This is a genomic window from Luteimicrobium sp. NPDC057192 (genome assembly GCF_042670205.1).
Taxonomy (GTDB): Bacteria; Actinomycetota; Actinomycetes; order Actinomycetales; family Cellulomonadaceae; genus Luteimicrobium.
Window position 1 is genome coordinate 185,587 of the sequence record NZ_JBHUWD010000001.1, and the last position, 54,965, is coordinate 240,551.

Consider the following 54,965-nt stretch of genomic DNA (forward strand, 5'->3'; position numbering starts at 1 on the left):
CGACGCGATCGACAGTCCGGACCCCGTGCCGGCGCGCGTGTCGCCCGTCGTCCCGGCGTCGACCATCCGGGAGCGGTCGGCCGCGGGGATACCGGGCCCGGCGTCGGTCACGACGACGCCGTCGCCGCGCACCTCGACGGCGACCGGCGGCCGTCCGTGCCGCAGCGCGTTCTCCACGAGGTTCCGGACCCCGAGCGCGAGGACGTCCGCGTTCGCGCTCACGACCACCGCCACCGGTGGGTCGGGCCGCACGAGGACGGCGCCGGCGTCGTCGCCCGGTCCGGGGCCGTCCGAAGGAGTCCCCGGCGCTGTCCCGACGACCTCCGCGACCACCCGTTCGACGAGCTGGTCGAGCCGCAGCGGCTCGCGGGACAGGTCGGCCGTCCCGACGGCGGCACGCGCCCGCAGCAGCAGCGCGTCCGTGAGCGCGGACAACCGCTGCGCCTGGCGCCGCGCCCCGTCGACGGCCGCACGCTGCGCGTCCGGGTCGTCAGGGTGCTGCGCGGCCCGGTCGACCTCGAGCTGCAGGACGCTGAGGGGCGTGCGGAGCTCGTGCGCGGCGTCGACGAGGAACCGCTCCTGCGACGCGAGCCCCCGGACGGCGGGCCGCATCGCGCGCCCCGACACCACGTGCCCCAGGAGGCTCGCCGCGAGGACCAGCAGGATGCTCGTGAGGACCAGCCGGTCGCGCAGCGTGGCGTGCTCCGCGGCGCCCGGGACCGTCCCGCCGACGAGCAGCACCGCGCCGACCGGCGTCGACGACGTGATCTTCGCCGTGTCGAAGACCGGCGCGACCGCCCAGTGCAGCGTGCGTCCGCGCTGCTGCGGCGCCACGAAGCTCGTCACTCCCGCGTCCCTCTGCTGCGCAGCGATGACGCGACGCAGGTCTGCGTCGGCGGGCAGGGCGTCCTGGTCGGGCTCCGCGTACTCGATCGACGACGGCGTCACGACCCCCAGCACCGACGTCGTCCGGCCGACCTGGGTCGCGTTGAGGCGGCCGAGGTCCAGGGTCCCGGCGTCGTCGACGCTCACGAGCTCGGACAGCGAGCCCGCCTGCTGGCGCAGTCCTTCGTCGAACGCGCTCGTCTGGGCGGAGGTGTCCACGCGCAGCGCGATCACCACGAGCACGCCGAGGCACACGGCGGTCGTCGCGGCGAAGACGATCGTCGTCGTCCAGCGGATCCGGCTGATCCGCCGGCGCGCGGGGCCGAGCGCGGGGTCGGTCATCGCGCCGCCGCGGCCGGTGTCGAGGGAGCGTCCGTGAGCCGGTACCCGACGCCGCGGACGGTCTCGATGAGGTCGGGCTCGCCCAGGCGCCGGCGCAGTTGCCCGACGAGCACGTCCACCACGTTCGAGGACGGCTCCGTGAGCTCGTCCCAGCACCGCTCGACGAGCTCGGTCCGGGTCACGACCTCGCCCGCGTGCTCCAGCAGCACCTCCAGCACCGCGAACTCCTTGGGCGTCGGGCTGAGGAGGATGCCGTCGAGCGTCAGGCGGTGCCGGACGACGTCCAGCTCGAGGCGCCCGCTCGTCAGGACCCGCGCGCGCTCGGTGCCCTGGCGCCGCGCCAACGACCGGAGCCGCGCCACGAGCTCGGGCAGCGCGAACGGCTTCACGACGTAGTCGTCCGCACCGTGCTCGAAGCCCGCGACCCGGTCCGCGACCTGCCCCCGCGCCGTGAGCAGCAGCACCGGCGTGGTGACCCCGTCGCGGCGGAGCCGGTCGACGAGGTCGAGCGCATCCCCGTCGGGGACGGTCCGGTCGAGCACCAGCACGTCATGGTGCGACGACGCGACGAGCACGTCCGCGTCGGCGATCGTCGTCACGTGGTCGACGACGAAGCCCTGGTCGCGCAGCGCTCCCACCAGGGCGGGTGCGAGCTCGGCGTCGTCCTCGAGGAGCAGCAGCTTCACGCGCACCGACTCTACGGCGAGCGCGCACGACGACGGGCGACGCCGATCATCGACCCGTCGTCAGGGGCGTCTGCTGATACAGCGCGAGGCGCCATCGGCCGTCGCCGCGCACGTACACGCTCGACATGAGCGCGTCGAACACGGTGTCCTCCCGCGACGCGTGGGCCGCGTAGACGAGAGCCACCACGTCCGGCCCCATCCCGACGACGCGCTCGTCGCTGATCCGGTACTCGCGCCAGGGCGGTGCCTCGTCGAGCGACGCGACGACCGCGTCACGGTCGAGCACGAAGCCGTGCGCGAGCACCATGACCGCGCCCGCCGTCATGAGATCGCCGTAGAAGCGCGCGCCGGTGCCCTCGCACAGCGAGGCCCAACCTGCGTGCTCCAGGGACCACAGCTCGTCAGCGTCCATCACCCGACCGTAGCCACGTGCCGGCCGCGGCGCGGTCCGTGCTCCCCGGCGTGCGCCGGCTCGCTTGGCAGGATGGGCCCATGGCTCCCCGCGACCCGTACCGCGTCATGACCGTCTGCACCGGAAACATCTGCAGGTCCCCGATGGCCGAGGTGGTGCTCCGCGACCGGTTCGACGCGGCCGGGCTGCGCGACCAGGTGCTCGTCGACTCGACCGGCGTCAGCGACGAGGAGCAGGGCAGGCCCATGGACCGGCGTGCGGTCGCCGTCCTCGAGGCTCACGGGTACGACCTCGCGGCGCTCGCGGGCCCGGCCGGCCCGCACCGTGCGCGCCAGGTCCGGGCGTCCGACCTCGCCGCCCGCGACCTGGTGCTGCCGATGACCGTCCTGCATGCGCACGCGGTGCGCCGGCTCGAGCACGGCACGACCGGCGGGGACGGGCTCGTCGTCCGGCTCTACCGGACGTTCGACCCCTCCGCGCCGGACGTCGACGTGGACAGCCCCGACGGGTACCGCCTCGACATCGACGACCCCTGGTACGGCGACCGCGAGGACTTCGAGGCGTGCCTCGCCCAGCTCGAGGCGGGTGCCGACGGTGTCGTGGCGTACGTCGAGGGTGAGCTGCGTCGTCGGGTGGGGTGACGCCTGACGCGCGGGGCAGGCGGCTCCGGGCAACACTGCTGGTGACGGGGTGACGTGCCCCGGACGGTCGCCCGGCCGCCTCGCGAGCAGGACCGACGGAGGCCGTCGTGAAGTTCACCGTCAAGAAGAGCGAGAAGACCGGGCAGTGCTGGTTCACGATCGTCGACGAGACCTGAGCCCCCGAGGACGACGAACGGGCCGCGTGACCGGATCACTCCGGCCACGCGGCCCGTTCGGTGTGGTGGCTGCGCTTCAGGTGGCAGCGTCAGGCCTCCACGGGACGGCCGACCGCCTCGGCCATCTCCTCCTCGAAGAGCGCCGCGGCGTCCTCGGGAGCCTGGATCCGCGGGCCGTCCGCGTCCACGACCTGGCCGGCCGTGGCGGGAGCGGCCTGCGGCGCGCGGGCGGAGCGCACCGCGACGCCGAGCAGGAGCACGGTCGCGGCGAGCAGGATCGCGGACGTCAGGAACGCGCGGTCCGCGCCCACGACGAACGCGTGCTGCGCGATCGCGGCAGCGTCGGAACCCTCGGGTGCGGCGTGCTGCGTCGCGGTCGTGGCGACCGTGACGAGCACGGCGAGGCCGAGCGACCCGCCGACCTGCTGCATGACGTTGACCAGGCCGGACGCCGCACCGGCGTCCTTCGGGTCGACGCCCTGCAGGGCGATCGCCGTGAGCGGCACGAACGCCAGCCCGTTGCCCATGCCGAACAGCAGGAGCGGGACGAGGATCGCGACGTACGACGAGTCCGCGTCGAGGCGCGACAGCACGAGCAGCGCCACCGTCGACAGGCTCAGGCCGATCAGCATGAGGGGCTTGGGCCCGACCCGGACGACGAGCGCGGCGCTGACCCGCGAGAACGCGAACAGCATCACCGTGAGCGGGAGGAACGCGAGCCCGGTGACGATCGGCGTGTAGCCGAGGATGTCCTGCAGGAACAGCGTCAGGTAGAAGAACATCCCGAACATGCCGCCGACGAGGAGGATCCGGCCGACGTACGAGGCGGCGCGGGTCCGGTCGGCGAAGAGCCGCAGCGGCGTGATGGGTGCGGGTGCCCGCAGCTCGACGAGGACGAACGACAGCAGCAGGACGCCACCGAGGACGAACGCGAGGACCGTCTCGGGGTCGCTCCACCCGTCGCTCGCCGCCCGGATGAACGCGTACACGAGGGCGCTCATGCCGAGCGTGGACGTCGCGGCGCCCATCAGGTCGAACTTCCCGCGCTGACGCGGAGTCTCGGGGAGCACGGCCCGGGCCAGGAAGATCAGGCCGATGCCGATGGGCACGTTGACGAACAGCACCCAGCGCCACGAGACCCACTCGGTGAGCAGGCCGCCGGCGATGAGGCCGACCGCGGAGCCGCCGATCGAGACCGCGGCGTAGTAGCCGAGCGCGCGGGCGCGCTCGCGGCCCTCGGGGAAGCGCGCCATGAGGAGCGCGAGGCCGGACGGGGCTGCGAAGGCCGCGCCGACCCCTTGAACGGCGCGGGCGGTCAGCAGCTCGCCGGGACCCTGGGCGAACCCGCCCGCGAGCGACGCGAGCGTGAACAGGCCGATGCCGAACAGGAGCGTCCGGCGGCGGCCGAGGATGTCGCCCGCCCGGGCGCCGAGGAGCAGGAGCCCCCCGAACGCGAGGGTATAGGCGTTGAGGACCCACGACAGGCTGGTCGCCGAGAAGCCGAGGGCCTTCTGGATGTCGGGGAGCGCGACGTTCACGATCGTCGCGTCCAGCACGATCATCAGCTGGGTGGTGAGGATCGCGGCCAGCACCAGGGGTGAGGAGTGGCCGCGCCCCGCGGCTGCGGGAGCCTGCGGGGAGAGGGTGGTCGAGGGTGAGGACACGTCTGGCCTCCACGAAGTAGGATGGAAAAGTGGAAGGAGCCTCCGGTAGACGCTTAGGACTATACGGAGGGTTCCTCCGGTTGTGCAAGAGATAATTCGAGATGAGTGCGGATCGGCCTGTTTCCCCACCCACGGGAGCGGGCGAGTATCGTCACGGCGTACGAGGCCGCAACGGTGCGGTTCGCGCGAAGGAGGTCACCGTGGGAACGCAAGCGACGGGCGAGCGGACGGCTAGCCCGGACCAGCCGTGCCGCCCCCTGCGAGCCGACGCTGCCCGCAACCGCGAGAAGCTGCTCGAGGCCGCGACCGAGGTCTTCGGTGAGCACGGCACGTCGGGCTCCCTCGAGGAGATCGCCCGGCGCGCCGGGGTCGGGGTCGGCACCCTGTACCGCCACTTCCCCACGCGTGCCTGTCTCGTCGAGCAGGTCTACCGGCACAGCGTCGACGAGGTCTGCGCCGCCGCGCCGCGCCTGCTCGAGCAGCTCGACCCGTTCGACGCCCTGTCCACCTGGGTCGACGGCTTCGTCGGGTACGTGAGCCGCAAGAAGGGCATGGCGTCGGCGCTCCGCGAGGCCATGGGCCCCGAGTCCGAGGCCGTCTTCGCCGACGTCCACGAGCGCCTCGAGGGTGCCGCCTCGCTGCTGCTCGGCGCCGCGCAGAAGGCCGGGATGGCGCGTTCCGACGCCGAGCCGCTCGACATCCTGCGCAGCGTCTCGGGCATGTGCATGGCGGCCGCCGCGTCGCAGGACCCCGAGCGGACCAAGCGTGTCCTGTCGCTCGTCCTCGACGGGCTCCGGTACGGCGCCCCCGTGACCGTCGAGGCGTCCCGCACCGAGAACCTCGCGTCGGTCTGACCGCCAGGTGAAGGTCTCCGCGCGCTCGCACGTCCCCGCGTTCGCCGTCATGGAGGTGCTGGCAGCCGCGAACGCCCGACGCGCGGCGGGCGAGTCCGTGCTCAACCTGTGCGCCGGCGAGCCGTCGTCGGGCGCGGCGGAACCCGTTCGGGAGCGGGCGATCGAGATCCTGCGGTCGGGCGACCTCGGGTACACCGAGGCGCTCGGCGCCCCCGCGCTGCGCGAGGCGATCGCCGGTCACTACCGCCGCTGGTACGACGTCGACGTCTCGCCCGGCCGGGTCGCCGTCACCACAGGGAGCTCGGGCGGGTTCCTGCTCGCGTTCGTCGCGGCGTTCGACGTGGGCGACCGCGTCGTGCTCGCCCGGCCCGGGTACCCCGCCTACCGCAACATCCTCACGGCGCTCGGCTGCGACGTCGTCGAGCTCGACTGCGGCCCCGCCACGCGCTACCAGCCGACCGTCGAGCAGCTCGACGCGCTCCACGCCGAGGCGCCGGTCGCGGGGCTGGTCGTCGCGAGCCCGGCGAACCCGACCGGCACGATGATCGAGGCCGCCGAGCTCGAAGCGTTGTCACGCTGGTGCGCCGCGCACGGCGTGCGGCTCGTGTCCGACGAGATCTACCACGGCATCACCTACGGCGGCCCCGAGGTGGCGACCGCTGCCACGCACCTCGACGACGGCGCGATCGTCGTCAACTCGTTCTCCAAGTACTGGGCCATGACGGGCTGGCGGCTCGGCTGGCTCGTGCTGCCGGACGACCTCGTCGGCCCGGTCGACGCACTGGCCAGCAACGTCGCCCTCTGCCCGCCCGCGCTCGCGCAGCACGCGGCGATCGCCGCGTTCACCGAGGCGGCGTACGACGCGGCGGCCGCGAACGTCGCGACCTACGCGACGTCCCGCGCGCTCCTGCTCGAGCGCGTCGGCGAGCTGGGCTGGGACCCGCTCGCCCCCGCTGACGGCGCGTTCTACCTGTACGGCGACGTGTCCCGGTACCTGGCGGCCGCGCCGGACGACGGCCTGCCCGCCGACTCCGTGGCGTACTGCGAGCGGCTCCTCGCTGAGACGGGCGTCGCGCTGACGCCCGGCACCGACTTCGACGGTGTGCACGGCCGCCGCTGGGTGCGGCTCAGCTTCGCGGCGGCGCCGTCGACCGTCGCCACGGCCGTCGACCGGGTCGTGGCGTGGCAGCGGGAGCTGGTCTCCGGAGCCTGAGCCCGACCGCCGCTTCAGTGCTCGCGGTGTCGGCGGTGGTCCCGGTGCTCGCGGTGCTCGTGCGGCTCCTGCCCCGGCTCGGGTCCAGGCCCGGGGGTGTGGCCGTGGTCGGCGGCGTGCCTCGCGATGTGCTCCTTGCGGACCTTCGCGACCTCCTCCTCGGGCTCCCCGAGGTCGGCGCCGTCCGGGCCGGGCCCGGGTGTGCGACCGGAGTGGTTGCGCAGGTTCTCCGCGCGCTTCGCGGTCTCCTCGTCCGTCTCGCGCAGGTCTTCGCCGCGCGGACCGGGGCCGGGGGTGGCGCCGTCGTCCTCGCCGGTGAAGCCGTCGCGGCCCGAGACCAGGCCCGAGGTGTCGTAGTCGTCGCTGGGCGTCGTGGTCATGTCGTCCTCCTCCGGGTGCAGGGGATCGAGAGGGACCCTCGTCTCGATTCTCGCGCGAACTTCGTTCGGTGGCGAGGCGCCCGGGTCAGGCCCCGTGCTCGACGATCGCCGTGAGCGCACCACGAAGCTGTACGAGCCCCGCGGCGCCGAGCGCGTCGTCGAGCCAGTTCTCGTAGTCCCCGACGACGTCCGCGCAGGTCGCGAGGAGCCGCGTGCCCGCAGGGGTGGTGCGGTAGAGCTTGGCGCGGCCGTCGGAGGGGTCGGGCTCGAGCGTGAGGTACCCGCGGCGGACGAGGTGTCCCGCGAGCTCCGACGTCGCCTGCTTGGTGCGCCCGACGCGGTCGACGAGCGTGGCGAGCCGGGTGCCGTCGGGGTCGACCGCGTTGAGGACCGAGACGTTCGCGGCGCTCACGTCGTCATATCCGGCATGGGCGAGAGCACGGTCGAGCACACGCACGAGCGTCTGCTGGGCCGTGCGCATGAGGTCGCCGAGCGGGAGGTCGCCGGGCGCGGTGTGGCCCGGGGGTACGGCCCGGTCGACCGGTTTCGTCAGGCCCTTGACGGTCTCGCCCTCACTCGACACGATAGTCATGCTCCTGACTATATCGAACGCGTCCACCCGCACGGAGGTCGTCATGCCCGAGGTCACGCAGCCCACCACCGACACCGCGTCGTCGCCGGTGCCGCCCCTCCCCGCCGGCCTCGCCGGCCGGCCCCCGCTCCCCGAGGTGCCCGGGTTCCGGCACCGCTGGGTCGATGTCCGCGGGGCGTCGGTGCACGTCGCCGAGGCCGGGACCGACGACGCGCCGCCGGTCCTCCTCCTGCACGGGTTCCCCCAGCACTGGTACGCCTGGCGCGGAGTGGCGGGCGACCTCGCACGCGACCGCCACGTCGTCGTGCCGGACCTGCCCGGCTTCGGGTGGAGCGAGCCCGCTTCCCACGGCTGGTCCACGGCCCAGCGCGCGGCGGACACGCTCGCGCTCCTCGACGCGCTCGGCCTCCACGGGCCGGTGGACGTCGCCGGGCACGACTGGGGCGCGTGGCTCGCGTTCCGCGTCGCGCTCGACGCGCCCGGGCGCGTGCGCCGGCTCGTCGCCGTCTCCGAGCTCCACCCGTGGCCCCTGCAGCGCCGGCTCGTCCCGCGCCTGTGGCGCATGTGGGTCACCGCGTTGTTCGAGGTCCCGGGCCTCGGCTCGGCCGTCCAACGCCGGCGCGGAGCGGTGCGGTGGTTCCTGAGCCGCGACGCGCGTGACGGCGCCGTCTGGACGGACGACCTCGTCGACGCCTACGCCGCCGTGACCGCGCGGCCGGACGTCGCGCACGCGGGACGCCGGCTGCACAGCGCGTTCGTGCTGCACGACATCGCCCGCATGATTCTGCGGCGCGACGGCCGGCGCGCGTACGACGTCCCCACGCAGATGGTCGCGGGCGACCACGACGCGTACATCCCGCCCGCCCTCGTGGCGCCGCCCCGGTCGCGCGCCGACGTCGTGCAGGTGTGGACCGTGCCCGGCGGCCACTTCGTCCTGGACGAGAACCCGCGGGCCGTCGCCGACGCCGTCCGCGGGCATCTCGACGCCCCGGACGAGGCCTTCCCCCGGGTACGATGAGCCCACAACTTCAGCTTCACGCCACTCGAACCGTGTCGGGAGAGTCTGCGCGTCGTCCGCCTCGGCGGAGGGCGCCGGACGCCGAAGGAGCAAGTCCTCCCCGGAATCTCTCAGGCCCCCGTACCGGCACGGCGAGGCAACTCTGGAAAGCGGTGCGCGCGTGCGCGCACCCACCGACGGTGCAAGTCGGCGCGCCCCGGGCGGGACCCTCCCGCGAACGGCGGACCGGCAAAACTCTCAGGTGGACGCTGCGCGTCCGGTGACAGAGCGGGGAGGGCCCAGCCCACCGGTCCGGCCGTCGTCGGACCACGCCCGCCCGGAGCACCCCGTGAACGAGCAGCACATCCCCGCGGCCTTCGACCGCGACCACTTCGCGACCCGGCACATCGGTCCCCGCGGCGTCCGCACGGGCGTCGAGGCAGCCGCCGACGGCACGGCCGGCGACGTCGTCCGCATGCTCGCCGTCCTCGGGCAGCCCTCGCTCGACGCCCTCGTCGACGCCGCGATCCCGGCGTCGATCCGCGAGCACGCGCCGCTCGACCTGCCCGCGGCGCGCACCGAGACCGAGGTCACGGCCGACCTGCGCCGGATCGCCGCGAAGAACGTCGTGAAGACCCAGATGATCGGGCTCGGCTACTACGGCACGACGACGCCGCCCGTCATCCGCCGGAACGTCCTCGAGTCGCCCGGCTGGTACACGTCGTACACGCCGTACCAGGCGGAGATCTCGCAGGGCCGGCTCGAGGCGCTGCTCAACTTCCAGACCGTCGTCGAGGACCTCACGGGCCTCGCGATCGCGAACGCGAGCCTGCTCGACGAGGCCACGGCCGTCGCCGAGGCCGTCGCGCTCATGTTCCGCGCGCACAAGACCGGGTCGAAGGGCGCGCGCGGCGCCGCAGGCGGCACGGTCGTGCTCGACGCCGAGCTGTTCCCCCAGACGCTCGCGGTCACCTGCGGCCGGTCCGACGCCGCAGGGCTGCACGTCGTCGTCGCGGACCTCGCGGACGGGCTGCCCGAGGTCGAGGGCGACCTCGTCGGCGTCGTCCTGCAGCAGAGCGGCACGTCGGGCGTCGTCCGCGACCTGCGCCCGCTCGTCGCGGCGGCCAAGGAGCGCGGCGCCCTCGTGACGGTGGCCGCCGACCTGCTCGCCCTCACGATGCTCGTCTCGCCGGGCGAGCTCGGCGCGGACGTGTCCGTCGGCTCGGCGCAACGCTTCGGCGTCCCGCTGTTCTACGGCGGCCCGCACGCCGCGTTCATGGCGGTCCGCTCGGGCCTCGAGCGGTCGCTGCCCGGCCGGCTCGTCGGGGTGTCGGTCGACGCCGACGGCGCCCCCGCCTACCGCCTCGCGCTCCAGACGCGCGAGCAGCACATCCGCCGCGAGCGGGCGACGTCGAACATCTGCACCGCGCAGGCGCTGCTCGCGATCGTCGCGTCGATGTACGCGGTCTGCCACGGCCCCCGCGGTCTCCGGGCGATCGCCGAGCGCGTGCACGACCGCGCCGCCGCACTGGCGGCCGGGGCGCGCGCCGCCGGCCTGACGGTCGTGCACGACACCTTCTTCGACACGGTCCGCCTGCACGTCCCGGGCAGGGCGGCCGCCCTCGTCGACACCGCGTGCGAGGCGGGGATCAACCTGTACGCCCCGGACGCCGACCACGTCCAGGCGTCCTGCGACGAGACGACGACGCCGGAGACGATCGCGACCCTCCTGATCGCGCTGACCGGCTCGGAGCCGGCGGGCGTCGCCGCGGACGCCACGCTCCCGGCCTGGGCGCTCCGCACCACCGAGTACCTGACGCACCCGGTGTTCAGCGCCCACCGCTCGGAGACGTCGATGCTCCGGTACCTGCGGGCGCTGTCCGACAAGGACCTCGCGCTCGACCGGACGATGATCCCGCTCGGCTCGTGCACCATGAAGCTCAACGCGACCGTCGAGATGGAGCCGATCTCCTGGCCCGGGTTCGCCGACGTGCACCCGTTCGTCCCCGCCGACCAGGCGACGGGCTACCGCGAGCTCGTCGAGACGCTCGAGGGCTGGCTCGCCGAGATCACGGGGTACGCGGCGGTCTCGGTGCAGCCGAACGCCGGGTCGCAGGGCGAGTTCGCGGGGCTGCTCGCGATCCGCGGGTACCACCGGTCGCGGGGCGACGAGGGGCGCGACGTCGTCCTCATCCCGGCGTCGGCGCACGGCACCAACGCGGCGTCGGCGGCGCTGGCCGGCCTGCGCGTCGTCGTGGTGGCGACGGCGGAGGACGGGTCGGTCGAGCTCGACGACCTGCGGGCGAAGCTCGACCAGCACGGTCCCCAGGTCGCCGGGATCATGATCACGTACCCGTCGACGCACGGGGTCTACGAGGCCCACGTCCGCGACGTCTGCGCCCTCGTACACGACGCCGGTGGTCAGGTGTACATCGACGGGGCCAACCTCAACGCGCTCGTCGGGCTGGCACGGCCCGGGCGGTTCGGCGGTGACGTCTCGCACCTCAACCTGCACAAGACGTTCTGCATCCCGCACGGCGGCGGCGGCCCGGGCGTGGGCCCGGTCGCGGTGGCCGAGCACCTGGTCCCGTTCCTCCCGGGCAACCCGCTCGACGCCGACGACGCGGCCGGTGTCCCGGTGTCCGCGGCGCCATACGGGTCCGCGGGGATCCTGCCGATCTCGTACGCGTACGTCGCGCTCATGGGGCCAGACGGGCTGACCGCGGCCACCGAGGGCGCTGTGCTCGGCGCGAACTACCTGGCCGCGCGGCTCCGCGAGCACTTCCCGGTGCTCTACGCGGGCCCGGACGGGCTCGTCGCCCACGAGTGCATCCTCGACCTGCGCGACATCACGAAGCGCACCGGCGTGACGGCCGAGGACGTCGCCAAGCGGCTCATGGACTACGGCTTCCACGCCCCGACGCTCGCGTTCCCGGTGCCCGGGACGCTCATGGTCGAGCCGACCGAGTCGGAGGACCTCGCGGAGCTCGACCGGTTCGTCGACGCGATGGTCGCGATCCGTGCCGAGGTGGACGCGGTCGAGCAGGGCCGGTGGCCCGTCGAGGAGTCGCCGCTGCGGGGCGCCCCCCACACGGCCGGCGCGCTGCTCGCGAGCGACTGGGACAAGGCGTACACGCGCGAGGAGGCCGCGGCCGTCGTCGGGCAGGACGGCCGCGCGGCCGCCCGAGCCGCGACCAAGTACTGGCCGCCCGTGCGCCGGATCGACGGCGCCTACGGGGACCGGAACCTCGTCTGCGCGTGCCCGCCGGTCGAGTCCTTCGCCGACTGACCGCGAAGTACCCCGGCATCCGGGGTACTTCGCGAAGTACCCCGGATACCGGGGTACCTCGCGGACAGCCACCGACTAGCCTCGACATGACGAGAGAGGGAGACCGATGACGACCTCCGTAGAGACCCCCGACGACGCCACCACGGCCACGCCCCGGCACACGCCGCTGCACGACGAGCACGTCGCGCTCGGCGCCACGCTGACCGAGTTCGGCGGCTGGCTGATGCCTCTCCGGTACGCGAGCGACCTCGCCGAGCACCGGGCGGTGCGCGCCGCGGCGGGCCTGTTCGACCTGTCCCACATGGGGGAGATCCGCCTGCGCGGTCCCGAGGCGGGGAACGCGCTCGACGTCGCACTGGTGGGCTGGCTGTCCCAGGTGCAGCCGGGCCGGGCGCGCTACTCGATGATCACGAACGAGTTCGGCGAGGTGATCGACGACCTCGTCGTCTACCGGCTCGCGGACGACGACTTCCTGGTCGTGGCGAACGCGTCCAACGCACCGGTCGTGGCGCGCGAGCTCGTCAGCCGCGCGGCGCCGTTCGACGTGGAGGTCACGGACGAGTCCGAGGCGACCGCGCTGGTCGCGGTCCAGGGCCCGCTCGCCGAGCAGATCGTCACCGGCCTCGCCGCCGGCGACGCGGACAAGGTCCGCGCGCTGAGGTACTACGCGAGCGTCCCGGCGACAGTCGCGGGTGTCGAGGCGCTCGTCGCCCGCACCGGGTACACGGGCGAGGACGGCTTCGAGCTGTTCGTCCCGGCCGACCACGCGGTCGCGCTGTGGCGGTCGCTGCTCGGTACCGGCGCGGAGGACGGCCTCGTCCCCGCCGGGCTCTCGGCCCGTGACTCGCTGCGCCTCGAGGCCGGCATGCCGCTCTACGGCCACGAGCTCGACCTCACGACCACGCCCTACGACGCCGGGCTCGGCCGCGTGGTGCGTCTCGACAAGACCACCGACGACGGCGCCGTGCTCGAGTTCGTGGGCCGCGCGGCGCTGGCGTCGCGGCGCGGCTGCGAGCCGGCCCGCGTGCTCGTCGGGCTGAGCGCCGCCGGACGCCGGGCCGCACGCGAGGGCGACCACGTCGTCGTGCGCGGGCACGTGCCCCAGATCGTCGTGGGAAAGGTGACGAGCGGCGCGCCGTCGCCCACGCTGGGCCACGCGATCGCCATGGCGTACGTGACGCCGGAGGTCTCGGCGGTGGGGACCGAGCTCGCCGTCGACGTCCGCGGGCGCGAGGAGCCGGTAGAGGTCGTCGAGCTGCCGTTCTACCGTCGTCCTGACAAGGCCTGACGGCGCTGCGCCACCCACCCCAGGAACCCCTCGACCTCAGACCCGCTGAGCCGACCACCGGAAGGACCCCCATGGCCGACGCGACTTTTCCCGCCCAGCTCCAGTACACCGTCGAGCACGAGTGGCTCGACGGCTCCGACCCGGCCGTCGTCGGGATCACGTCCACCGCGGCCGAAGCGCTGGGCGACATCGTCTACCTCGAGCTTCCCGCGGTCGGCGACGACATCGCGGCCGGCACGGTGATCGGCGAGATCGAGTCGACCAAGTCGGTCTCCGAGCTGTACTCGCCCGTCACCGGCACGGTCGTGGCCGTGAACGACGCCGCGGTCGAGGACCCGTCGCTCGTGAACTCCGACCCGTTCGGTGAGGGCTGGCTGCTCAAGGTCGACGTGACCGAGGTCGGCCCGGTGCTGACGGCCGAGGAGTACCAGGCGCAGGTCGGGGCCTGACCGTGCGTACGGCCGGCCGGCGGGCGCTCGTGCTCGCCGGCCGCGGCCGGTACGAGGACCCGTGGCACGACACGGCCGCCACGTCCCACGAGGTCGCGACCGCGCTCGCCGAGGTCGGGGTGGACGCGGAGGTGCGGGGCACGTTCGCGGGTGCGTTCGGCGACCTGGACGGGTTCGACCTCGTGGTCGTGAACGCGTGCGCGGCGCGCCCCTCGCTCGACCCGGCGACCGACGGCGACGACGCCGCCTGGGAAGACGCGTTCGCGGCGCTGGGTGCGTGGGCGTCGTCGGGCGGGCGGCTGCTCGCGCTGCACCAGGCGGCGAACGCCTTCCAGGACCGCCCGGCGTGGGCGGAGGTCTGGCACGGGATGCTCGGCGGGAGCTGGGTGCCCGGGCGCTCGATGCACCCGGAGCGCGGGCGCGCGCTGTTCGACGTCCGCGACCCGGCGCACCCGGTGACGCGCGGCCTCGCCGGCCCCGACGCGACCTTCACCGCCGACGACGAGCGCTACTCCTACCTCGACGTCGCGCCCGAGGTGCACGTCCTGGTGACGCAGCGCCACGACGGCGTCGACCACCCCGTGGTCTGGACGTACGACGCGCACGGCGGGCTCACGGTCTACGACGCGCTCGGTCACGACGCGCGTGCCTACCGCGAGCCCGTCCGACGCCGGCTGCTGCAGCGCGAGGCGCTCTGGCTGCTGGAGCTCCCCTCCCCGTGAGTGCGTGACTTTTGTGCGACACGCCGGGCGTGTCGCACAAGAAGTGCGCACTCAGCGGGACGGGCAGGGCAAACGGCGCCCGCCCCGGTCCCGAGGACCGAGGGGGGCGCCGCTCCCGTGTGCGTCAACGGACGGCTGTCAGGCCTCCTTCGCCGGGATCGCCGCGAGCAGGGCGCTCAGCGCGCTGGCCTGGGTGCGCCAGTCGAACGTGTTGGCCTTCTCCGTCCCGTTGCCGCCGGCCCAGCGCAGACCGAGGCGGTCGTCGCGGTTCCGGTCGTGCGCCCAGACGGACTGGGCCTGGCGGTCGACGAACGCCTGGTACGGGTGGTCCTTCAGCGTGTCGTTGAGGTCACCCAGGTACCGGAGGAACACGCCCTTGAACTGCTTGGCGTTGTCGTCGCAGGTGCCGGCTGGGTCGCACTCCTCGGTGAGGATCCCGTCGGTGACCAGCTCCGGGTCGGTCGTGCCGGCGTCGGCGAGCTTGCGCACCGTCTTGAGGACGGACGCGTCGCCGGTGGCCTTGTAGAGCTCGAGGCCGCCGCCCAGGAACACGCCCTGGTTGTACGTCCACACGGTGCCGCCGTTGTTCTGGCACTTGGCGTCGAGGCCGTCGTTCACGAGCCCCTTGGCGTTGATCATCCCGCTCGAGGTGATCCAGTCCCAGCCCGCCTGCGAGCGCGCGAGCCAGGTCGTGTCGCCCTTGATGCGGTTGTGCAGCTCGGCCGTCAGGCGGACCCAGAGGCCGTTCGTGACCGCGTTCTTGTAGGTGCGCTCGGCGTCCCACCAGACCCCGCCCCCGCAGGTGCTGGTGTCCCAGTACCCGTCGACGTACTCGCCGATCTTCGTGGCCATGTCGAGGTACTTCTGGTCACCGGTCAGGTCGTACGCCTGGACCCAGGCGAGGCCCCACCACTCGGAGTCGTCGATCGCCCGGCTGGTGAAGTTGCCGAGGAGCTCGTCACCGGAGAGCTGGCCCGCGGGGAACTTCCCCTTGTCCTGCTCGAACGTGCGGTCCACCTGCGCCAGGTAGCTCGTGTCACCCGTGCGCTGCATGTACTCGACGACGGTCTGGGTCGCGACGGCGGAGTTCCACCAGCTCGACGGCCACCAGGCCTTGCCCGGGTCGTAGTCGCTCATGAGCACCGCGGCGGCGCTGGTCGCCCGCGTCGTCGACGGCGGGGACGCGATCAGCTGGTCGACCAGCGGCAGCAGGGCCGCCTTGGCGTCCTTGCTCACCTTGTTGTCCTTCGCGCCGGCGATCGCGGACCGCAGGTCCTCGAGGGCCTGCGCGAGCGGCGCGGCGTGGTTGCCGTCGGCGGCGGCCTGGGCCTTGTCGACCAGGTCGACCAGGTCGTGCGAGACCCCGCCGATGATGTCCTTGCTGCGGGTCAGCTCACCGAGCTGGGCTCGCAGCAGGTCCAGTCCCTCGCCGTCGCCGATCCACTGCGACACGACGAGCTCGAGCTGCGCCCGCACGTCGTCGGGCAGCAGGCTCTGCGGCATGCCGTCCATCGCGGCCTTGAGCGCCCGCACCTGGGCCTTCACGGCGTCGGCGTCCCCGGCGTCCTCGGCCTTCTGGGCCGCGTCGACGAGCGCGCCGAGGTCCTTGGCGGTGCGCTCCGGGATCTCGTGGTGCTGCCGCGCCGACGTGATGACGTCCGCGAGCTCCGAGACGCGCGGGGTGTGCGCGAGCAGCTCGACCTCGGACAGGGCGGTCGTCTTCGCCTGGCTCTTCGTCACCGCCACCCGGTACTGCCGGTAGATGCCCGGGTGCGCCACGGAGAACGCCCGCGTCTGCTGACGCTCGGAGAACGTCTCGCCGCTGCGGGTGTCGAGCGTGACCCACGTCTTGCCGTCCTGCGAGCCCTGCAGCTTCCAGGCGGTCGGGTCGGCACCCTTCGCGGCCGCCGACGTCAGCGTGTACATGGTGGCGCGGGCGGTGCGGCCGGTGAGCGCGTACGACACCGTGGGCGTCGCGGACGAGAACGTCGCCCCCGTGCCGGACGTGTTGTCGAAGAGCTTGGCCACCTCGGCGTCGGCGTCGTCGGCCGTCGCCTTCCCGGCCTTCGGGCCGGTGACGTCGGCGAGCGGGTCGGGGACGTCGTCGCCCTGGGTGATCGACGGCAGGCCGTCCTTCGCCCCGGTGCCCCACGACGACGGCGTCGGGCCCATGTTGAAGACGACGGTGCCGCCGGCGGTGAGCTGGTCCTGCGTGAAGACCGTCGAGTTCTGGGCCTTCCCGTTGACCGTGACGCCCTGAACGTAGACGTTCGTCGCGCTGTTGTCCGGCGCGCTGATGACGAGGTCCTTGCCGCTCGCGAGGTGGATCGTCGCCTTCGTGAAGAGCGGCGAGCCGATCGCGTACGTGGGGCTGCCGACCTGCAGCGGGTAGAAGCCCAGCGAGCTGAAGACCTGCCACCCCGACATCTCGCCGTTGTCCTCGTCGCCCGGGTAGCCCTGGCCGATCTCGCTGCCCACGAACCCGCGGGCGAGAGCCTCACGGACGATGGCCTGGGTCTTCGAGGGCTGTCCGACGGCGTCGTACAGGTACGGGATGTGGTGCGAGACCTGGTTGCTCAGTCCCCACTGGCCCATGCGGACCGCCTTGGCCTCGCGCATCTCGTGGATCACGCCGCCGTAGGCGCCGGGGTACTGCGCCGTCTCGGGGGTCGCGAAGAACTCGTCGAGCTTGTCGGCGAGCTTTGTGCGGCCGCCGTACAGGTTGGCCAGACCCTGCGGGTCCTGGACCGCGTGGAACGCGAAGTTCCAGGCGTCCGTCTCGGTGTAGGGGCTGCCCCACGCGCGCGGGTCGAAGTCCGACGCGGCCTGCGCCCAGTCACCCGAGGCGTCCTTGGCGCGGAAGAACCCGGTCTGCGAGTCGAAAAGGTTGACGTAGTCGAGCGAGCGGTTGAGGTAGTACTCGTAGTTGTCCGCGTACTCCTGGTGGTGCGCGTCCGACGCGTCGGTCGAGTCGAGGAGCTTCTTCGACATCATCGCGATGCCGTAGTCGTTGAGGTAGTCCTCGAGCGACCACGACGCGCTCTCGTGCGTCGACGACGGCGTGTAGCCGAGGAACGTCGCCTGGTCCTGGCCCTTGCGGCCCACGTTCTCGTTCGGCGGCGCGACGGACGCGTTCTTCAGCGACGCCTCGTAGGCGCGCTGCACGTTGATGTCGACGCCCTTGACGAACGCGTCGGCGAACGCCACGTCCGAGCTGGTGCCCGTCATCGAGTTCGCGTAGCCGGGGGCGGACCAGCGCGAGACCCAGCCGCCGTCCGCGTACTCCTGGGTCATGCCGTCGACCATCTCCGCGGCGTCGCCCGGGTACAGCAGCGAGTACGCCGGCCACGTGGTCCGGTAGGTGTCCCAGAAGCCGTTGTCGACGTAGACCTTGCCGTCGACGATCGGCGCGCCGGTCGTCGTGGCCGTCGTGCCGTCGGGAGCCGGGTCGAGGCTCGTGCCCGACTGGTCGACGTGCTTCCAGACGGGCGACGCCGCGGTGCCGGTGTTCTCGTAGCCCGAGTTCGGGTAGAGGTTGAGCCGGTAGAGGTTCGAGTACAGCGTCGTGAGCTGGTCCTCGGTCGCGCCCTCGACGTCGATCACGCCGAGCTTCGCGTCCCACAGCGCCTGCGCGCGGTCCCGGACCTGCTCGAACGTGTCGCCGTCGGCGATCTCCAGCCCCAGGTTGTGCTTGGCCTGGGCGACGCCGACCAGCGACGTCGCGATCCGCATCTCGACGGTCTTGCTCTTCGACGTGTCGAAGGTCAGGTAGCCCGAGACGTTCTCGCGGCCGCTCGTCGCGAGCTTGCCGCCCGCCGTGGCGGGGCGGTCGAACGTCGCGTAGACGTACATCCGCTTGTACCCGTTGCTCTGGTTGCCGGCCGCGACGTCCGTGTAGCCCGAGAGCGTGCCGGTCGTCGGGTCGAGCGTCAGCCCGCCGGCGTTGTTGACGTTGTCGAGCAGGACGTTCGACTCGTCGCCCGTGAACGTGAACCGGAACATCGCCGCATGGTCGGTGGGCGCGATCTCGGTCTTCATGCCGTCGTCGAACGTGACGCCGTAGTAGTACGGGCGCGCCACCTCGTTGTCGTGGCTGAAGGTCTCGGCCCGCACCGAGCGGCTCGCGTCGGGCTTGCCGGTCTGGGCGGACGGCATGATCTGGAACGTCTGCCGGTCACCGATCCACGGGCTCGGCTCGTGGCTGAGGTTGAACGACTGGATCGTCGGCCGGTTCTGGCTGTCGTTGCCCTGCTGGTAGCGGTACTCCCAGGTGGCGGAGCCGGAGTCCGTAGCCGGCGTCCAGAAGTTGAAGCCGTGCGGGACCGCCGTCGCGGGGATGTTGTTGCCCCGCGAGAAGTCGCCCGACGAGTTGGTGCCGCGGGTCGTGAGGACGTGGTCGGACGGGTGCGCGGACGTGTTCGCCGGCGGAGCGTCGCCGACGCGGATGTCGTCGACCCAGCCGCTGAAGTCGGCCGGCCCCGCGGTGTTGTCGTACCCGACGAGGATGCGGTCGATCGTCTTGCCGGCGGCGACCTTGCCGATCTCGCTCCGGACGGCGTTCCACTGGTTGACGTAGAGCACCTTCGAGTCGCCCTGGCCCTGCGGGTCGAGCGCGTAGCCGTGAGCGTCCGTGGCGCCGAGCTGGCTGAGGTAGGTGCCGTCGGTGAACGCGAGGTCCACGGCGACGTGCGTGCTCGCGTACGACCGGTCCTTCTCGGACGCCTCGGGGAACAGCTCGTACGACAGCTGCGTGCCCGTCCCGACGGGCACGTCGACGTCGAGCACCTTGTTGTACGCGAAGCCGTGGCCCTCGGCCGTCTGGCTGCCCGCGAGGTGCAGGGCGTGCATGCCGGTCCAGCCGGCCTGCGTCTTGGCGTCGTAGGCGTTCGCCGGGCCGGAGCCGAGCGTCGTCGCCATGGGCGTCCGCTTCGCGGGCGTCGTGGACAGCAGCCACTCGGCGAGCTGGGTGCCGTCGCTCCCGGAGTTCTCCGTGACGGCCAAGCGGTAGTACCGGAACGCCTGGGGCTTCTCGACCGTGTACTCGCGGGTCTCCAGCCGGTCGGCGAAGGCCTGGTTGGTGCGGGTGTCGAGGGTCGTCCAGCTGGAGCCGTCGCTCGATCCCTGGAGCTTCCACGACCGCGGGTCGCGGTCGGGCGCGTCGCCCGCGGACGCGAGCGCGTACGTGGCGACGGCGGCAGGCTCCTTGAGCTCGTAGGTCACCGTGGGGGTCCGGGATCCCGTGAGCCACTTGGTGCTGACCTTGCCGTCGGCGAGGTTGGCGGCGACCTCGTCCGGCGGGTTCTCGCCGCTGGCGCTCACCTTGGCGACCGTGCTCGTGATGTCGCCGGGGAAGTCGATCGTGCCGGGCTTGAGCTGCTGGACGGACGCGTCGGCGATGGTGACGTCGAGCGCGCCGCTGCTGTGGGTGCGGATCTGGAACTGGGGCGTGCCGCCGCCGCTCGTGGGTCGCGCGATGTCGACCGTGACCGTCCGCGGCTTGGCCGTGAGAGCGACCTCCTCGCCGCCCACGTCGCGGCCGCCGTCGTAGACGTTGAAGAACACCGTGCCGCTGCCGCTGAGCGTCACCTGCGCGCGCAGCGGGACGCCGCGGACGAGGTTCGGCATCGGCACCTGCGTCCAGGTCTCGCCGGCCGACTGCATCGCCCAGTGCATCGCGGTGTCGCCGGTGTCGCTCGTGGGCTGGAGCGTGCCGGGCACGTTCCCGACGCCGTTCTGGAACGGCCCCTCCCACGCGCGCGTGTCCGTGGCGCCGCCGAGCAGGTTGTCGCCGACCGGCGTGCTGGGGCTGCGCTCGAGCACGGTCGTCCCGACGACGCCGGACGAGCGCGGGCCGTCCGTGCCCTGCTCGGTCTCGCTGTCCCAGGTGGGCTGGGGGTCGTCGGGCTCGAACGACGTGAAGAACGACCCGCCGCCGGTCTGCGCCGCCGGCGCGTCGGGGGACGCGTGGAGCGTCGTCGCGTTCGCGGCGCCCACCCCGGTGGCTCCGACCGTGAGGGCCAGGACCGGGGGGAGCGCGAGCCGGAGCCAGCGCGGGCGGCTCACGGGCCGTCTTTGGGGTGGGGCGAGGGGTGGTGGAGTGGTAGCGCGAGAAGGCATCGATGACCTCGGGGCTCGGTGCGGCACGGTCGCCACAGGCTGACAGCGTTGTCTTGCGAGCCATACGAGACCACAGGGTGAGGCAATACTCAAGTCCCGGAATGAATTCGCACCGGCGTGTCGCGGTGGAGGTGCCTCGGCCGCCTCGCGGCGGCGTGGCGTCTTCGGTGGCACGATGGGGACACCGGTTCCGAGGGAGGGTGGAACGATGGCGGCCGACGGCGGCACGGGACGACGATCCACCGCGCTCTCCTGGACGATCGTGTCGGCGACCGCGGTGGTGTGGGTCGTCCTGCTCGTCTGGAAGCCGGGCACGGAGGGCAGCGTCTTGTCCGCGGTCTCGTCGCTCTTCCTCTACGGCGTCTTCGTCGTCGCGGTGGTCTGGCGGATCGTCCGCGAGGCGGCCCGCAGGACGCCGACGCCCGTGCGCCGCACCATCAGGCCCGGGGTGCAGGGGCTCGGCGAGGTCCAGGAGCTCTACCTCGGCCGGAAGCCGCTGCCGCCGCCCACCTACGCGGCGCCCGAGGGCGTCGTCGCGGAGGCGGTCATGGAGCGGCACGACCCGTTGGACGACCCGGTCTGGGTGGTCGGGACCGACGGCTCCTGGGGGCCGCCGCGGCGCGAGGTCAGCGGCGCGTGAGCCGCGCGACGACCTCGTAGTGGTGCGTCTGGGGGAACATGTCGAGCAGCCGGACGTGGGTGGGCCGGAGGGACGGCATCGCGGCCAGGTCCCTCGCGAGCGTCACCGCGTTGCAGCTCGAGTAGACGACGTCCCGCACACCCGACGCCTCGAGCCAGCCCGCGAGCTCCGGCCCGATCCCGCGGCGGGGCGGGTTGACGACCACGAGGTCCGGGACGGCGTCGGGCGGGGCGGCGAGCGCGAACGCGGTCGCGTCGTCGGCGACGAAGCGCATGCCCGGGAGCCCCGCGTCGCGCGCGGTGAGCGCGGCGCTCGCGACGGCCTCCCGGCTCGTCTCCACGCCCACCACCTCGCGGCCCGGCGCCGCGCAGTGCAGCGCGAACCCGCCGACGCCGCAGTACAGGTCCCACAGGCGCGCGGGCGCGGCCTCGTCGACCCAGGCGGCGACCTGGTCGTAGAGCGCGGTCGCGACGGTCGTGTTCGTCTGGAAGAAGCTCTGCGGACGCAGGTGCAGGTCGAGCCCGCCGACCCGCATCGTGAGGGTCTCGCGCTCGGTCAGCACGAGCTCGAGGTCGCCCTCGAGGATCGCCTTGTGCTCGGGCTGCACGTTCACCGACGCGACGGCGAGGCCCGGCAGCGCGTCGCGCAGCCACCCCAGGTGCTTGCGGATCCGCGCGACCGGCTCCTGCGAGCGAAGCACCCACCGGACCATGAGCTCGCCCGACGGCGCCTGGGTGACGATGAGGTACTTGAGCTCGCCCCGGCGCGTGGCCACGTCGTAGGGGGCGAGCCCGGCGCGCGTGACGAAGGCCGCGAGCGGCCCGAACGTCGCCTGGAGGCTCGCGGGATAGAGCCCGCAGTCCGTCAGGTCGACCCCCGTCGCGCCCGAGGGGTCGCGATGGTCGAGGATCCCGAGGACCGGCGCGTCGACGGTCCCGGTCACGACCATCTTCGCCTTGTTCCGGAACCCCGACTCGGGTCCCGTGAACGGCTCGAGCCAGACGGCGTCCCCGCCGCCGACGCCGTCGAGCAGCTCCCGGCAGCGCGCCTCCTTGTCGGCGACCTGCACGGGGTACGGCTGCCCCATGAGCGCGCACGACCGGCACTCACCGGCGTCGAAGTGGGGGCACTGCACGCCACGAGCCTACGGGCGCCGGGCCGCGCTGCCCGTCCCGCGGGACGGGTATTGCGCGGAAACGAGGCTTGCGTCACGGTTACGCCCGGGGGACCTCGTTCCTCAGGACCGTACTCGCCGACCCGGGCACCGGCCCGGCCGTCACGATCGACAAGGAACCACCCATGGACCAGCGCCAGATCGACCTCGTCCAGTCCACCTTCGCCCAGGTGGCGCCGATCGCCGACACCGCGTCGGAGATCTTCTACGACGAGCTCTTCACGCTCGACCCGAGCCTGCGCCGCCTCTTCAAGGACGACCTGACCGAGCAGCGCAAGAAGCTCATGACGATGCTCGGCCTCGCGGTCGACGGGCTGGACGACTGGGAGCTCGCGTCGGAGGTCGTCCGGGGCCTGGGCGCCCGCCACGCCGCATACGGGGTGAAGCCCGAGCACTTCGACACCGTCGGCGCCGCGCTCCTCGCGACCCTCGGCAAGGGACTCGGCGACGCGTTCACGCCCGAGGTCGAGGAAGCGTGGACCGCGTGCTACGTGCTCGTCTCGGGCGAGATGAAGGGCGCGATGGCCGCCGCCTGAGTCAGTCCGCCGGGGACGCGAGCCGCTGAGCCGACTCCAGCAGGGCGGCATGCACGAAGGCCTGCGGGAGGTTGCCGCGCAGCTGCCGCTCGCCGACGTCGTACTCCTCCGCGAACAGCCCCGGCGGCCCGCACGCCGCGGCCGTCCGCTCGAACCAGCGGAAGGCCTGCGCGGAGTCGCCCTCGTACCACCAGGCGAGCGCCGTCGTGAAACCGCACAGCAGGAACGCCCCCTCGGCCTCGCCGAGGGGCCGTTCGTCCGGCGCGAACCGGTACACGAAGCCGTCCCGGGCGAGCTCCTCCGTCACCGCTCGCAGGGTGGCCCGGGTCCGCGGGTCGTCGGCCGGCAGCGCGCCCCGCACCGGCGCGAGCAGCATGCTCGCGTCGGTGCCGGGCGCGCCCGGCCGCCGCGCCCACGCGCCGTCCGGCCGCAGGCACCGTTCCGACGTGCGCGCCAGGATCGTGTCCGCGAGCGTCGCGAGCTCCCCGGCCTGGTGCCGGTCGCTCACCGCCGCCGTCGCGCGCAGCCCGGCGACGACGGCGAGCCGGGACTGCGTCCACCAGGCGTCCTCGAGCTCCCAGATGCCCGCGTCCGGCTCGTCCCAGCGCTCTCGCGCGACCTCGCACATGAGCTGCAGGGCCTGGCGACCGTCCGCGTCGAGGTGGTCGAGCGCCGCTGCGCGGGCGAGCAGCTGGATGAGCTCCCCCACGGTGTCGAGCTGGAACTGGTCGACCACGTGGTTCCCTACGACGTCCGAACCGCCCGGGTAGCCGAGCAGGTCGAGCCGGCGCTCGCGGGGCAGGTCGGTGCCGACGACGGTGTAGGCCGGCGCGAGCTTCGGCCCGTGCTCGAGGATGCGCGCCACGGCGAACGCGACGGCGTCGTCGAGCAGGGGGTGCGGCTCGTCGACCGCCGCCGCGTGCCCCGCGTACGCCTGGTCGCGCAGCCACACGTACCGGTAGTCGTAGTTGCGACCACCCGCGGCCCGCTCGGGCAGGCCGAGGGTCGCCGCGGCGACCATGCCGCCACCGGGAACCGTCAGCCCGCGCAGGACGGCGTAGGCGTGCCGGGCGTCGCGGGGGCTGACCGCGTCGTCGAAGGGCGGCACGTGGTCGGCCCACCACCGGGTCGTGGTGTCCCAGAGCTGGGCCGCCGACGGCGGCTCGTCGTCGGCGCGGTCGAAGGGCCGGTCCGACACCTCGAGCAGCAGGTCCCGGCTCTGCCCGGCCGCGAGCGTCGTCTCGACGACGAACGTTCCGCGCCAGGGACCGGACCGGGGCCGGGTCGCGTCGTCCGCCCCCCACCAGCGGAACCACAGGTCGCCGACGCGCCCGCTCCACGCGCGGCCCCAGGCTTGGACCTCCGCCTCGGAGCGCCGGACCCCGCGGGGGCGGTCGTCGCCGAAGTGCGCCCGGAGGTCGAGGACGATGCGCAGCGGCACGTCCTCGGTGTCGGCGCGGACGCTCCGCAGCAGCCGGACGACGTGCGGGTCGCCCGGCGTGACCAGGGCATCCCGCCCGGCGACGACGGCGCCGGGCGTGATCCACCGCGCACCCCAGACGAGCGTCCCGGGCTCGTAGGACCCGCCCGCCACGTACGGGACGAGCGGCGTCACGGCGTAGACACCCTCGCCGCCGACGAGGGAGGAGAGCACGGCGTCGTCGTGCCACGTCGGCGCGCACAGCCAGACGAGGTCGCCGCGCGGCCCGACGAGCGCGCCGCGGTGGCCGTCCCCGAGGAACGCGTAGTCGCGCTGCGGGTGCGGGCCGTAGTGCTCCCACGCGCGCGGCTGTGGCGGGGCCTCGCCGTGCCGCGGCTGAGGCCCGGAGCGTGGGCTCACGACCTGCCCGCCGTCCTCGTCGCCAGCGCGCCGGCGAGCGCGGCGATGGCGCCCGCGGCCGTCAGGCCGACCGCTCGACGGTGCCGGGTGGCCCACAGCTGCAGGCTCGACCCGTGCGCCTGCGCGTCGAAGATCCCGTGCGCCCCGAAGTCGCGGCCGCCTTCGCCGTCGGCGGGCTCCCACAGGTTGGCCGGCTGGTCGGGCGGGCGCGGGTCGGACGTCTGCTGCGAGCCGAAACCCGTGCGCGCGAGGTACCGGTCGAGGATGCCGGGCACGACCGCGTTGAGGCCGATCGTCCCCGCCGTGCTGGCGCCGACCCACCACTCCCGGCGTTGCGGGTGGTCCAGGGCCCACGCGACAGCGCGCGCCGCCACCTCGGGCTGGTAGATCGGCGGGACGGGCTGCGCCTGCTTTGGCAGCCGGGACAGCACCCACGAGAACTGCGGCGTGTTCACCGCGGGCATCTGCACCATGGTGATCCGCACGCCGGACTTCTCGTGCATCAGCTCGCACCGCACGGACTCGGTGAAGCCCTGGATCGCGTGCTTCGCGCCGCAGTACGCGCTCTGCAGCGGGATGCCGCGGTAGGCGAGCGCCGACCCCACCTGCACGACGACGCCGCGGTCCCGCGGTCGCATCCGTTTCAGCGCCGCGAGGGTCCCGTAGACGTAGCCGAGATAGGACACCTCCGTGACGCGCCGATACTCCTCGGGTGCGATGTCGTGCGCCGGCGCGAAGACGGACGTGAACGCGACGTTGACCCACGCGTCGATCGGACCGGCCTCGGCCTCGACCCGGTCGGCGGCGGCCTCGACCGCGTCCGCGTCGGCGACGTCCACCTCGATGACGATCGGACGGCCGCCCGCGGCCTCGACGTCCCGGGCCGCCCCCTCGAGCCCGGCGCGGCCTCGCGCGAGCAGCGCGACGGTCGCGCCGCGCCTCGCCAGCTCGACCGCCGTCGCCCTCCCGATCCCGCCGCTCGCCCCCGTCACGACGACGGTCCTTCGCTCCTCCGGTGCGTTCGTGGTCGACATACCCCGATTCAGTCACGGCGCACCTGTGCTCGCACGACGACGGAGCGCCGACACCCTCGGCGGCGTTGCCGATCCGTGACCGCTCCGCGGTTGCGACGCGTCCCGCGGGCCCCGAGACTGGCGCTGCGACCATCGGTCACCCGACGAGGTCCGGCCGGGGTGCCGAGGTCACAACTGCAGACCCGCACGGACCCCCACGCAGGGCCGGCGAGCACCGCGACAGACGGCTCGGAAAGAATCTTCGCGAACTCGCGTCATGAACCCACGTGTCCTCCGTCTCTCCATGTACCAACACCGTTCGGTCCCGGACGCACCCCGAGGACCGGAGAACACCTGGAGGATCAGATGAGCATCATGGAGATGACTCGACCCGACGCCGACCTCGCGAGCACGCTGACGCGCCGCGAGCGTGTCGTGCTGTCTCACCTCTCGGAGGACGTGACGCTCGAGCAGATCGCGACCCAGCTCTTCGTGACGCGCAACACCGTCAAGTCGCAGGTCCGCTCGCTCTACCGCAAGCTCGGGGTCTCGACGCGCGCCGAAGCGCTCGAGTACGCCCGCCGCGCCGGCCTTCGCTGACATCGCCGGCCCGTCGTCCACCGTCCGCGGCGCTGCGGACGTGCGACGGGCCGACCCCCGCGGTCGGGGCCGAACGCCGAGGTGGGAGACTTCCGTCATGGAATCCCGCCGCCTGGTGGTCGCTGCCGCGATCGTCGACGACCTGACCTCGCCGCGCTTGCTCCTCGCGGGCCGTCGGACGTGGCCGGCGGAGCTCGCGGGACGCTGGGAGTTCCCCGGCGGCAAGGTCGACGACGGCGAGGACCCGGTCGCAGCGCTGCACCGGGAGCTCGCCGAGGAGCTGGGCGTCGTCGCCGAGCTCGGACCCGAGGTCACCGCGCCCGACGGCGGCGCGTGGCCGATCACCGCACGTCACGTCATGCGTCTCTGGCTCGCGCGCGTCGTGACGGGAGAACCCGCCCCGATCGAGGTCCACGACGAGCTGCGCTGGCTGCCGCGCGGATCCTGGCTCGACGTCCCCTGGCTCGACGGCGACGTCCCCATCGTCGAGGCGCTCGCGGCCCGGTTCGCCTAGCGGAGCGCGTCGTTCAGACGCGCCAAGGTGCGCGCGAGGGCCGTGAGGTCCTCGTCCGACCACGCGGCGAACCGGGCGCCCAGGGCCGTCTGGCGGCGCTCCCGCTGGGTCGCGACCCAGCCTTCGCCGAGGGCTGTGAGGCCCAGGATGTGCGCGCGCCCGTCGTCGGGGTCGGGACGGCGCGCGACGAGGCCGAGCTGCTCGAGGCACGCGAGCTGGCGTCCGACGGTCGGCTTCCCGACGCCGAAGTGCTCGGCGAGGTCGCTCGGCCGGCTCTCGCCGGCGTCCGCGAGCCGCACGAGCAGGCTGTACGCGGCGGCGTCCACGCCGCGGTGGACCTCCTCCGCCATCCGCCGGGAGGCCGACCGGGTGCGACGGACGAGCATCGCGAGCTCGCGCTCGACGGCGTGGATACCCGCCTCGTCCGTCGCTTCCGGCCGTGGCGCCACGAGGACCATCGCCGCGACCGCCGTCAGCCTCGCGCGCCCTGCGACGCGGTGGTCGCCGGGCGGCCGGGCCCGGCGTCGGCTCCGGTGAGGTCGTCGTCGAGCAGGACGACCCCCGCGTCGGCGGCGAGCTCCTCGACGGGCGAAGCGGCGTTCGCGGTCCGCAGCGGCACCTCCTTGATGAAGAGGATCGCGACGAGACCCAGCAGGACGACGGGCGCCGACCAGAGGAAGACGTCGGCCACGCCGTGCCCGTACGCGGCCTCGACCACGCCGCGCACCGGCTGCGGGAGGGCTGAGACCTTCGGCACCGCGCCGGACGACGCCCCGGTCGCGTGGACCCCGATCCCCTTGAGCCCCTGGGCGATGTACGTGACGACGTGGTGCGCCAGGAGCGCGCCGAGCGCCGACACGCCGACGGCGCCGCCGAGCGTCCGCATGAACGCGACGAGGGCGCTCGCGGAGCCCAGCTCGCTGCGGGCCACCTGGTTCTGCACGGACAGCACGAGGTTCTGCTGGGTCATGCCCAGGCCCGCCCCGATGAGGAACATGTAGAGCGCGAGCAGGCCGTAGGCGGTGCCCGCGCGCGCGGTGCCCATGAGCACCAGACCGGCGACCGTGAGGACGCCGCCGAGGACGAGCACGCCCTTCCAACGCCCGGTCCGGCTGATGAACTGCCCCGAGAGCAGCGAGATCGCCGCCAGACCGATGATCATCGGGAGGGTCAGCAGGCCCGCCTCGGTCGGGGAGTCGCCGCGGGCGAGCTGGAAGTACTGGCTGAGGAACGTCGTGCCCGAGTACATGGCGACGCCGATGAGGAGCGAGGCGACCACGGCGAGCGCGATCGAGCGGTTCGCGAACAGGTGCAGCGGCACCATCGGCTCCTTGGTCCGCCGCTCGACGACGACGAAGGTGAGCCACAGGAGCGCCGAACCGCCGAGCATGGCGGCGGTCTGCCAGGAGAGCCAGTCGTACTTCGAGCCCGCGAACGAGATCCAGACGAGGAGCAGCGACGCCGCGGCCGTGACGAGCGTGGCGCCGGTCCAGTCGATCTTGACCGCGCGCTTCGTCGTCGGCAGGTGCAGCGTGCGCTGCAGCACGACGAGCGCGACCACGGCGAACGGCACCCCGACGTAGAAGCACCAGCGCCAGCCGAGCCATGAGGTGTCGACGATCGCGCCGCCGATGAGCGGCCCGGCGATCGTGCCGAGGGCGAAGACGCCGCCCATGTAGCCCGAGTACCGGCCGCGCTCGCGCGGCGGGATCATCGTCGCGATGATCGTCTGCACGAGGGCGGTCATGCCGCCTGCGCCGATGCCCTGGATGGCGCGCGCGGTGATGAGGGTGCCGGCGTTGTGCGAGAGCCCCGCGAGGCACGACCCCAGCACGTAGATCACGAGGCCGAGCTGGACGAGCAGCTTCTTGCTGAAGAGGTCGGACAGCTTGCCCCAGACCGGGGTCGAGACCGTCATGGCGAGCAGCGTCGCCGTGATGACCCAGGTGTAGGCGGTCTCGCTGGCGTGCAGGTCGGAGATGATCGTCGGCAGCGCGTTGGAGACGACGGTCGACGAGAGGATCGCGACGAACAAGCCGAGGAGGAGCCCGCTGAGGGCCTCGAGGATCTGCTTGTGCGTCATCGGCTGGTCGTGGTCGTGCGCGTGTCGCGACGCCGTGGACGCCTGGGGCATGGGGGTTCCTTCGGGGCCGGTGGCCGCGGCGTCCGCGCTCCGGCGGGACGCCGCGGGCACGTCGCCCGGCCCTGGGGATGATTGCGTTGTGCAACCATAGGGCAGGTTGTTGTCCAGGGGCAACTTTCTGCGCGGCTCGGGTGCTGCGGGCGGGCGTCGCCGTCAGACGGCGCGGGGGAGGCGCTGGAACCAGTCCTCCACCTGCCCCCGGGTGCGCAGCCTCACGACGACGACGTGCGGCGCCTCGCGCGCGAGGCGCTCGTCGAGCGAGCGGAGCGTGTTCCGGGTGGACCACGCCCAGCGGACGATGTGCTCGTCGTCGGTGAAGAAGGTCCGCAGGGGTGGCTCCTGGTTCCCGTTCCAGAGCCCCTGCCGGCCGAGCCGGCGGCGGAGCGTCCGGCGGATCACCTGCTGCATCGCGACGGGCGTCGGCAGGTCGAGCCAGACCAGCAGCTCGACGCGCTCGAGGATCAGGGGTTTGGCCTCCCGGTACTGCCACTCCGTCACCCAGGCGGGCTGCGCCAGGACGGCGCGCACGTCGTCGAGGAACGTCTCGCGCGGCGTCCAGCCCGGGCCGTGGAAGAGCGCGTCGATCTCGGTGTGCGGGAGTCCGAGCCGGTCCGCGACGCGGCGGCCGAGGGTCGTCTTGCCGGACCCCGAGACCCCGGCGACGGCGATGCGGGCGGGCACGTGCCCGACGGCGGCGACGACGTCGTCACGCGCGCCGAGCGTGCGCCCGTCAGGCATCGGCGGTGACGCCCTCGTCCCGCGGGTCGATGGTCGGGAACGCCAGGACCTGGACCTCGATGCGGCGGTGCTCGGTGCTCGGACGTTCCTCGCGGCTCCGCGCGACCCCGGCGTACTTCTCGAGCACGGCTCCGAGCTCGGCGGACAGGGCGTCGAGCTCCTCGAGCGTCAGGTACGCGAACGACGTCGCGTCGACCGAGGCGTCGACCCAGCGCTCCGGTTCGACCCGGTCGATCACCCGCCCGTGGAAGCGCTCGAGGCTGCCCGCGCGCAGGCTCGCCCACTGCGACCCGAAGGCCCGGACGACCTCCCCGCCCGACGGCGTCTCGTACTCGTCGCCGCCGCCACGCACCCGCAGCGCCCCGCTCGCGGCGCGCCACCACCGTTCGCGCGCCGTTCCGCGGTCCGGCACCTCCTGGACCAACCCGTGGGACGCGAGCTGCCGCAGGTGGTAGCTGGTCGAGCCGGTGGACTCGCCGGTCTGGCGGGCGAGCGTGGTCGACGTCGCCGGGCCGGCCGTCACGAGGAGGTCCCACAGCCGGACGCGCAACGGGTGCGACAAGGCCTTGAGGGTGGCGAGGTCGAGGTCGCGCGCGTTCTCGAGGGCGTCCGCGACCACCTCGTCCGGGCCGCGCGAGTCCTGACCGTGGGCGGTGTCCGGCGCCGTGCTCATGCCTCGAGCGTACTGACGGCAGCGACGTCCGGCGTCGGGGTGCCGGCGTCGTCCGCCCGGGTGTCGTCCTGTGACGTGGCGTCCTCGACGGCCGTGAGCGCGCGGTGGACGCGCGGGCCCATAACGAGCGCGACGGAGAGCGCGAACGCCCCGCCGATCAGCAGCGGGAGCCGCAGGCCGGAGCGTGCGACGAGCCCGCCCAGCAGGGTGGCGACCGGCGTGAGTCCCCAGCCGACGGTCCGCCAGGTGCCGTTGACGCGGCCGAGCAGCTCGGCGGGGATGAGCGACTGGCGGACCGTCATCGCGTTGGTGTTCCAGATCATGACGAGCATCGCGCACAGGGCGTACGCCACGCAGCCCGCGATCCGGCCTGCGAGGTTGGCGGGCATCAGGCCGAGGATCGCGAGGAAGGGGCCGGTGAGCAGCGTCGTCCCGACCATCGACGTGGCGCGGCCGAACCGGCGGCGCACCGGTCCGACGATCGTCGCGCCGACGAGCCCGCCCACCGCGGCCAGCGCCGTGAACGCTCCGACGAACCCCTGGGGGATGCCGAGCCCGTTGACGACGTAGACGATCAGCGCGCCCTGGCCGAACGTGAGGGCGGTCGCGGTCAGCGTCGAGAAGATCCACAGCGGCCGGAGGGTGGCGTGGTGCCAGAGGAAGCGTGCGCCCTCGACGAGCTCGTGCACGAACCCCCGCCGGGGGACCGGTGTCGGTGCGGTGCCCGGGGAGGCGGGGGACGTCGTCGGGGTGTCCGCGGACCGGGCGCGCGCGGCGGCCGCGGGGAGCGTGAGCGCGAGCACGGCGGAGCCTGCGAACGTGAGCGCGGACAGCGCGAACGGCAGCGGCTCGGAGAGCGCGAAGAGCGCGGCGCCGATGGGCATCGCGACGAAGCCCTGCATGACCATCTCGCCCGCCTGGAAGCGGCTGTTCGCGGCGTCGAGGTGCGTGCGCGGCGTGACCGCGGGGACGAGGGCCTGGGCTCCGCCGTCGAACGCGGTCTCCATGCTGCCGAGGACGAACACCGCGACGACGAGCGTCCACAGGGGGAGGTGGTGCGTCGCGACGAGCATCCCGACGCTCGCGGCGACGAGGAACCGCACGGTGTTCGCGGTGCCCATGACGCGGCGGCGGTCGTGCCGGTCGACGAGCCCGCCGGAAGCGATGGCGAACAGCAGCCACGGCAGGAAGCTCGCCGCGGTGATCGCGGAGACCGCGAACGGGTCGTCGGTGAGCCGGAGCGCGAGGAGCGGCGCGGCTGCGGCCATGAGGCCGTCGGCGAGGTTGGACGCGAGCGACGCGCCCCAGAGCCGGTAGAACGGACGGCCGAGTGCAGAGGACATGTTGCAAAGATAATTCTGCAAAGTAGGGTTGGCAAGGGTTGGGGCGGAACGAGGAGTCGGTTCACCCGCGCCCGGGGCGCGCACGCGAACTACGGTGGGCTCATGGCCGACGACCTCGACATCCGCCGCACGATCACCTCCCTCGTCGACGAGGAGAAGGACCTCCGCTCCCGCCTCGCGGCCGGGGGGCTCAGCGCCTCCGACGAGCACGCGCGGCTCCAGGCCGTCGAGACCGAGCTGGACCGGTGCTGGGACCTGCTCCGCCAGCGCGACGCCCTCCGCGACGCCGGCCGGAACCCCGACGACGCCCAGGTCCGCCCCGGCAGCGTCGTCGAGGGCTACCTCGAGTGACGGCCGACCCGCACGCCGCAGCCGCCGAGCACGAGTCGCGGTACGTGGGCGTCCTCGTCGCGCGCCCGGCCGACGAGGTCTACGCGTACGCGTCCGACCCGGCGAACCTGCCCGCCTGGGCCGCGGGGCTCGCGGCCGGCGTCGTCCACGAGGACGGGCGCTGGTTCGCCGACTCGCCCATGGGCCGCGTCGAGCTGCGCTTCGCGCCGGCCAACGCCTTCGGGGTGCTCGACCACGACGTCGTCGAGCCCGACGGCCGCACCACGTCGAACCCGCTGCGCGTCGTGCCCGCGCCCGGAGGGTCCGAGATCGTGTTCGTCGTGCGGCGCCGCGGGATGACCGACGCGGAGCTCCAGCGGGACGCCGCCGCGGTGCGCGCGGACCTCGAGACGCTCGCGCAGATCGTCGAGGAGCGCGCGGCGGGACGCTAGAGCGTGACGGTCCCGCTCACGCAGGTCACGGTGCCGCCGCCGACCCACACCGTGCCGTCCTCGTCGCGGCTCACGTGCACGCGCCCGTCGCGTCCGAGCGCGGTGCCCTGGCGGGCGACGTAGCGGTCGGGTGCCCGGCCCGTCGACGTCAGCCACTGCCCGATCACGGCGTTCAGGCTGCCCGTCACCGGGTCCTCGGGGACGGAGATGCCGGGCACGAAGCCGCGCACCTCGAACGCGGGCGCGGTGGGGTCGGTCGCGTCCGTCGGCCCGACGACGCCGATCGCGCGGTGCACCGACGAGTCGACGCCCGACCAGTCGGCGTCGATCGCGAGGACGCGCTCGGCCGAGTCGAGCAGCAGGACCCGCCAGCCCGGGCCGTTGTCGAGCAGGCGGTGGTCGACGACGGCGCTCGCGGGGATGCCGAGCGCCGTCACGAACGCGTCGAGGGTGGTGGGCTCGAGCGGCTCGTCGGCGAGGAGGTCGGGAGCAGCGAACGCGAGCTCGTCGCCCGTGCGCCGCAGCGTCACCAGCCCCACCCCGCACTCCTGCACGACGACCCCGTCGCGCTGCGGGACGCCGCCCGCCTCGAGCCACGCGCGGCACGAGCCGAGCGTCGGGTGGCCCGCGAACGGCAGCTCGCCGCCCGGCGTGAAGATCCGCAGCCGGTAGTCGGCGCCGGCCGCCGCACCCTCAGGCGTCGGGGGCAGCAGGAAGGTCGTCTCGGAGAGATTCGTCCAGCGCGCGAACGCGGCCATCCGGTCGTCGTCCGGTCCGACGGCGTCGTGCACCACCGCGACCGGGTTGCCGAGCAGCGGCTCGTGCGTGAAGACGTCGACCTCGCGGTACGGGAAGGTGCTCACGCGCCCACCCTAGGCGCGGTCGGCGGTTCTCAGGCGTGGTTTTCCGTGAGGCGCGCGACGAGCGCCTCGATGCGTCGCGCACGGGTCGCGTCGCTGGCGGCGGTCAGGACGGGATGGAGCGCGCTGAACCGCTCGGAGCTCTTGAGTGCGTCGAACGCCCTCTGCGCTGCGGGCACCCGGGCGAGGGCCTCGGCGAGCTCGGGTGGCACCTCGGCCGTGGCCGGCCCGGCGTAGGCGCGGTCCCAGCGGCCGTCGCCCTGGGCGAGCGCGACCTCGGCGCGCCCTCGCTCGCGTAGCCGGCCCTCCGCGTCGAGGCGCGTGACGGCCTCGACGTTGCGCTTCGACCAGAGGGACCGCGCGCGGCGCGGCGTGAAGCGCTGGAGGAAGGTGGTCTCGTCGCGGCTCCGGCGCTGGCCGTCGATCCAGCCACTGCACAGCGCCTCCTCGAGCGCCTCCGCGTAGGTCAGAGACGTCGGGTCGGTGACGCCCTTCTTCGCCATCACGAGCCACACGCCGTCGCTCAGGTCCTCGTGCTCGTGGAGCCACGCGCGCCAGGCGGCGCGGTCGGCGACGACGAACGGCGGGGCGGCTTCCTGCTCGCTCATGCGTCCACCCTCCCAGGGGCCGGGGACACGGGCGACGCCGCGCCGTCGGGCGGGGTCTTCTTCCAGGCATCCCCGGCCGACGTCGCCCGCGCGAGCCGAGCCGCGAGCGCACCCGCGGCCGCCGCGAACGCGTCCGGGCCGACGACGCGGAACGGGGCGTCGAACCGCAGGGCGTCCGCGAGCAGACCCGCCCACGACCACGACCCGGACGAGACGAGCGTCGAGCGCTCGGTGAGGGCCTCGACCGCGCCCTCGCGCACCCACGGCGCGACGTCCGACGCCGGCAGGTCGACCACGAACCGCCCGCGGCAGGGCCAGGCGTCCTCGTCGGTCGCGCCCTTCGCCCGCGCCGCGACGAACGTGACCACGTCGCCGGTGGGGACGGGGCGCGGTACGAACGGGCCCCCGCCCGGCGTCCGGGGCACCAGGCGGTCCACGCGGAAGATGCGCCAGTCGTCCTGGTCGACGTCCCACGCGACGAGGTACCACCGGCCGCCGCGGGCGACGAGGCCGTGCGGCTCGGCGTGCCGTGCCGGCGCGTCGAGGTCGCCGTAGGAGAAGCGGAGGCCCCGCTGGCGGCGCACGGCCTCGCTCACGGCCGCGAGGACCGCCGGGTCCGCGCGCTCGGCCGGTGCCGCGGCGGCGAACCGCACGCCGTCGACCCGGTGCCGCAGGCGCGAGGGCAGGACCTGCCGCACCGTCGCCAGGGCCCTCTCCGCGGCCTCGTCGATGTCGGCGCCGGTCGTCGGCGCGCTCCGCAGCGCGATCGCGACCGCGACGGCCTGGTCGTCGTCGAACCGGAGCGGCGGGAGCTCCGACCCGGCCTCCAGCCGGTAGCCGCCGTCGGGACCCTTGACCGCGTCGACCCGGTAGCCGAGCGCGCGCAGCCGGTCGACGTCGCGCCGCACGGTGCGGGTGCTCACGGCGAGACGGTCGGCGAGGGCCTCCCCGGGCCAGTCGCGTCGGGCCTGCAGCAACGAGAGGAGCGTGAGGAGGCGCGCCGACGGGTCGCTCATGCCTTCCATCCTGCGCGCAGTAGCGGACACGATCCGTCCTCTACCGCTGCGAGCGTCGGTGAGGACGGCCGCACCGGCCGTCCCCACCCCGACGGAGGACCGACCATGGCACTCACCACGACCACGCACCTCAACTTCGCGGGCACGGCCTGCGCGGCGCTCGAGCTCTACCGGACCGTGTTCGGCGGCGACGTCCACGTCACCACGTACGCCCAGCTCGGCATGCCGCAGGACGCGCCCGACGCGGCGAAGGTCGTCTTCGGGCGGCTCGAGACCCCGGGCGGGCTCCGCCTCATGGCCTACGACGTCCCCGGGGGGAGCCGTCCGGCCCGCGGCTCGGCACGGCGCGAGAACGGGCTGACGGTGACGGACCAGCCGTTCTTCGTCTCGGTCCGAGCCGAGCGCCTCGACGAGGCCGCCTCCTGCTGGGAGGGCCTCGCGGACGGGGCGACGGTCGTCGAGCCGCTCGCTGCGTCGGCCTGGAGCCCGGGCTTCGGGATGCTCACGGACCGCTTCGGGGTCACCTGGGTGATCGACGTCGCGTCCCCCGCCGTGGGCTGAGCGACGGTGCGCGGCCCCGGTCGCCCCGGCATCTCACGGACGCCGGGCGACCGGGAGCGCACGCGGGCGGTATTTTGGGACCCATGACCGCCCCGAACACCCCGGCCCCCTCGCGCGAGCCGTTCACCGTCACCAAGGTCGACCCTCGTCCGGGCGCGTGGCTGCGCTTCGTCCCGCTCTTCCTGCTGTTCGTCGTCGGGGTGTTCCTCATGGGCGCCGGCGCGTCGTGGGGCGACGACGGCGACGGCAACGCGTGGGTCTTCAGCCTCGGCCTGCTCGTGGCCTGCGCGCCGTTCTTCATCGGGATGACGTTCCACAAGCGCTGACGCCGCGGGAGCGGCGGCGCTCCCCGCCCCAGACCAGCCCCGGGACGGGAGTGCGTCGCCCTCCCGTCCCGGCCGGCTTCGTCGCGCTCGGCGCGTCAGAGCGTCCCGCGGACCTCGCGCGCCGCGGCCACCAGGTGCTCCAACGACGGGGTCACCTCGGCGTAGCCGCGGGTCTTGAGCCCGCAGTCCGGGTTCACCCACAGCAGCGTCGGGTCGACGGTCTTGACCGCGAGCTCGAGCAGCTCGACGACCTCCTCCGTGGAGGGGACGCGCGGGCTGTGGATGTCGTAGACGCCCGGACCGACACCGCGACCGAAACCCTCGTCCCGCAGCTCAAGCAGGATCTCCATGCGCGAGCGGGCCGCCTCGATCGACGTGACGTCGGCGTCGAGGTGGTCGATCGCGCCGATGACCTCGCCGAACTCCGAGTAGCAGAGGTGCGTGTGGATCTGCGTGTCCGCGCGCACCCCGGCGGTGGCGAGGCGGAACGACCCCACCGACCAGTCGAGGTAGGCCTCCTGGTCGGCCTTGCGCAGCGGCAGCAGCTCGCGCAGCGCGGGCTCGTCGACCTGCACGACGGCGATCCCCGCGGCCTCGAGGTCGGCGATCTCGTCGCGCAGGGCCAGGCCGAGCTGGTTCGCGGTCTCCGCGAGCGGCACGTCGTCGCGGACGAACGACCACGCCATGATCGTGACCGGGCCGGTCAGCATGCCCTTGAGCGGCTTCTCGGTGAGGGACTGCGCGTACGTCGTCCAGCGCACGGTCATCGGCTCGGGCCGCGATACGTCGCCCCACAGGATCGACGGGCGGGTGCAGCGCGACCCGTACGACTGCACCCAGCCGTTCGCCGTCACCGCGAACCCGTCGAGCAGCTCGGCGAAGTACTGGACCATGTCGTTGCGCTCGGCCTCGCCGTGCACGAGGACGTCGAGCCCGAGCTCCTCCTGGAGCGTCACGACCCGCGCGATCTCGTCGCGCATGGCCTGCTCGTACGCCTCGGTCGCCAGCTCGCCCCGGGCGTGGGCCGCGCGCGCCTTGCGGATCTCGACCGTCTGCGGGAACGACCCGATCGTCGTCGTCGGGAGGGGCGGGAGGGCCAGACGGGCAGCCTGCTCGGCCACCCGGGCGTCGTGCTCGCCGCGCTGGAAGTCGTGGCGGGAGAGCGCGGCCGTGCGGGCGCGGACGGCGTCCACGCGGACGCCCGCGGCGTCGCGGCGCGAGGCCACGGCGTCCGACGACGCCCGGACCTCGTCCGCGACGGCGTCCCCGCCGTCGGTGAGCGCCTTCGCGAGCACCGCGACCTCGGCCACCTTCTGGTCGGCGAACGCCAGCCACGCGTGCAGGTTCGCGTCGAGGGTCGAGTCCTCCCACCGCTCGCCCGCGACGTCGTGCGGGACGTGCTGGAGCGACGTCGACGTCCCGACGACGACGGCCCCCGCCCCGACCGCCTGCGCCCGGTCGAGCACGTCGAGCCTCGCGGCGAGGTCCGCACGCCAGATGTTCCGGCCGTCGACGACGCCCGCGACGAGCGTCTTCGACTCCAAGCCGGCCACCGGCGCGGCGGGCAGGGCGCCGCGGACGAGGTCGAGCGCGACCGCCTCGACGTCCGTCGCGGCGACGACGGGCAGCGCCGCGCCCAGGTCGCCGTACGACGCCTGAAGGAGGATCGCCGGCCGCCGGGCGGCGTCGAGCTCCGTCGCGAGGACCCGGTACGCCTCGGTGACAGCCGCCAGCACGGCCTCCGGCGTCACGTCCGCGGTGTCGGTCAGGTGGTCGGCGACGAGCCCCGACTCGTCGAGCTGGACCCACGTCGCGCCGGCCTCGTGCAGCTCCCGGAGCAGCCCCGCGTACACGGGGAGCAGGTCGCCCAGGCGGGACAGCGGCGAGAACCCGGCGGGTGCGTCGTCGTCGGGCTTGGCGAGGAGCAGGAACGTCACCGGCCCGACGACGACCGGCCGGGTCTCGTAGCCCTCGGCCCGGGCCTCGGTCACCTGGGCGACGAGGCGCGACGCGTCGAGCGCGAACGTCGTGCCCGGGCCGATCTCGGGGACGAGGTAGTGGTAGTTCGTGTCGAACCACTTGGTCATCTCGAGCGGTGCGCGCTCGCCGGCGTCGCCGGACGTGCCGCGCGCGGCCGCGAAGTACGCGTCGAGCCCGGTGAGCCCGTCGAACCGGCGGGGCAGTGCGCCGACCGTCACGGCGGCGTCGAGCACCTGGTCGTAGAACGAGAACGTCTCGGGGATCGCGGCGCCCGTGCGCGCGAGGCCGAGCTCCGCGAGCCGGGCCCGCGTGCGCGAGCGCAGCGCCGCGGCCTGGGCCTCGAGCTCGCCGGCGTCGGTGCGGCCCGCCCAGAAGGACTCGACGGCCTTCTTGAGCTCGCGGTTCGGGCCGATCCGGGGGTAGCCGAGGATCGTGCCGGGGGGAAGCGGGGCAAGGGTCATGTCAGTTCATCCGTTTCTCTCGGTGGATGCGCTGACCCGCGGCCCTCTGGCCAGGTCCGAGCCGCCGGGCACCGGTGCGGTGCCCGTGCGCTCGCCGCCGAGGTGGACACCCTCGAGCAGGTCCAGTGCAGCTTCGTGCTTGTTGAACGTGTAGATGTGCAGCCCGGGCGCCCCGGCATCGAGCACCGCCTGCGCGAGCTCGACGGTGCGGGCGACGCCGATCGCGTGGCGGGTCTCGTCGTCGGGCGCGGCCTCGAGCGCGGGCAGGACGTGCCGAGGCACCGGGACGCCCGTGAGCTCCTCGACGCGGTGCAGGCGTCGCGGCTCGGTCATGGGGAGGAGGCCCGCGAGGATCGGGATGGTGACCCCGGCGGCGCGTGCCGCCTCGACGAACGACACGTACGTGTCGGCCTCGTAGAAGAGCTGGGTGATCGCGAAGTCGGCGCCCGCCTGCTGCTTCTCGAGCAGCCGGCGGACCTCCTGCTCGGGCGTCGTGCCGGCGGCCAGGTTGCCGCCGGGGAACGTCGCGACGGCGATGGTCAGGGGGCGCGCGGCGGAGCGGAGCGCGTCGCCCGGATGGGCGGCGCAGCGCTCGGCCTCGACCTCGCGGAGCAGGGCCACGAGCGCGTCGGACGACGTCAGGCCGTCCGGGTCGGGCGCCCAGTCGGGGTTGTTCACGGGGGGGTCGCCGCGGAGCGCGAGGAAGGACCGGACGCCGTCGGAGAGGAAGTCGTCGATGACCTCGGCGACGTCGTGCCGCGCCGCGCCCACGCAGGTCAGGTGCGCGATCGGCAGGACCGGCGTCTCACGGAGCAGGCGCGCGACGACCTCGCGCGCGGTGTGCCGGTCGTTCCCGGCCGCGCCGTAGGTGACGGAGATGAAGTCGGGGCGCGCGGCGACGAGCCGTTCGGCGACGCCCCAGAACTTGGGCGCGGCCGACGGGTTGCGCGGCGGCATGAGCTCGAAGCTCACCGTCGGGCGGCCGGTCGACGCCAGCGAGACGCTCATGCGGACGCCTCAGAAACAATTGCCTCTACGAACACTGTGTCTCCATCGGACCTGGCGTTAGCACCCTCGTCCCGCGGGAGGCTTCCGTTGGGGGGTTGCTGCGGTGTCGACGAGCCAGGACTCTCGACCGCTCTGGATGGTGACGTCGATGCTACGCGCGGGTCATTCCGTGGACCAGCGTTCGTCCGGGTGATGAGACGGCTACCGTGGGCTGACCAGCGGGGCGACCGGCCCCGGCCGACGGACGAGGACCGCGCCGATGGCACTGCCTGCTGACAGCCACGTCCACAGCGAGTGGTCCTGGGACACCGGGGGGCCGGCGTCGGACGCGGTGGGACGGATGCGCGCGACGTGCGCCCGCGCCGTCGCGATCGGGCTGCCCGCGCTGTTCTTCACCGAGCACCTCGACGTCCCGCGCACCTGGCGCGCCGAGCCGCAGGACCTCATGCCCCACCAGCGGGGCTTCATCGACGACACGGGCCGGGTCGACTTCGCACCACTCGACGCCGCGGGCTACCTCGAGGCCGTCGACCGGATGCGGCACGAGTTCCCCGAGCTCCGCGTCCGCACGGGCGTCGAGCTCGGGCAGCCGCACGTCGTCGGGGAGCAGGCGGCACGGTTCGTGGATCTGGGCTCGCTCGACCGCGTGCTCGGCTCGCTCCACACGGTGGACCTCGGGGAGGGCCGGGCCGAGCCCAACACGCTGAACCGGGAGCACGACCCGGCCGCCGTCATGTCCGCGTACCTCGCGGAGATCCCGGTCATGGTCCGGGGCTCCGACGTCTTCGAGGTCGTCACGCACCTCGACTACGCGGTCCGGCTGTGGCCGGTCGACGACCTCGGGCCGTTCGACCCGCGGCCCTTCGAGGAGGAGTTCCGGGTCGCGCTACGGGCGGTCGCGGAGGGCGGACGCGCCCTGGAGATGAACACCCGACGGCTCTGGCCGTGGCTCCCGCAGTGGTGGGCCGAGGAGGGCGGCACGACGGTGACGTTCGGCAGCGACGCCCACACCCCCGACGCGCTGGCAGGGAACTTCCCCGAGGCGACCGCGATGCTCGAGCACTTCGGCTTCCGGCCGGGCCGCGACCCGGAGGACTTCTGGGTCCGGCTCGGCCGCACCGGCTAGGCGCGCTCGCCTGACCTGCCCTCGACGAACGCGACCAGGGCGTCGCGGACGAACGTGGCGCCGTCCTGCCCGCCGTAGGTCGCCGCGAACCGCGGGTCCGCGACGTAGATCTCCGCGAGCCCGACGACGTACGCGTCCGGCGCGCCCGTGCCGTCCGGCGTCCGGGGCGTCCCCGGGATGGACGCGAGCCAGGCCACGTGCTCCCGGGCCAGCTCCTGCGCCTCCGGGGACGCCGGGTCGACGCCGCGCTCGGCCGCCGACCGCCAGGCCGCGACGCGGTCCGCGCTGCGCCGCTGCCAGCCGGCACGCTCGTCGTCGGACAGCCCGCGCCACCACGTGTCGCTCCGCGCGTACGCGTCCGTGCCCCACCGCTGCTCGACCTCCTCGCGGTGCTGCGTGTGGTCGAAGCCCTCGAACATCTGCTCGGCCATCGGTTCGGTTCCTTCCTCGATCGCGGCGACCGTGCGCTCGACCGTGGCGATCTGGCGCGCGATCCGCTCCTGCTCGGCGCGCAGCCACGCGGCGTGGGTGCGCAGGGCACGGACCTCGTCGGGCTGGCTCTCCAGGGCCCGCGCGATCTGCGGCAGCCCGAGGCCCAGGTCGCGCAGCAGCAGGATGCGCTGCAGGCGGACGAGGGCGTCGGCGTCGTAGTAGCGGTAACCGTTGGAGCCGGTCCGGCTCGGGGGGAGGAGGCCGACGTCGTCGTAGTGGCGGAGGGTGCGGCTCGTCGTGCCGGCGAGGCGCGCGACCTCCTGGATCGACCGTTCCGTGCTCATGTCCTCGAGCGTAGAAGTTGACGTCGCGTCAAGGTCAAGGGGTGCGTCGGCGCGTGGGTAGGGTCGAGCGGTGAGTGCTGCCGACGCCTTTCCCGCCGCCGCCTTCGCGCGGACCCTTCGCACCTGGCCCGCGCCCGACGACGGCCAGGCCGCCCTCCGCGACGCCTACCGCGCGTTCGTGGCCGAGCAGGGCGACGCGGCCGCCCGGCGCGACGGCGGGCCCGAGCACCTCACCGCCAGCGCCTTCCTGCTCTCGGAGGACCTCACGCGCGTGCTGCTCTGCTACCACCGCAAGGGGCAGTTCTGGGTCCAGCTCGGCGGGCACGTCGAGCCGTCCGACCCGAGCCTGCCCGAGGCCGCGCTCCGCGAGGCGCGCGAGGAGTCGGGGGCTCGCCGACGTCCGGCTGGTCACGGACGACCCCGCCGACCTCAACCGGCACGAGCTCGCCGCCGCGTTCGGCGCGTGCCGCGCGCACTGGGACGTCGGGTACGTGGCGACCGCCTCCACGACCGAGCGGGTCGTCGTGAGCGACGAGAGCGAGGACGTCCGCTGGTTCGGCGTCGACGCCCTGCCGGGCGACGTCCCGGACGGGCTGCCGGCGCGCGTCGCCTACGCCGTCGGGCGGGCGAAGCTGGCGCTCGGCTCGTTCTGAGCTGCCCTCTGGGACGCCCGGGTGCGGCGGCGGCTCACAGACCGAGCATCGCCCGGAGCCACTCGTCGACCTCCGCCATCGTGGCGGCGTCGACGCCGCCCGCGACGGCGACCACGCGGTCACGGCTGATCGTGCGGACCTGTTCCGTCATCGCCCAGGACGGCCTGGCGAGCCCGTGATCCCCGCGCAACGCGACCTGGTTCGACCAACCGCGCTCGACCGTCGTCACGGGCAGCGCCACGACGAGGGTGGTCACGGCGCGCAGGTAGCCCCCCGGCTGGACACGACGAGCGCGGGACGGCGACCCGACTGCTCACGGCCGCGCGTCGGCGGGAACCTCCGTCCGGATTCCCGGCTCGAGCACCAGCAGGCGGTCGGTGAGCCCGGCGTCGTCGAACGCGGTGCGGACGGCGTCGACGGACTCGGTGAAGTGCGCCCACGAGTCCGCGTGCGCCGGCACGACGAGCGCGTCCCCCAGCAGGGTCGCGGCCTCGGCCGCGTCCGTGCCGCGGAGGGTGACGGTGCGCCCGGGGAAACGGCCGGGGTCGGCGGCGCCCGCGTTGAGGACCGCGATCGCGATGCCCGGGAACCGCGCAGCGATCTCGCGGACCAGCTCGACGGACGCGTTGTCGCCCGAGACGTAGAGGGTCGGGGCGTCCGGCGCCTCCAGCACGAAGCCCGTCACGGGGCCGGCGAGGTTCGGCGCATCCGCGCCCTCCGGGCCGTGCAGCGCGGGGACGGCCGTCACCGTGACCGCGGGGTCGCCGTCGAGCTCGACCGACGCCCACGGGTCGAGCCCGGTCACGCCCGCGATGCGACCGGCCGCCGCGGGCGTGGACAGCACGGTGACGCCGTCGGCCAGCGCCTGCTCGACGAGCGCGCGCCCGGACAGGTCGAGGTTGTCGGCGTGCTGGTCGTGCGAGACGAGGACGAGGTCGACGGGGAGGACGGCGTCCGCGGGGAGCGCGGGCGACGCGGTCTTCGTGAGGACGACGGCGCCCTCGTAGCTGCGCGGGTCGTCGAACGTCGGGTCGAGCAGGACGCGCAGGCCCGCGTACTCGAGGAGGACCGTGGGGCCTCCCGCGAGGGTCGCGTGGACGGTGGTCTCGGACGGTGCTGGCGTGGTCGTCATGCGCTCAGCGTGCGCCGTCCGACACCTCGTGACGAGCGGCGAGCGCGTCAGGGACCGCAAGGATCTCGCCACGCCGTCACCCCCGCGACGCCTCGGCGAAGTCGTACAGAAGCGTTTCGGCCACCTGTACGCCACCGGCGCCGATTCCCGGAGACGCCTGCACAATGGTGCGATGACGTATCGGGTACTGCGGCTTGCGCTGTCGCTGGTCGCTTTCGTGTGCCTCCGGCCCAAGGTGACGGGACGGAACAACATCCCGCGCACGGGGCCGGTGATCCTCGCGAGCAACCACCTGTCGTTCATCGACTCGCTGCTCATCCCGCTGGTCGCCCCGCGGCACGTGACGTTCATGGCCAAGGCCGAGTACTTCACCGGCCGCGGTCTCAAGGGCCGTCTGTCCCGCTGGTTCTTCACGACCATGGGCCACATCCCCGTCCAGCGCGACGACCCGCGCGCCGGCATCCGTTCGCTCGAGGACGCGCTCGTCGTCCTGGAGCGCGGCGACGTCTTCGGTATCTACCCCGAGGGCACGCGGTCGCGCGACGGCAAGCTCCACAAGGGCCACACGGGCGTGGCCTGGCTCGCCCTGTCCGGGCACGCGCCCATCGTGCCCGTGGCCCTCGTCAACACCGACAAGGTCCAGCCGGCCGACGCGAAGATGGTCCGGCTGCCGCGCGGGCACCGCGTCGAGATCCACTTCGGCCGGCCCATCGACCCGTCGCACCAGCTCACCTCGGCCCAGCGGCCCGCGCAGGCGCGCCGCGAGCTCACGGACAGCGTGATGACGAGCATCCACGAGATGAGCGGCCAGGAGCTGGCGGCCTGATGATCCTCCGCCTGGGCGAGCGGGTCCCCGACGTCGCGGGCACGGCCTGGGTGGCCGACGCCGCGACCGTCGTCGGGTCCGTGACGCTCGGCGAGCACGTCGGCGTCTTCTACGGCGCGGTGCTGCGCGGCGACATGCAGCCCATCACCGTCGGTGACCGGTCGAACCTCCAGGACGGCGTCGTCGTGCACACCGACCCCGGCTTCCCGGTGACCGTCGGGACGGGCGTGTCCGTGGGGCACAACGCCGTCCTGCACGGCTGCACCGTCGAGGACGACGTCCTCGTCGGGATGGGCGCGACCGTGCTCAACGGCGCGCGCGTCGGGGCGGGGAGCCTGGTCGGTGCGAACGCGCTCGTCCCCGAGGGCGCGCAGATCCCGCCCGGGTCGCTCGTCGTCGGGGTGCCGGCGAAGGTGCGGCGCGAGCTGACCGACGAGGAGCGGGAGCACGTCCGCTCCAACGCCGACGCGTACGTCGAGCTCACCCGCAGCCACGCCGAGGACGCGCACCCGCTCGACGCCTGACCTCTCGCGACCTGTCAGAACCTCACGGCAGCTGGGTGCCGTCATGTTCTGACAACTCGCGCCAGCCCGTGGCGTGTCAGAAGCTCACGGCAGCTGGGTGCCGTCATGTTCTGACAACTCGCGCCAGCCCGTGGCGTGTCAGAAGCTCACGGCAGCTGGGTGCCGTGAGCTTCTGACAAGTCGCGTGGGCCCGGCGGGCGTCGCGTGTGCGAAGGTTGAGGCGACACCCCGAGGACACCCCCGAGGAGCCGCCCGTGCCCGCCCCCGTCAACGCGCCCACGACGACACGACCCCACGTCGCCGCGCGCATCGAGGACCGCTTCTTCGGGGCCCTCGGTGGTCGGCTGTGTCGGCGGAAGGGCTGGTCGCCGCACGTCGAGGCGTACACCGGCTACGGCTGCGGCGCCTGGGTGCGGGTGCTCGCGCGAGCCGTCCTCGCCCCGAGCGCTCCCCACCCGACGCCGGCCCACGACCGGCGCGGCTGGCGCAGCTACCTGTCCGTCCCGGCCCCTGGCGAGGTGCTGCGGGTCGCCGTCGGGGGTGCCCACGCCGTCCTCGTCGCGGACCGCGCCGGCTACATCGACGCCCGGCTCGACCTCCCGGCCCCGCTCCCGGCCGGCTGGCACGCGGCGTCGGTGACCACCGAGGACGGGCGCGTGGCGTCGTGCCCGCTGCTCGTCGTCGGCGAGGACGTGACGTTCGGCGTGGTGAGCGACATCGACGACACCGTCGTCGACACGCGCCTCCCGCGCCCGCTCATCGCGTTCTGGAACACGTTCGTCCTCCACCCGCGGGCGCGCCGTGAGGTGCCGGGCATGGCCGACCTGTACGCCCGGCTGCGCACCCGCTACCCGGACGCCCCGTTCGTCTACCTGTCGACGGGGGCGTGGAACACCGCGGGGACCCTGCGCCGGTTCCTCGACGTGCACGGATTCCCACCCGGGCCCCTGCTGCTGACGGACTGGGGCCCGACGCACACCGGCTGGTTCCGCAGCGGTGCCGCCCACAAGCAGGCGCAGCTCGAGCGTCTGTTCGCGGAGCTGCCGGGCGTCCGCTGGCTCCTCGTCGGCGACGACGGCCAGCACGACCCCGCGATCTACGACCGGGCGGCCCGCGAGCACCCGGCGCACGTGGCGGCCGTCGCGATCCGTCAGCTCACCCCGGCGCAGCAGGTCCTGTCGCACGGCCTGCCCGTGCCGCTGCCCCCGCCACGCGGCTCGGAGCCGTGGCAGCCCGCGGCCCCGGGCGCCGGCGCGGCGCTGCCGGCCGACGGGTCGGCGGCACCGAGCGTGCCCGAGGTGCGCGGTCCGGACGGCGACGCGCTCCGCGTCGCACTGCTCGGCACGGTGCGCTGACGGACACCCACTGAACCATCCGGCCCGCTGTCTCGTCGTACGGGTGTCGGCCCGTCCGGGCCGGCGGGAGACTGGACGGATGGGACGACCGTGGCCGCAGACGAGCCCCGCCCTCGGCGCAGGCACCGGCGGCGCACCCTGGCGTACTGGGGTGCGGGCGTCGTCGTGCTGCTGGTCGTCGCCGCGTTCGTGGGGCCGGCGGTGTACGCGGCGCTGGTGAACCGGCACGCCGACCCCGCACCCACCCTGAGCGCGGGTGCGTCGGTGGGCGCCGCCGGACCGCTGGCGGACGGCCGCTGGACCGTGGGCACCGGGTCGTTCGCGGGCTACCGCGTCCACGAGGTCCTCCAGGGCCACGGCGCGACCGTCACGGGCCGGACGGACCGGGTGTCCGGCCAGGTCACGGTCTCGGGCGGACGCGTGACCGCCGGGACGGTGACCGTGCAGGTCGGGTCGATCCACACCGACGAGCCCCCGCGCGACGCCTACTTCCGCTCGACCGCGCTCGAGACGTCGAAGTTCCCGACGGCGACGTTCACGCTCACGTCCCCGGTGCCGGCGACGTCCGGGTCGCCGACGCTGCCCGGGCGCCTCACCGTGCACGGCGTGACCCGTGACGTGCGCGTCCCGGCGCAGGCGGCGACCGGCCGGGCCGGTGCCGACCTCGTGGCGAGCCTCCCCGTGACCTGGGCGGACTACGGCGTCAGCGCGCCCCGGCTGCCGTTCGTGACCGTCGACGACCACGGCGCGATCGAGCTCGAGCTCCACCTCGTGAGGGCCTCGTGACCGCCGCCCCGGACACCCGGCTCCGCGCGCTCCACGACGCCCACGCGGGCGCGCTGTACCGGTTCGCGCTGCGGCGCACGGGCGACGAGGGGCTCGCGCAGGACGTCGTGCAGGAGACCCTGGTACGGGCGTGGCGGCACCCCGAGGTGCTGGCCCGCGGGGACGACCAGGTGCGGGCGTGGCTCTTCACGGTCGCGCGGCACCTTGTCGTCGACGACCGGCGCAGCGCGCGCCACCGTCACGAGGCCGCCGTCGGCGAGCCCGGGGTGGTCGAGCGGCTCGACCGCGCACCCGCCACGCCGGACGACACCCAGGCCGTCCTCGACGCCTGGCTCGTCGGCGACGCCCTGGCGACGCTGTCCGCGGAGCACCGGGCCGTCGTCGTGGGGGCGTACTACGGCGGGCGGAGCGTCGCCGAGCTGGCCGCCGAGCACGGCATCCCGGCCGGGACGGTCAAGTCCCGGCTGCACTACGGTCTGCGCGCTCTGCGGCTCGCGCTCCAGGAGAGGGGGGTCACGTCATGACCGACGCCCGCACGCCCGACGACGTCACCGCCGAGCACGAGCGCGTCGCCGACTGGGACGCCGCCTACGTGCTGGGGGCGCTCGACGCCGAGGACCGTCGCGCGTTCGAGCGGCACGTCGCCGTGTGCGACCGGTGCAAGGACGCCGTCGCCGACCTCGCCGGGATGCCTGCGCTGCTCGCGCTCGTGCCCGCGGAGGAGGTGCCGGGCGTCGTCGAGCCGGCCGCGGACGGCGACGAGGCGGTGAGCGAGAAGTCGGCGCGCGCCGACGTCGTCGACCTCGGTGCGGTGGCCGCGCGGCTGCGCCGCGGACAGGTGCGGCGTCGCTGGACGGCCGCCGCGGTGGCCGCGGGACTCCTCGTGGTGGGCGGCGGTGCCGGCTGGGTGGTGTCGTCGGCCGTCTCGCCCGGCGGCGGCACCTCCGTGAGCGCGACCGCGACCACGGTGGACCTCGCGCCGGTCGGGGGCTCCGGCGTGACCGCGCGGCTCAGCCTCGACCCGGTCGCGTGGGGCACGCGGCTGTCCTGGTCGTGCCGGTACCCGAGCGACGCCGGACCGGCATCCGCGACCGCCGGTCCGTATGGGGGCACTGCACGGGCCGAGGCGACGTACGCGCTCGTCCTCGTGGACCGTGCCGGGCACACGACGACCGTCGGGACCTGGGCCGCGACGGGGACCGGCGCGAGCGGCCTGCACGCCTCGACGTCCGTGGCGGCGCGCGACGTCGCGAGCGTGGAGATCCGCCTCGGCGACGTCGCCGTGGCGCGCGCGACCGCCTGACGACCGCCGCGGTGACGGGTGCGGGCCCGGTCGCACCGTGGAAGCGACCGGGCCCGCGTGCGCGTCCGGGAAGGACCCGCGAGCGCGCCCCGAAGGAGGGGGACGGGACGCGCAGCCTGTGTCCTGCCGTCAGGCGGTCCGACGGCGTCGGAGGACGAGGAGCGTCGCGCCGGCGGCGACGAGCACGCCGGCGGCGACGGCGAACGGCACGAGGTTCGCACCGGTCTCGGCGAGCACGCCCTCGCCTTGCGCGCCGGAGGCGTCGCTCGGGGTGGCCGTGCCGCCCGCCGCGAGGACGACCGTCGTGTCGGTCGGCGACGGGGACGCGACCTCGGCGGGCGCCGTGGCGTCGACCGCCTCGTCGGAGGTCGGGGTCGGGGCCGGTGAGACGTCGCTGCTCGGGGTGTCGGTCTCGGTGGGCTGCGTCGGCTGCTCGGTCGGCACGACCGCCTCGGTGGGCGTGGTGCCCGTCGGCGTCGTGCTCGGGGTCTCGGTCGGCGTGGTGGTGCCCGGGGTCGTGCAGGTCAGGGCGTCGGAACCCGTGAACGGGTAGGCGTGGAACTCCGCGCCGCCACCCGTGTGCACGAGGTCGCCCGCGACCCAGGTGCGGCCGTTGAGGCCGGGGACCTCGACCGTCGTCGTGCCGCCGCTCTTCGGGACGAGCACGGACCCGACCCACTGGGCGGAGCCGGCGACGTCGGGGGAGGCGTCGTCGAGCACGTTCCAGACGGTGCGGGACGCGTACGACGCCAGCCCGGCGCGGTCCCCGTTCTGGTCGAACGCGTGGGCCGCGCCCTCACGCCACATGCCGTTCACGTTGGTCCGGACGTCGCCCGTGACGTTGACGACCACGGTCGCACGCTCCTGGACGTCGACGAACTTCACGCTCACGGACTTCGCCGCACTGCCGAGCTTTCCGCCGTCGAGCGCGAAGACCTGGGTGCTCGAGGTACCGTCCCCGCGGAGCACGAGGAACGTGCCGTCGTCGGTGACCGTGCCCGTCGTCGGCTCGCCCGCGAGCCTCTGCGACTCGGACTGCAGCGTCGACGTCAGGTCGGTGTACGCGCCGAGCGCGGCGGACCGCCCGAGCCCGTCGTGCGCGGTGCCCTCGGCGAGGGTGCCGTCGACGGTGCCCCCCACGGTGGCCTGGCCGTCGAGGCCGTGGCCCACGGCCACGAACGGGGCGCCGCTGACGTCGTCGCCGACGCGGAGCATGACCGAGCCCTTCGACGGCGCGACGAGCGAGCCCGCACCGGCGACCCCGACGTCGTAGTGCGCGCCGACGGTGAAGCTCCCGCCGACCACGACGACGCCCTCGGCCTCCGCCGCGCCGCGCACGGTGAGGTCGCCGGCCGCGTACACGTTGACGGCGTCGTCGACGCCCACCGGCGTGCCGGTGGAGAGCTCCGGGGCGGTGCAGGTCTCGGTCGCGGAGGCGGTGGTGGCGACGGCGAACGCGCCGGCGCTCGCGAGGGCCAGGGCGGCGGTGCCGCGGACGACGCGACGGCGGGTGGCACCCTCGGTCCGGTCGGCAGGGCGGCCTTGCGGGCGGTGGATCACGGATCTCCTCCGGTGGTGGTCCGTCGGGGTCCCTCGGCGACCCGTCGGTGCAGGTCGGCGGTCCCTTCGGCGGTGGCGGGACTGGCTCGGCGCAGTGGACGCTACCGGTACCGCAGCGCCGCGTACAAATCCATCCGCTACACTTCACCCGTTTTGTCGGAACGGGCGGTGTGGCGCGGTCGGCTCGGCGGCGTCAGGCGCTCGCGGGAACCGCCCCGGCGCTCGTCGCGGCGCGCGCGAGGACCACGGGGCACGTCGCCAGGTGGTCGTCGACGAGGCCGCAGGCCTGCATCGTCGCGTACGCCGTGACCGGACCCACGAACACGAAGCCCGCCTTCTTCAGCGCCTTCGACAGCGCGAGCGACTCCGCGGTCTTCGGGGGGACGTCGGTCCAGCTCTTCGGGCGCGCCTCGCGCGGGGCGGGCGCGAACGACCAGACGAGCTCGTCGAGCGAGCCGCCGGCGTCGTGCAGCGCGACGAGGGCCCGGGCGTTGGTGACGGTCGCCTCGATCTTCTGCCGGTTGCGGATGATCGACGCGTCCTGGAGGAGGCGCTCGACGTCGTCCGGCCCGAACGCGGCGACCTGCTCGGCGTCGAACCCGACGAACGCCGACCGGAACGCCTCACGCTTGCGCAGGACCGTCAGCCACGACAGGCCCGACTGGAAGCCCTCGAGAGCGAGCCGCTCGAGCAGCGCCGACTCGCCGTGCACGGGCACGCCCCACTCGGTGTCGTGGTACGCCTCGTAGAGCGGGTCGCCGTCGCCGAAGCACCGGGCGGGAGCGGTCTGGGGGTCGAGGCTCGTCGCGGTCATGGCCCCAGCGTGCCCCAGGCCGCCGACGCGCGGGAGGCGCGTGCCCTCACCTGTGCACGACGCCCACCTGCCGGAGCCTGGGGGTGGCGCCCGCGCGGCGACGCGTCTGGCCTCACGCGCCGTCGGCGCAGCGGAACCCGATGTGCGTGGTCGCCGTGTCGTCGGCCTGCGGTGAGCGCGCCGCCGGGCGGAAGCGCAGGCAGTAGTCCGGCGAGCACAGGTAGGACCCGCCCTTGAGGACGCGGCGCGGGACGCTCGAGCCCGGTTCGGCGCTCGCGGCGGCCAGCAGGTTCGGACGAGTCCCGGCGTCGACCGGCTCCTCGCCGGGCAGGCGATGACGCGGGGCGTAGAGGTCGCTCGTCCACTCCCACACGTTCCCGATCATGTCGAAGAGCCCGTAGCCGTTCGCCGGGTACGAGCCGACGGGAGCCGTCGTCGTCCCGTGCGGCCCGCGGACGTCGTAGGGGAACCGGCCGAGCCAGGTGTGCGCCTGTGGCACCCCGCCCGGGTAGGGGACGTCGCCCCACGCGAAGGGCGCCCGGTCGTCGCGGCCACCGCGCGCCGCGAGCTCGTTCTCCGCCTCCGTGGGGAGCCGCTTGCCCGCCCAGCGCGCGAAGGCCGCCGCGTCCGGGTACGCCACCTGGACCACGGGGTGGTCCGACCGCCCCTCGATCGACGACCCCGGTCCCTCGGGTTGCCGCCAGGAGGCGCCCGGCTGCCACCGCCACCACAGGCTCCAGTCGGTCAGGTCGACGGGGCCGTCGGTCGGGGTGAAGACGAGCGCGCCGGGCGCCCGGTCCTCCGGTGGCAGGTCGGGGTACTCGGCCGCCTCGAGGGGACGTTCGGCGACCGTGACGTAGCCCGTGTCCGTGACGAACCGGAGGAACTCCGCGTTCGTCACCTCGAACCGGTCGAGCCAGAAGCTCCCGACCGTCCGTTCGTGGACCGGCCCCTCGTCGGCGTAGAAGTCGGAGCTGCCCATCGTGAAGCTGCCCCCGGGGATCCTCACCATCCCGGGCCGGCCGCCGCTCACGCGGGCGGGTCGGCGGGCGGGTCGGCGGGCGGGAGGTACTCGACGTGCACCGTGTCGATGCTGCCGTCGAGCGCGAACGGCATCCGGTCCGCGTACGCCCGCGAGACGGCGCCCCCGTACGCGCGCCCGACGTCGAGGCAGTCGTTCGCGGAGAACAGCAGCGGCGCGCTCACCGGCACGGTGCCCGACCCGACCTCTTCGCCGTCGACCCGGAGCACCACCGACAGCGGACCGCCGGGACGCGGCTCGACGTACGTCGTCGTGATCTCGACGGTGTGGTCGCCCGCCCGCAGCGGCGCCGCCGAGCGCACGATGGTGCGCTGCACGAGGAACAGGTTGTACTCGTAGGTCAGGACGCCGTCGAGCAGGAAGCACGTGAGGCCGCCGCCCGCGCCGCCCAGCTTGTACAGGACGCCGTTCGCGGCGTCCGGCAGCGTCACCGTCAGGGTCACGGAGTTGGGCCGGTTGCCGAGCGCCGGGGCGCAGAACTCGGGCACGCGCACCGTGTCGCCCGAGAAGTCCCAGGCCGTGTAGGGCGGGGAGATCCGGTCCTCGGGGTGCATGACAGGGACCCAGAGGCCCCCGCCGATGGGCAGCGCGTCGTTGCGCGCGGCCTCGATCGCGAACAGCTCCTTGAGCTGCGCCAGCTTCTCGGGATGCTCCGCGGCGACGTCCCGTGCCTGGCTCCAGTCCTCGTCGAGGTGGTAGAGCTCCCACGGGTCGTCGTCGGGCGTCCACGTGCGGATGCCGGGCGGCGTCCCCGGGACCCACGGCATGCGCGGGCCGAGCGCGGACGCCATCCATCCGTCGGAGTAGATGGAGCGGCTGCCCATGATCTCGAAGTACTGGCTCCGGCGCAGGCCCTCGGCGTCGGGATCGTCGATCGAGTACGCGAAGCTCACGCCGTCCATCGGGTCCTGAGGGATCCCGTTGACCGTCTCGGGAGCGGAGATCCCGAGGATCTCGTAGATCGTCGGCACGAGGTCGACGACGTGGTGGAACTGGGTGCGCGGGCTGGAGTCCGCGGCGATCCGGGCGGGCCAGCTCACGAACATCGGGTTCCTGGTCCCGCCCAGGTGCGACGCGAGGAGCTTCATGCCCTGGTACGGCGACGACCCGGCCCAGGCCCACGCGGCGTGGTACTGGTTGTCCGTCGCGGGGCTGCCGAGCACGTCGAGGCCCCCGAGCTCCTCGAGCGCCGCGATGTGCTGCTCGACCGTCGTCGGGATGCCGTTCTGGGCGAGCAGCTCGCTGATCGTGCCGTTCTGGCCCTCGCCCGACGACCCGTTGTCGCCCCAGATGTAGACGACGATCGTGTTGTCGCCGTAGCCGAGGCGGTCCACCTCGTCGAGCAGGCGGCCGGCCTGGACGTCGGCGTGCTCGCCGAACCCCGCGGCCACCTCCATGAGCCGGGCCTGGAACGCCTTCTGGTCGTCGGGGATCTCGTCCCAGCCGGCGAGGTCGTCGGGCCGGGGCGTGAGCTCGGCGTCCTGCGGGACCCAGCCCGCCGCCTTGGCGCCCTCGAGCGCCCGCTCCCGGTACACGTCCCAACCCTCGTCGAACTTCCCGGCGTAGCGGTCGGCCCACTCCTTCATGATGTGGTGCGGGCCGTGCAGCGCCCCTGTCGCCCAGTACACGAAGAAGGGCCGGTCGGGCGCGTTCGCCTTGTGCTCGCGCAGCCAGTGCATCGCGTCGTCCGCGATGTCCTCGCTGAGGTGGTACCCCTCCTCGGGTGTCTTGGGCGGCAGGACCGGCGTCGTGTTCCGGACCAGGTGCGGCTCGTACTGCGACGCCTCGCCGGCGAGGAACCCGTAGAAGTACTCGAACCCGTAGCCCGTCGGCCACCGGTCGAACGGCCCCGCGGACGTCGTCTCCTCCGCCGGGGTGTTGTGCCACTTGCCCCACGCGCCCGTCGCGTACCCGTACTGCTTGAGCACCTCGGCGATCGTCGCGCTGCTCTTGGGGATGTGGCCCGAGTAGCCGTCCCAGTCGTTGGCGAGCTCGGCGATCTGCCCGTACCCGACGCGGTGGTGGTTGCGTCCCGTCAGGAGCGAGGCCCGGGTCGGCGAGCACATCGCCGTCGTGTGGAACCGGTTGTAGCCGACGCCGCTCGCCCGCACCTTGTCGAGCGTCGGGGTCCGCACCGCCCCGCCGAGCGTCGTCGGCAGCGCGGGCCCGGCGTCGTCGATGAGGATCACGACGACGTTCGGCGCGTCCGCGGGCAGACGCCGCTCGGGCGGCCGCGGGGAGTAGGTGGACTCGCCGATGGTGCGGCCCGCGACGCTACCCGACCGGGGCGGCGGGAAGGGCAGCGACCGTTCCACGGGCAGCGGTGTCCCGACGATCGTCCGGTGCAGCTCGTCACTCATCGTGGCCCCCTCGGAGGGCAGACGCCGACGCCGGCGCTGCCGCGTGGTCTCCAGGTCAGGTCCCTGCGACCACCCACGGGTCCGCCCCAGGCACGCCATTCACGCTAGGGGTGCCCCGAGGGGCCCTCAACAGGGGGCGGGAATCTCACCCGATGGGCCTGGCCCTCGGACGCACACGCCCCCGGCCCCCTACCCTTGCCACGACGACGTCGCCAGGTCCCGCGGACAGAAGCCGTCGTCACGACCGCGGCGCTTCGCGGGGTCGACCGTCGCGTGGGTCCGACGGGCGTGGACGGAGGAGATGTGACGTGGAGGGTTTCGACCAGCTTCCTGGACCGGTCCGCCGACGCCTCGGCGAGCTCGTCCAGGAGTCGCGAGCGTCCGCGGCGCGCGCGTATGCCTTGGAACTGCCCCGCGATGCCGCCGAGCTCGACGACCTCGGGAGCCCCGCGCTCTGGAGCGTCGCCGAGCGAGCGCGCCTGATGAGCCGAGAGGCCGTCCGGATGGGAGACCTGACCGAAGCGCAGGAGTATGAGGAGGCGGCTGGTTTCGTCGAGGACGATCTGGCCAACCGACGGATGACGGGGTGACAGTGGGCGCGATGACCGACGAGCCCCTGCGTCCCGCCGAACTGATCCTCCGAGGATGACGGCCAACCTGAGCGACCTCCGGGCGGAAATGCTGCCTCGGCTCGCGGTTGGGGTCGATCGTGGGCTCTCCGCCGACGGGCGGGTGTGGAAGTTCGAGGACCCGCTCAACGGGATCGAGATCGAGCTCGAGAGCACGCCGAGCGACCCCGACCTGTGGGTCGTCACGACCTGGCCGGTGGGGATGACCTTCGAGATCGCGTCGTGGGACCCCTGGGTGCGGACCTGGCTGCTCTCGGCCGGCCGTGAGCCCCTGCACGTCACCGTGCTGCGCGTCGGGCGGTGGGTCGTGACGTGGGACCTCGCCGCACCGATCCGTCGTCCGGCACGGTGGCACCGGGTCCTCGCGCGTCTTCCCGGGGTGCGCGTCGACGACCTGACGGTGCGGGAGATCGCTGCGCGGGGCCTCACGATGACGTGAGACCCCGCCGTAGCGCGGACCGGTCAGGAGTAGAGCGACTCGATCAGGTCGGCGTTCTTCTCGATCACGGGCTTGCGGCGCAGCTTGAGCGACGGCGTGAGCTCGTTGGATTCGACG

General features: G+C 73.9%; 54 protein-coding genes, 1 pseudogene and 2 riboswitches (2 of these 57 only partly in view). Of the genes and pseudogenes, 27 read left to right on the forward strand and 28 right to left on the reverse strand.

The genetic code is table 11. The annotated features are described in order from the left end of the window. The 3 genes in view from ACFT5B_RS00935 to ACFT5B_RS00945 are tightly spaced (at most 46 nt apart) and all read right to left on the reverse strand, a layout consistent with a single transcriptional unit that may run on beyond the window. On the reverse strand, positions 1–1,227 hold the 5' portion of the coding sequence (locus ACFT5B_RS00935) for a sensor histidine kinase (protein WP_386796092.1). The gene continues 111 nt to the left of window position 1, outside the view; only the first 1,227 of its 1,338 coding nucleotides appear in the window; its start codon is at positions 1,225–1,227; its stop codon lies off the left edge, out of view. Next, positions 1,224–1,913 carry a winged helix-turn-helix domain-containing protein gene (locus ACFT5B_RS00940; RefSeq protein WP_386796093.1) on the reverse strand — a complete coding sequence of 230 codons (690 nt, stop codon included), beginning with the start codon at positions 1,911–1,913 and terminating at the stop codon, positions 1,224–1,226. Before ACFT5B_RS00940 ends, ACFT5B_RS00935 begins: the two co-directional genes overlap by 4 nt. Before the next feature lie 46 nt (positions 1,914–1,959). Next, the gene (locus ACFT5B_RS00945; RefSeq protein ID WP_386796094.1) at positions 1,960–2,325 is read right to left on the reverse strand and encodes a nuclear transport factor 2 family protein; all 366 of its coding nucleotides are present in this window, start codon (positions 2,323–2,325) and stop codon (positions 1,960–1,962) included. Between the two features lie 80 nt (positions 2,326–2,405). Here ACFT5B_RS00945 and ACFT5B_RS00950 point away from each other — a divergent pair, with 80 nt between their 5' ends. Continuing rightward, on the forward strand, positions 2,406–2,966 hold the full coding sequence (locus ACFT5B_RS00950) for a low molecular weight protein-tyrosine-phosphatase (RefSeq protein WP_386796095.1): 561 nt from the start codon (positions 2,406–2,408) through the stop codon (positions 2,964–2,966). Positions 2,967–3,231: 265 nt separating this feature from the next. On the opposite strand, the gene ACFT5B_RS00955 is transcribed toward ACFT5B_RS00950, so the two are convergent. Further along, positions 3,232–4,806: an MFS transporter gene (locus ACFT5B_RS00955; RefSeq protein WP_386796096.1), complete on the reverse strand. Its 1,575-nt coding sequence runs from the start codon at positions 4,804–4,806 to the stop codon at positions 3,232–3,234. Between the two features lie 200 nt (positions 4,807–5,006). Between ACFT5B_RS00955 and ACFT5B_RS00960 the strand changes: the two genes are divergently transcribed. Then, positions 5,007–5,660: a TetR/AcrR family transcriptional regulator gene (locus ACFT5B_RS00960; protein ID WP_386796097.1), complete on the forward strand. Its 654-nt coding sequence runs from the start codon at positions 5,007–5,009 to the stop codon at positions 5,658–5,660. 7 nt (positions 5,661–5,667) lie between these two features. Continuing rightward, positions 5,668–6,873, forward strand: coding sequence for a pyridoxal phosphate-dependent aminotransferase (locus tag ACFT5B_RS00965; RefSeq protein ID WP_386796098.1), 1,206 nt, complete (start codon positions 5,668–5,670; stop codon positions 6,871–6,873). A gap of 14 nt (positions 6,874–6,887) precedes the next feature. Here ACFT5B_RS00965 and ACFT5B_RS00970 read toward each other — a convergent pair whose 3' ends face one another. Together ACFT5B_RS00970 and ACFT5B_RS00975 are read right to left on the reverse strand one after the other, a co-directional pair. Next, on the reverse strand, positions 6,888–7,253 hold the full coding sequence (locus tag ACFT5B_RS00970) for a hypothetical protein (protein WP_386796099.1): 366 nt from the start codon (positions 7,251–7,253) through the stop codon (positions 6,888–6,890). A gap of 85 nt (positions 7,254–7,338) precedes the next feature. Further along, on the reverse strand, positions 7,339–7,845 hold the full coding sequence (locus ACFT5B_RS00975; RefSeq protein ID WP_386796100.1) for a MarR family winged helix-turn-helix transcriptional regulator: 507 nt from the start codon (positions 7,843–7,845) through the stop codon (positions 7,339–7,341). Here ACFT5B_RS00975 and ACFT5B_RS00980 point away from each other — a divergent pair. The 5 genes from ACFT5B_RS00980 (at position 7,844) to ACFT5B_RS01000 (ending at position 14,590) form a co-directional block, all read left to right on the forward strand. Next, on the forward strand, positions 7,844–8,863 hold the full coding sequence (locus ACFT5B_RS00980; protein ID WP_386796101.1) for an alpha/beta fold hydrolase: 1,020 nt from the start codon (positions 7,844–7,846) through the stop codon (positions 8,861–8,863). The genes ACFT5B_RS00975 and ACFT5B_RS00980 overlap by 2 nt on opposite strands. A gap of 26 nt (positions 8,864–8,889) precedes the next feature. Next, positions 8,890–8,999: riboswitch (glycine riboswitch) on the forward strand. 192 nt (positions 9,000–9,191) lie between these two features. Beyond that, positions 9,192–12,131: an aminomethyl-transferring glycine dehydrogenase gene (gene gcvP / locus ACFT5B_RS00985; RefSeq protein WP_386796102.1), complete on the forward strand. Its 2,940-nt coding sequence runs from the start codon at positions 9,192–9,194 to the stop codon at positions 12,129–12,131. 106 nt (positions 12,132–12,237) lie between these two features. Continuing rightward, the gene (gene gcvT, locus ACFT5B_RS00990) at positions 12,238–13,419 is read left to right on the forward strand and encodes a glycine cleavage system aminomethyltransferase GcvT (protein WP_386796103.1); all 1,182 of its coding nucleotides are present in this window, start codon (positions 12,238–12,240) and stop codon (positions 13,417–13,419) included. 71 nt (positions 13,420–13,490) lie between these two features. Further along, positions 13,491–13,868, forward strand: a complete 378-nt coding sequence (gcvH, locus tag ACFT5B_RS00995) for a glycine cleavage system protein GcvH (protein ID WP_386796104.1) — start codon at positions 13,491–13,493, stop codon at positions 13,866–13,868. 2 nt (positions 13,869–13,870) lie between these two features. Then, positions 13,871–14,590: a ThuA domain-containing protein gene (locus ACFT5B_RS01000; protein ID WP_386796105.1), complete on the forward strand. Its 720-nt coding sequence runs from the start codon at positions 13,871–13,873 to the stop codon at positions 14,588–14,590. Positions 14,591–14,728: 138 nt separating this feature from the next. Here the strand turns inward: ACFT5B_RS01000 and ACFT5B_RS01005 are convergent, their stop codons facing one another. Continuing rightward, the gene (locus ACFT5B_RS01005) at positions 14,729–20,653 is read right to left on the reverse strand and encodes a GH92 family glycosyl hydrolase (RefSeq protein ID WP_386796106.1); all 5,925 of its coding nucleotides are present in this window, start codon (positions 20,651–20,653) and stop codon (positions 14,729–14,731) included. A 262-nt stretch (positions 20,654–20,915) separates the two neighbouring features. On the opposite strand from ACFT5B_RS01005, the gene ACFT5B_RS01010 reads away from it, so the two are divergent. Further along, the gene (locus ACFT5B_RS01010) at positions 20,916–21,347 is read left to right on the forward strand and encodes a hypothetical protein (protein WP_386796107.1); all 432 of its coding nucleotides are present in this window, start codon (positions 20,916–20,918) and stop codon (positions 21,345–21,347) included. Here ACFT5B_RS01010 and rlmC read toward each other — a convergent pair. Further along, complete coding sequence (rlmC, locus tag ACFT5B_RS01015; RefSeq protein ID WP_386796108.1) at positions 21,334–22,482, reverse strand: 23S rRNA (uracil(747)-C(5))-methyltransferase RlmC; 1,149 nt, start codon at positions 22,480–22,482, stop codon at positions 21,334–21,336. The genes ACFT5B_RS01010 and rlmC overlap by 14 nt on opposite strands. 164 nt (positions 22,483–22,646) lie before the next feature. Here rlmC and ACFT5B_RS01020 point away from each other — a divergent pair, with 164 nt between their 5' ends. Then, a complete protein-coding gene (locus ACFT5B_RS01020) occupies positions 22,647–23,057 on the forward strand; it encodes a globin family protein (RefSeq protein ID WP_386796109.1) in 411 nt (136 codons plus the stop codon). A gap of 1 nt (position 23,058) precedes the next feature. On the opposite strand, the gene ACFT5B_RS01025 is transcribed toward ACFT5B_RS01020, so the two are convergent. Together ACFT5B_RS01025 and ACFT5B_RS01030 are read right to left on the reverse strand one after the other, a co-directional pair. After that, a complete protein-coding gene (locus ACFT5B_RS01025; RefSeq protein WP_386796110.1) occupies positions 23,059–24,897 on the reverse strand; it encodes a glycoside hydrolase family 15 protein in 1,839 nt (612 codons plus the stop codon). Further along, positions 24,894–25,931, reverse strand: a complete 1,038-nt coding sequence (locus tag ACFT5B_RS01030) for an SDR family oxidoreductase (protein ID WP_386796111.1) — start codon at positions 25,929–25,931, stop codon at positions 24,894–24,896. The genes ACFT5B_RS01025 and ACFT5B_RS01030 overlap by 4 nt, the downstream gene beginning before the upstream one ends. Before the next feature lie 345 nt (positions 25,932–26,276). Here ACFT5B_RS01030 and ACFT5B_RS01035 point away from each other — a divergent pair, with 345 nt between their 5' ends. Both ACFT5B_RS01035 and ACFT5B_RS01040 read left to right on the forward strand, forming a co-directional pair. Beyond that, positions 26,277–26,510 (forward strand): LuxR C-terminal-related transcriptional regulator, encoded by a 234-nt coding sequence (locus ACFT5B_RS01035; protein ID WP_036955436.1) that lies wholly within the window; start codon positions 26,277–26,279, stop codon positions 26,508–26,510. Between the two features lie 97 nt (positions 26,511–26,607). After that, entirely contained in the window at positions 26,608–27,024 is a 417-nt protein-coding gene (locus tag ACFT5B_RS01040; RefSeq protein WP_386796112.1) for a (deoxy)nucleoside triphosphate pyrophosphohydrolase, read from the forward strand. Here the strand turns inward: ACFT5B_RS01040 and ACFT5B_RS01045 are convergent. The 5 genes from ACFT5B_RS01045 to ACFT5B_RS01065 all read right to left on the reverse strand — a co-directional run bounded on the left by ACFT5B_RS01045 (position 27,021) and on the right by ACFT5B_RS01065 (position 31,921). Continuing rightward, positions 27,021–27,473 carry a MarR family winged helix-turn-helix transcriptional regulator gene (locus ACFT5B_RS01045; protein ID WP_386796113.1) on the reverse strand — a complete coding sequence of 151 codons (453 nt, stop codon included), beginning with the start codon at positions 27,471–27,473 and terminating at the stop codon, positions 27,021–27,023. The genes ACFT5B_RS01040 and ACFT5B_RS01045 overlap by 4 nt on opposite strands. Positions 27,474–27,496: 23 nt before the next feature. Then, positions 27,497–29,158: an MDR family MFS transporter gene (locus ACFT5B_RS01050; RefSeq protein ID WP_386796114.1), complete on the reverse strand. Its 1,662-nt coding sequence runs from the start codon at positions 29,156–29,158 to the stop codon at positions 27,497–27,499. A gap of 162 nt (positions 29,159–29,320) precedes the next feature. Beyond that, positions 29,321–29,905 (reverse strand): AAA family ATPase, encoded by a 585-nt coding sequence (locus tag ACFT5B_RS01055; RefSeq protein ID WP_386796115.1) that lies wholly within the window; start codon positions 29,903–29,905, stop codon positions 29,321–29,323. Then, positions 29,898–30,578, reverse strand: coding sequence for a helix-turn-helix domain-containing protein (locus ACFT5B_RS01060; RefSeq protein WP_386796116.1), 681 nt, complete (start codon positions 30,576–30,578; stop codon positions 29,898–29,900). Before ACFT5B_RS01060 ends, ACFT5B_RS01055 begins: the two co-directional genes overlap by 8 nt. Then, a complete protein-coding gene (locus ACFT5B_RS01065; RefSeq protein ID WP_386796117.1) occupies positions 30,575–31,921 on the reverse strand; it encodes an MFS transporter in 1,347 nt (448 codons plus the stop codon). Before ACFT5B_RS01065 ends, ACFT5B_RS01060 begins: the two co-directional genes overlap by 4 nt. Before the next feature lie 102 nt (positions 31,922–32,023). On the opposite strand from ACFT5B_RS01065, the gene ACFT5B_RS01070 reads away from it, so the two are divergent. Further along, entirely contained in the window at positions 32,024–32,272 is a 249-nt protein-coding gene (locus tag ACFT5B_RS01070; protein ID WP_386796118.1) for a DUF2630 family protein, read from the forward strand. Beyond that, entirely contained in the window at positions 32,269–32,703 is a 435-nt protein-coding gene (locus ACFT5B_RS01075; RefSeq protein ID WP_386796119.1) for an SRPBCC family protein, read from the forward strand. The genes ACFT5B_RS01070 and ACFT5B_RS01075 overlap by 4 nt, the downstream gene beginning before the upstream one ends. Here ACFT5B_RS01075 and ACFT5B_RS01080 read toward each other — a convergent pair. From ACFT5B_RS01080 to ACFT5B_RS01090, 3 genes are read right to left on the reverse strand one after another with little or no spacing between them, the layout of a single operon-like run. After that, the gene (locus ACFT5B_RS01080; protein ID WP_386796120.1) at positions 32,700–33,566 is read right to left on the reverse strand and encodes a PhzF family phenazine biosynthesis protein; all 867 of its coding nucleotides are present in this window, start codon (positions 33,564–33,566) and stop codon (positions 32,700–32,702) included. The two genes, ACFT5B_RS01075 and ACFT5B_RS01080, sit on opposite strands and share 4 nt — an antisense overlap. A 29-nt stretch (positions 33,567–33,595) precedes the next feature. Beyond that, positions 33,596–34,171: a YdeI family protein gene (locus ACFT5B_RS01085; protein ID WP_386796121.1), complete on the reverse strand. Its 576-nt coding sequence runs from the start codon at positions 34,169–34,171 to the stop codon at positions 33,596–33,598. Then, on the reverse strand, positions 34,168–35,187 hold the full coding sequence (locus tag ACFT5B_RS01090; RefSeq protein WP_386796122.1) for a helix-turn-helix transcriptional regulator: 1,020 nt from the start codon (positions 35,185–35,187) through the stop codon (positions 34,168–34,170). The genes ACFT5B_RS01085 and ACFT5B_RS01090 overlap by 4 nt, the downstream gene beginning before the upstream one ends. 105 nt (positions 35,188–35,292) lie before the next feature. Here ACFT5B_RS01090 and ACFT5B_RS01095 point away from each other — a divergent pair, with 105 nt between their 5' ends. Together ACFT5B_RS01095 and ACFT5B_RS01100 are read left to right on the forward strand one after the other, a co-directional pair. Continuing rightward, on the forward strand, positions 35,293–35,748 hold the full coding sequence (locus tag ACFT5B_RS01095) for a VOC family protein (protein WP_386796123.1): 456 nt from the start codon (positions 35,293–35,295) through the stop codon (positions 35,746–35,748). A gap of 83 nt (positions 35,749–35,831) precedes the next feature. Continuing rightward, a complete protein-coding gene (locus ACFT5B_RS01100) occupies positions 35,832–36,074 on the forward strand; it encodes a hypothetical protein (RefSeq protein WP_386796124.1) in 243 nt (80 codons plus the stop codon). Positions 36,075–36,169: 95 nt separating this feature from the next. Here ACFT5B_RS01100 and metE read toward each other — a convergent pair whose 3' ends face one another. After that, positions 36,170–38,515 carry a 5-methyltetrahydropteroyltriglutamate--homocysteine S-methyltransferase gene (gene metE / locus ACFT5B_RS01105; RefSeq protein ID WP_386796125.1) on the reverse strand — a complete coding sequence of 782 codons (2,346 nt, stop codon included), beginning with the start codon at positions 38,513–38,515 and terminating at the stop codon, positions 36,170–36,172. A gap of 6 nt (positions 38,516–38,521) precedes the next feature. Beyond that, complete coding sequence (locus tag ACFT5B_RS01110) at positions 38,522–39,523, reverse strand: methylenetetrahydrofolate reductase (protein WP_386796126.1); 1,002 nt, start codon at positions 39,521–39,523, stop codon at positions 38,522–38,524. A 39-nt stretch (positions 39,524–39,562) separates the two neighbouring features. Beyond that, positions 39,563–39,666: riboswitch (SAM riboswitch) on the reverse strand. A 116-nt stretch (positions 39,667–39,782) separates the two neighbouring features. Between ACFT5B_RS01110 and ACFT5B_RS01115 the strand changes: the two genes are divergently transcribed. Beyond that, positions 39,783–40,649, forward strand: coding sequence for a PHP domain-containing protein (locus tag ACFT5B_RS01115; RefSeq protein ID WP_386796127.1), 867 nt, complete (start codon positions 39,783–39,785; stop codon positions 40,647–40,649). Here the strand turns inward: ACFT5B_RS01115 and ACFT5B_RS01120 are convergent. Beyond that, positions 40,646–41,425: a MerR family transcriptional regulator gene (locus ACFT5B_RS01120; protein ID WP_386796128.1), complete on the reverse strand. Its 780-nt coding sequence runs from the start codon at positions 41,423–41,425 to the stop codon at positions 40,646–40,648. The genes ACFT5B_RS01115 and ACFT5B_RS01120 overlap by 4 nt on opposite strands. 271 nt (positions 41,426–41,696) lie before the next feature. Here ACFT5B_RS01120 and ACFT5B_RS01125 point away from each other — a divergent pair. Together ACFT5B_RS01125 and ACFT5B_RS01130 are read left to right on the forward strand one after the other, a co-directional pair. Continuing rightward, positions 41,697–41,777: pseudogene (locus ACFT5B_RS01125) on the forward strand (NUDIX hydrolase); the annotation flags it as partial. A gap of 139 nt (positions 41,778–41,916) precedes the next feature. Beyond that, positions 41,917–42,078, forward strand: coding sequence for a hypothetical protein (locus ACFT5B_RS01130; protein ID WP_386796200.1), 162 nt, complete (start codon positions 41,917–41,919; stop codon positions 42,076–42,078). Between the two features lie 34 nt (positions 42,079–42,112). On the opposite strand, the gene ACFT5B_RS01135 is transcribed toward ACFT5B_RS01130, so the two are convergent. Together ACFT5B_RS01135 and ACFT5B_RS01140 are read right to left on the reverse strand one after the other, a co-directional pair. Next, the gene (locus ACFT5B_RS01135) at positions 42,113–42,334 is read right to left on the reverse strand and encodes a type II toxin-antitoxin system PemK/MazF family toxin (protein ID WP_386796129.1); all 222 of its coding nucleotides are present in this window, start codon (positions 42,332–42,334) and stop codon (positions 42,113–42,115) included. Between the two features lie 57 nt (positions 42,335–42,391). Beyond that, the gene (locus ACFT5B_RS01140; RefSeq protein WP_386796130.1) at positions 42,392–43,210 is read right to left on the reverse strand and encodes an MBL fold metallo-hydrolase; all 819 of its coding nucleotides are present in this window, start codon (positions 43,208–43,210) and stop codon (positions 42,392–42,394) included. Positions 43,211–43,382: 172 nt separating this feature from the next. On the opposite strand from ACFT5B_RS01140, the gene ACFT5B_RS01145 reads away from it, so the two are divergent. From ACFT5B_RS01145 to ACFT5B_RS01170, 6 genes are all read left to right on the forward strand, one after another. After that, positions 43,383–44,036 carry a lysophospholipid acyltransferase family protein gene (locus ACFT5B_RS01145; protein ID WP_386796131.1) on the forward strand — a complete coding sequence of 218 codons (654 nt, stop codon included), beginning with the start codon at positions 43,383–43,385 and terminating at the stop codon, positions 44,034–44,036. Then, positions 44,036–44,560: a gamma carbonic anhydrase family protein gene (locus ACFT5B_RS01150; protein WP_386796132.1), complete on the forward strand. Its 525-nt coding sequence runs from the start codon at positions 44,036–44,038 to the stop codon at positions 44,558–44,560. The genes ACFT5B_RS01145 and ACFT5B_RS01150 overlap by 1 nt, the downstream gene beginning before the upstream one ends. A 254-nt stretch (positions 44,561–44,814) precedes the next feature. Continuing rightward, on the forward strand, positions 44,815–45,915 hold the full coding sequence (locus ACFT5B_RS01155; RefSeq protein WP_386796133.1) for an App1 family protein: 1,101 nt from the start codon (positions 44,815–44,817) through the stop codon (positions 45,913–45,915). A gap of 90 nt (positions 45,916–46,005) precedes the next feature. Next, the gene (locus ACFT5B_RS01160) at positions 46,006–46,701 is read left to right on the forward strand and encodes a YceI family protein (protein WP_386796134.1); all 696 of its coding nucleotides are present in this window, start codon (positions 46,006–46,008) and stop codon (positions 46,699–46,701) included. Further along, positions 46,698–47,225, forward strand: a complete 528-nt coding sequence (locus tag ACFT5B_RS01165) for a sigma-70 family RNA polymerase sigma factor (RefSeq protein ID WP_386796135.1) — start codon at positions 46,698–46,700, stop codon at positions 47,223–47,225. Before ACFT5B_RS01160 ends, ACFT5B_RS01165 begins: the two co-directional genes overlap by 4 nt. Beyond that, positions 47,222–48,004, forward strand: a complete 783-nt coding sequence (locus ACFT5B_RS01170; RefSeq protein ID WP_386796136.1) for an anti-sigma factor family protein — start codon at positions 47,222–47,224, stop codon at positions 48,002–48,004. Before ACFT5B_RS01165 ends, ACFT5B_RS01170 begins: the two co-directional genes overlap by 4 nt. A gap of 129 nt (positions 48,005–48,133) precedes the next feature. Here ACFT5B_RS01170 and ACFT5B_RS01175 read toward each other — a convergent pair whose 3' ends face one another. From ACFT5B_RS01175 to ACFT5B_RS01190, 4 genes are all read right to left on the reverse strand, one after another. Further along, positions 48,134–49,564 carry a choice-of-anchor A family protein gene (locus ACFT5B_RS01175; protein WP_386796137.1) on the reverse strand — a complete coding sequence of 477 codons (1,431 nt, stop codon included), beginning with the start codon at positions 49,562–49,564 and terminating at the stop codon, positions 48,134–48,136. Between the two features lie 193 nt (positions 49,565–49,757). Beyond that, positions 49,758–50,378, reverse strand: coding sequence for a DNA-3-methyladenine glycosylase I (locus ACFT5B_RS01180; protein ID WP_386796138.1), 621 nt, complete (start codon positions 50,376–50,378; stop codon positions 49,758–49,760). Between the two features lie 112 nt (positions 50,379–50,490). Then, a complete protein-coding gene (locus tag ACFT5B_RS01185) occupies positions 50,491–51,390 on the reverse strand; it encodes a formylglycine-generating enzyme family protein (RefSeq protein WP_386796198.1) in 900 nt (299 codons plus the stop codon). 17 nt (positions 51,391–51,407) lie between these two features. Further along, complete coding sequence (locus ACFT5B_RS01190) at positions 51,408–53,780, reverse strand: arylsulfatase (protein WP_386796139.1); 2,373 nt, start codon at positions 53,778–53,780, stop codon at positions 51,408–51,410. A gap of 308 nt (positions 53,781–54,088) precedes the next feature. On the opposite strand from ACFT5B_RS01190, the gene ACFT5B_RS01195 reads away from it, so the two are divergent. Beyond that, positions 54,089–54,370 carry a hypothetical protein gene (locus ACFT5B_RS01195; protein WP_386796140.1) on the forward strand — a complete coding sequence of 94 codons (282 nt, stop codon included), beginning with the start codon at positions 54,089–54,091 and terminating at the stop codon, positions 54,368–54,370. 55 nt (positions 54,371–54,425) lie between these two features. After that, a complete protein-coding gene (locus tag ACFT5B_RS01200) occupies positions 54,426–54,848 on the forward strand; it encodes a hypothetical protein (RefSeq protein WP_386796141.1) in 423 nt (140 codons plus the stop codon). Positions 54,849–54,871: 23 nt separating this feature from the next. On the opposite strand, the gene ACFT5B_RS01205 is transcribed toward ACFT5B_RS01200, so the two are convergent. Further along, positions 54,872–54,965 carry the 3' portion of an AMP-dependent synthetase/ligase gene (locus ACFT5B_RS01205; protein ID WP_386796142.1) on the reverse strand. 1,766 nt of this gene lie beyond the right edge of the window, so 94 of the gene's 1,860 nt are visible here — the last part of the coding sequence; its start codon lies beyond the right edge, outside the window; its stop codon occupies positions 54,872–54,874.

What these genes read in the sequence shown, in the direction of transcription:
- ACFT5B_RS00945 (WP_386796094.1), bottom strand. Translation starts at nt 2,325, where the DNA reads ATGGACGCTGACGAGCTGTGGTCCCTGGAGCACGCAGGTTGGGCCTCG.
- ACFT5B_RS00950 (WP_386796095.1), top strand. Translation starts at nt 2,406, where the DNA reads ATGGCTCCCCGCGACCCGTACCGCGTCATGACCGTCTGCACCGGAAAC.
- ACFT5B_RS00970 (WP_386796099.1), bottom strand. Translation starts at nt 7,253, where the DNA reads ATGACCACGACGCCCAGCGACGACTACGACACCTCGGGCCTGGTCTCG.
- ACFT5B_RS00980 (WP_386796101.1), top strand. Translation starts at nt 7,844, where the DNA reads ATGCTCCTGACTATATCGAACGCGTCCACCCGCACGGAGGTCGTCATG.
- ACFT5B_RS00975 (WP_386796100.1), bottom strand. Translation starts at nt 7,845, where the DNA reads ATGACTATCGTGTCGAGTGAGGGCGAGACCGTCAAGGGCCTGACGAAA.
- gcvT (WP_386796103.1), top strand. Translation starts at nt 12,238, where the DNA reads ATGACGACCTCCGTAGAGACCCCCGACGACGCCACCACGGCCACGCCC.
- gcvH (WP_386796104.1), top strand. Translation starts at nt 13,491, where the DNA reads ATGGCCGACGCGACTTTTCCCGCCCAGCTCCAGTACACCGTCGAGCAC.
- ACFT5B_RS01010 (WP_386796107.1), top strand. Translation starts at nt 20,916, where the DNA reads ATGGCGGCCGACGGCGGCACGGGACGACGATCCACCGCGCTCTCCTGG.
- ACFT5B_RS01020 (WP_386796109.1), top strand. Translation starts at nt 22,647, where the DNA reads ATGGACCAGCGCCAGATCGACCTCGTCCAGTCCACCTTCGCCCAGGTG.
- ACFT5B_RS01030 (WP_386796111.1), bottom strand. Translation starts at nt 25,931, where the DNA reads ATGTCGACCACGAACGCACCGGAGGAGCGAAGGACCGTCGTCGTGACG.
- ACFT5B_RS01035 (WP_036955436.1), top strand. Translation starts at nt 26,277, where the DNA reads ATGAGCATCATGGAGATGACTCGACCCGACGCCGACCTCGCGAGCACG.
- ACFT5B_RS01040 (WP_386796112.1), top strand. Translation starts at nt 26,608, where the DNA reads ATGGAATCCCGCCGCCTGGTGGTCGCTGCCGCGATCGTCGACGACCTG.
- ACFT5B_RS01050 (WP_386796114.1), bottom strand. Translation starts at nt 29,158, where the DNA reads ATGCCCCAGGCGTCCACGGCGTCGCGACACGCGCACGACCACGACCAG.
- ACFT5B_RS01055 (WP_386796115.1), bottom strand. Translation starts at nt 29,905, where the DNA reads ATGCCTGACGGGCGCACGCTCGGCGCGCGTGACGACGTCGTCGCCGCC.
- ACFT5B_RS01060 (WP_386796116.1), bottom strand. Translation starts at nt 30,578, where the DNA reads ATGAGCACGGCGCCGGACACCGCCCACGGTCAGGACTCGCGCGGCCCG.
- ACFT5B_RS01065 (WP_386796117.1), bottom strand. Translation starts at nt 31,921, where the DNA reads ATGTCCTCTGCACTCGGCCGTCCGTTCTACCGGCTCTGGGGCGCGTCG.
- ACFT5B_RS01070 (WP_386796118.1), top strand. Translation starts at nt 32,024, where the DNA reads ATGGCCGACGACCTCGACATCCGCCGCACGATCACCTCCCTCGTCGAC.
- ACFT5B_RS01085 (WP_386796121.1), bottom strand. Translation starts at nt 34,171, where the DNA reads ATGAGCGAGCAGGAAGCCGCCCCGCCGTTCGTCGTCGCCGACCGCGCC.
- ACFT5B_RS01090 (WP_386796122.1), bottom strand. Translation starts at nt 35,187, where the DNA reads ATGAGCGACCCGTCGGCGCGCCTCCTCACGCTCCTCTCGTTGCTGCAG.
- ACFT5B_RS01095 (WP_386796123.1), top strand. Translation starts at nt 35,293, where the DNA reads ATGGCACTCACCACGACCACGCACCTCAACTTCGCGGGCACGGCCTGC.
- ACFT5B_RS01100 (WP_386796124.1), top strand. Translation starts at nt 35,832, where the DNA reads ATGACCGCCCCGAACACCCCGGCCCCCTCGCGCGAGCCGTTCACCGTC.
- metE (WP_386796125.1), bottom strand. Translation starts at nt 38,515, where the DNA reads ATGACCCTTGCCCCGCTTCCCCCCGGCACGATCCTCGGCTACCCCCGG.
- ACFT5B_RS01110 (WP_386796126.1), bottom strand. Translation starts at nt 39,523, where the DNA reads ATGAGCGTCTCGCTGGCGTCGACCGGCCGCCCGACGGTGAGCTTCGAG.
- ACFT5B_RS01115 (WP_386796127.1), top strand. Translation starts at nt 39,783, where the DNA reads ATGGCACTGCCTGCTGACAGCCACGTCCACAGCGAGTGGTCCTGGGAC.
- ACFT5B_RS01120 (WP_386796128.1), bottom strand. Translation starts at nt 41,425, where the DNA reads ATGAGCACGGAACGGTCGATCCAGGAGGTCGCGCGCCTCGCCGGCACG.
- ACFT5B_RS01140 (WP_386796130.1), bottom strand. Translation starts at nt 43,210, where the DNA reads ATGACGACCACGCCAGCACCGTCCGAGACCACCGTCCACGCGACCCTC.
- ACFT5B_RS01145 (WP_386796131.1), top strand. Translation starts at nt 43,383, where the DNA reads ATGACGTATCGGGTACTGCGGCTTGCGCTGTCGCTGGTCGCTTTCGTG.
- ACFT5B_RS01150 (WP_386796132.1), top strand. Translation starts at nt 44,036, where the DNA reads ATGATCCTCCGCCTGGGCGAGCGGGTCCCCGACGTCGCGGGCACGGCC.
- ACFT5B_RS01170 (WP_386796136.1), top strand. Translation starts at nt 47,222, where the DNA reads ATGACCGACGCCCGCACGCCCGACGACGTCACCGCCGAGCACGAGCGC.
- ACFT5B_RS01180 (WP_386796138.1), bottom strand. Translation starts at nt 50,378, where the DNA reads ATGACCGCGACGAGCCTCGACCCCCAGACCGCTCCCGCCCGGTGCTTC.
- ACFT5B_RS01185 (WP_386796198.1), bottom strand. Translation starts at nt 51,390, where the DNA reads ATGGTGAGGATCCCCGGGGGCAGCTTCACGATGGGCAGCTCCGACTTC.
- ACFT5B_RS01190 (WP_386796139.1), bottom strand. Translation starts at nt 53,780, where the DNA reads ATGAGTGACGAGCTGCACCGGACGATCGTCGGGACACCGCTGCCCGTG.
- ACFT5B_RS01200 (WP_386796141.1), top strand. Translation starts at nt 54,426, where the DNA reads ATGACGGCCAACCTGAGCGACCTCCGGGCGGAAATGCTGCCTCGGCTC.